Source organism: Streptomyces chryseus (genome assembly GCF_014650755.1).
GTDB classification, from domain to species: domain Bacteria; phylum Actinomycetota; class Actinomycetes; order Streptomycetales; family Streptomycetaceae; genus Streptomyces; species Streptomyces chryseus.
Genome location: NZ_BMVO01000031.1, coordinates 1 through 55,971 on the forward strand (window position 1 = coordinate 1; position 55,971 = coordinate 55,971).

Below are 55,971 nucleotides of genomic sequence, written 5' to 3' on the forward strand. Positions count from 1 at the left end.
CCACCGCCACACTCCCGGAAAGGGCGGCCCCTCCAGCAGACGCAACCAACGCCCCCGAACCCGCCCCACGTGGCTTTCTGCCGACCCCGACCCCGGTCCCTGCTTCGCCCCTGTGTCGTTGATATGCGGGGTCAGCAAAGCTGAGCTTCCCGGTCAGCTCCTTACCTACCGGTCAGTCTCTACCGTCTCGGCAACGACCCCAGCCCCCCGTAGGAACGTTGGGAGAGCCGCATGAGTCACACGAGCCGCACCCGCATCCCCGCTCGACGCAGACTGGCCGCCGTCATCACCACCTTGGCAGCCGCTCTCGCCCTCACCACCACCACCTCCACCGCCGTCCCGACCGCCCCCGGCGACATCGCCACCCCCACCGCCACCCCCGGCGACATCGTCACCTCCACCCCCACGTCCTTCCATCCCCTCCCCAACCAGCCCACGCACACCAACGCCTGGCATCTCACCTACCGCTCCACCACCGCCAAGGGCGCCCCCAACGTCGTATCCGGCACCCTCATCGTCCCCAAGGACGCGCGCACCGGGCCGCGTCCGCTCGTCACGTACGCCGTCGGTACCGTCGGGCTCGCCGACCAGTGCGCGCCGAGCGCCGGGTTCCCCAAGGGCACCACCGTCGAGGCCAACCTCATCAACCAGGCCGTCCAGCGCGGCTGGGCCGTCGCCGTCACCGACTACGAAGGGCTCGGCACCCCGGGCGACCACACCTACACCGTCGGGCGCGCCGAGGGGCACGCCGTCCTCGACGCGGCGCGCGCCGCCCTCCGCCACCCGGAAGCCGGCCGGAGCGGTCTGAGCGACCAGTCACCCATCGGCATCATGGGCTACTCGCAGGGCGGCCAGGCATCGAGCTGGGCCGCCGAACTGCACGACTCGTACGCCCCTGAGCTCAACGTCAAGGGCACGGCGACCGGCGGCGTACCGGCCGACCTGCTGGAGGTCGCCGACTTCAACGACGGCAACATCGGCGCCGGCCTGATCCTGATGGCCGCCACCGGCCAGCACGCGGCGTTCCCCGAGCTGGAGCTCGACAAGTACCTCAACGCCAAGGGCCGCGCCTACGTCGACTTCATGAAGAAGAACTGCGTGGCCGTCGACACCGTCGCGGGCCTCTTCCAGCGCATCTCCGACGTGACCGTCACCAACCCGCTCGACCAGCCCGACTGGCAGCAGCGGCTCACCGAGTCGAACGTCGGCACCCACGCCCCCGACCACCCCGTCTACCTCTACCACGGCGGGCTCGACGAGCTGATCCCGTACTCCGTCGGCAGGCAGCTGCGCGCCGACTGGTGCGGCAGGGGCGCGAACGTCCAGTGGCGCTCGCATCCCCTGCTCGGGCACATCGGCGCGGTGACCGTGGGCGCGTTCCCGGCGATGGACTGGCTGGGCGAACGGTTCGCCGGCAGGCCGGCCCAGGGCAACTGCTCGTAACGCCCCTTCCGGAGGGGGCGGCCCCCGCGGGCTCCCCCTCCGCTCGTTTTCGCCACCACTCGCCCTCACCGCCCGTACAGCCCCGCTATCTCTTCCCCGAAGTCCCGTACGATCGCCGCCCGCCGCAGCTTGAGCGACGGCGTCAGGTAGCCGTTCTCCTCGGTGAACTCGACCGGCAGGACCTTGAACGCGCGGATCGACTCGGCCCGCGACACCAGCCGGTTCGCCTCGTCGACCGCCCGTTGCAGCGCGGCCCGCAGGTCCTCGTCGTCGACCAGGTCGCGCAGCGGGACGTCCTGCTTCTTCGTCATCTGACGCCAGTGCCCCAGACCGTCCGGCTCCAGGGTCAGCAGTGCCGTGATGTACGGGCGGTTGTCGCCCACCACCAGGCACTGCCCCACCAGCGGATGCGCCCGCAGCCAGTCCTCCAGGGGCGCGGGGGCGACGTTCTTGCCGCCCGAGGTGATGATGACGTCCTTCTTGCGGCCCGTGATGGTCAGGTACCCGTCGTCGTCGAGCGCCCCCAGGTCACCGGTCGCCAGCCAGCCCCCGTCGCGGGTCACGTCCACCGGCGCCTGCCGCTCCCGGTCCCAGTAGCCGCCGAAGACCTGGCCGCCGCGCAGCAGGACCTCACCGTCGTCGGCGATGCGCACCCCCGTGCCCGGCAGGGGCTGCCCGACGGTGCCGAGGCGGGGTCTGAGCGGCGGGGTCACGGTCGCCGCCGCCGTGGTCTCGGTCAGCCCGTACCCCTCGAACACCCCGATGCCGGCGCCCGCGTAGAACGACGCCAGGCGCCGCCCGAGGGGCGAGCCGCCGCAGATCACGTACTTCACCCTCCCGCCCAGCGCCGCCCTGATCCGCCGGTAGACCAGCGGGTCGTAGAGCGCGCGGGCCGCGCGCAGCCCGTATCCCGGCCCGTCCCCCGTCCCGTGCTCCCGCGCCTCCAGCGCCTGGCCGTAGCGCTGCGCGATCCGGGAGGCGCGGTCGAACGACGAGGCTCGGCCCATCTTCTCGGCGGTCGCACGGCCGGTGTTGTAGACCTTCTCCAGTACGTACGGGATGGCCAGCAGGAACGTCGGCCGGAAGCCCGCGAGCGCGGCCAGGAGGTCGTCGGTCGCGATGCTGGGGGCGTGTCCGAGCCGTACCCGCGCCCGCAGGCAGCCGATCGCGACCATCCGGCCGAAGACGTGCGACAGCGGCAGGAACAGCAGGGTGGACGCCGGTTCCTTGCTGACCGCCTTGAAGACGGGGTGCAGCAGTTCGATCGCGTTGTCGACCTCGGCGAAGAAGTTGGCGTGGGTGAGCACGCACCCCTTGGGGCGGCCCGTCGTCCCGGACGTGTAGACGAGGGTGGCGACCGAGTCCGGCTCCAGACCGGCGCGGCGGGCGGTGACGACGGCGTCCGGGACGTTCCGGCCGGCCGTCCGCAGCCGGTCGACCGCGCCGGTGTCGAACTCCCACAGGTGCGCCAGGTCGTGAAGGTGCTGCCGCTCCGGGCTGATCACCCTGGCCTGCTCGGCGCTCTCGATGGCGCAGGCGACGGCTCCGGAGTCCTGGAGGATCCAGCAGGCCTGGAAGGCGGAGGAGGTGGGGTAGAGGGGGACGGTGATCAGGCCCGCCGCCCAGGCGGCGAAGTCGAGGAGAGTCCATTCGTACGTCGTGCGGGACATGATCGCGATCCGGTCGCCGGGCCGCAGACCTTCCGCGATCAGGCCCTTGGCCACCGCGAGCACGTCGGCGGCGAATTCGGCCGCCGTCATGTCGCGCCAGGTGCCGTCCTGTTGCCTGCGTCCGAGCACGGGGTCGGCCGGTGCCTCGCGGGCGTTGTCGAACGGGATGTCGGCGAGCGATCCGCGCCGTACGGGCGACACGAGCGCCGGGACGGACGCCTCCCGCACGACACCGTCGACGCGGGTCAGCGAGGGAGGGTGCGGCAGCGGTGGGGAGGGACGTGGTGCTGGTTGTCGTCGCAGTGGTCCGGGCGCCGGGTGCATCATCTCGACCTACTCCTGACCCTTGAGTAACCTTACTCAGGAGTAAATCTACGGCCGCGCAGGGAGTCCGGACAATGACCTCGCTCGTACCGCTCCTCGCCCTCGGGGCACTCGCCGCTCCCTTCAAGCGCGGGATCTCCGCCTCGGCCGCCCTGCCCGACATCGCGCTCACGACCGGACATGTACGAATGGACCTCGGTCAGTTGGCGGCGTACGCGCGCATCTGCGGGTTCCCCTGCACCGACCCGCTGCCGCTCACCTATCCGCACGTCCTCGGCTTTCCGCTCGCCCTGCGCGTGATGACGCGGCGCGCCTTCCCCCTCCCGCTGACCGGGCTGGTCCACACCGGCATCTCGATCACCCGCCATCGGGCGCTGCGCCCCGACGACCGGCCCGAACTGACGGTGTACGCGGTCGCGTTGCGCCCCCACCGGCGTGGCACCGAGGTCACCATGGTCACCGAGGCGCGCCTCGCCGGCGCTCTCGTCTGGGCGTCGCACAGCACGTATCTGGCCCGCCACCGCACGGCCGGGAACAGCGACGCGCCGCGCCGCCCGTCGTCCGGGTCCGACGCGCTCCCCGCCGTGGCGTCCTGGGATCTGCCGGGCGACCTGGGCCGTCGTTACGGCGTCACGTCCGGCGACCTCAACCCCATCCACCTGCACCCGCTGACGGCGCGGCTCTTCGGCTTCCCGTGCGCGATCGCGCACGGCATGTGGACGTTGGCCCGGTGCGTGGCGCAGCTCGATCCCGCCGACGCGACGCACGTACGGGCCGACTTCAGGGCGCCGGTCCTGCTGCCCGCGACCGTCACCTACGCGGCGGCCGGTGACGCCTTCCAGGTGCGCGGCCAAGACGGCCGGATCCACCTCACGGGCACGCGGTCGGCCCACCGGACGGGCTCACCCGCGGGGTGAGGGCGGCGCCCACCGCCGGCCGTTCATGAGGTTCTCCAGGCCCGCCCAGGCGAAGTTCATCAGCGTGGCGGCCGTCTCCTTCGCGGTGACGCCCGGCGTCTCGTTGCCCCAGCCCGCGAGCGACTCGGCGGCTCCCACCAGCGCGTGGGCGAGCCCGCCCACTTCCCGCTCGGCCAGCTCGGAGTCGCAGTCCGCCTCGCGCGCCGCCGCCCCGATCAGATAGGTCACGAAGCTGACGATCTCCGCACGCATCCGCGCGACCTCGGCGGCGAAGGGCTCGCCGTGCGTACGAGCCTGGTTGTGCAGGACCGCCCAGCCGTCCGGGTGCTCGGCGGCGTGGGTGAAGAACGCCCGCAGCCCGTCCCACAACTGACGGTCGGCCGGCGCCCCCGGCTCGACTCCGGCCCGTACCGCCGCGACCAGCGCGCCCGCCTCGCGCCGGATGCAGGCCGTGAACAGCTCTTCCTTGGAGTTCAGATACAGATAGACGAGCGGCTTCGACACCCCGGCCAGCCCGGCGATCTCGTCCATCGACGCGGCCCGGTAGCCCCGCTGTCCGAAGGTCTGCACGGCGGCGTCCATCATCTGACGCTCCCGCACGGCACGCGGCATCCGCTTGCCCTTCACAGCCCCACCCACGTCCGCTTCCTCCCACCCGGCAGCCCCGCCTCACCGCGTACCGCGGCCTACTGTCCGGTAAGCGTACGGCGCGCACCCTTCCGGAAGCCCAAGTGCCCCTGAACGCCTGCGTTCAGGGGCACTTCGGATGGTCAGGCGTGGTCGGCGCGTCAGCTCACGCCGCGACCGGCACACCGGTCTTCTGCCCGGCGTCGCGCACGTCGTACTCGTCGTCGAGCTCGTCGACCGGCGAGGCCGTGGCCGTGTTGTACGCCTCGTGGTCGAGGATCTTCTCGCGGGCCGCGACGATGACCGGCACGAGCGCCTGACCGGCCACGTTGGTGGCGGTGCGCATCATGTCCAGGATCGGGTCGATCGCCATCAGCAGGCCCACGCCCTCCAGCGGAAGGCCCAGCGTGGAGAGGGTGAGGGTCAGCATGACCGTCGCACCCGTCAGGCCGGCGGTGGCCGCCGAGCCGACGACCGAGACGAAGGCGATGAGCAGGTACTCCTGGATGCCCAGCTGCACGTCGAAGATCTGCGCGATGAAGATCGCCGCGAGCGCCGGGTAGATCGCGGCGCAGCCGTCCATCTTGGTCGTCGCGCCGAACGGCACGGCGAAGGACGCGTACTCCTTCGGAACGCCGAGGCGCTCGGTGACGCGCTGGGTGACCGGCATGGTGCCGACCGAGGAGCGGGAGACGAAGGCGAGCTGGATGGCCGGCCAGGCGCCCTTGTAGAACTGGATCGGGTTGACCTTGGCGACGGTCGCCAGGAGCAGCGGGTAGACGCCGAACAGCACCAAGGCACAGCCGATGTAGACGTCGGCGGTGAAGGTCGCGTACTTGCTGATCAGGTTCCAGCCATAGTCGGCGATGGCGAAGCCGATGAGGCCGACCGTACCGATGGGCGCGAGGCGGATGACCCACCACAAGGCCTTCTGGAGCAGCTCCAGGACCGCGTTGCTGAGCTTGAGGACCGGCTCGGCCTTCTCACCGAGCTGGAGCGCGGCGATACCGGCGACGGCCGCCATGAAGACGATCTGGAGCACGTTCAGTTCGGTGAACGGCGTGATGACGTCGGTCGGCACGATGCCGGTCAGGAAGTCGATCCAGGAGCCGGAGCCCTCGGGCTTCTGGCCGTCCTTCGGCGTGAGGCCCGTACCGGCGCCCGGGTTGGTGAGCAGGCCGATCGCGATGCCGATGGCGACCGCGATCAGCGACGTGATCATGAACCAGAGCAGCGTCCGTGAGGCCAGCCTGGCGGCGTTGTTGACCTTGCGCAGGTTGGTGATCGACACCAGGATCGCGAAGAAGACGAGCGGCGCGACGGCCAGCTTCAGGAGCTGGACGAAGATGCCGCCGACCTGCTCCAGCGTCGTCTTGAGCCAGCTGACGTCCTGACTGCGGGCGAGCCAGCCGAGGAAGACGCCGAGCAGCAGACCAACGATGATCTGGGCCCAGAAGGGGAACTTGCCGGATATCCGGAAGCGGGTCTTCTGCTTCTGGGGCGCGCTGTCGGGCGCGGTCGCGGAGTTCGCGGACACGGACACACTCCGTTGAGGACGTATGGCGATACGGGGACGGGGGTGCGGCGGCCGTGAGCTGCACGGGACGTGCTGGAGCTGTGGGCGGTCGCCGCTGCGAGATGTCGCTTCTGATGTCAGATGTGGCGGCGACAGGCCGCGGACATGCAGCGGCAGAGATCGACATGGAGGCGCGCCACCAGCACGAGCGGGACGCTCGTGTCAGGGGAGTGCGCGGCTGCTGTCGTCATGCCGAGAACGTTAACACTTGTACTTTGAGAACATCAAAGCTCTTCTTTGGGTAGGCGCCCCCGCGCACCGCCCCGCACACGCCAACACCCCGGCCCCGGACGGCTGTCCGGGACCGGGGTGCCGGTCGGGCTGCTGAGTGTGACGTACCTTACGCGGCGCCTACTGCGTCAGGCCGTCCTCCTGGTTGCGGTTGGACTCCAGCCGGGCCTTCGCGCTGTCCACGCGCTCGACGATCCGCTCCGACATCGCGTCCCGCTGCTTGCGCAGCAGCACGAAGCTGAGCGGCGCGGAGACCACGATGGCGAGCATCAGGACCCACAGGAGGTTGGAATCGCCGAGGCCGGCCGGGACCACACCGAAGTGGACCAGGCCCCAGATGACGAAGAAGCAGGCGACGAAGACGCCCAGGCGCATGGCGGTGTAGCGGATCGTTGCGTGCTTGGTGCTCACGGGGGACCTTCTTCTCAACGGCACCTAAAGGGTCCCTACCAGTCAAGCACAGGCCCTCGGCGAACCCGCCGGGCCCCCGGTCATTGCAGCGGCAGGAGCATGACGATGTCGTCGCGGTCGTCCCCCGGTGCGACCCGGATCGCTCCGGGCACCCGCCCGACCTCCTTGTAGCCGCAGGAGGCGTAGAAGCGGTCGACACCGGTGCCGCCCCGGCAGGTCAGCCGTATCGCGTCGATGCCCCCGAAGCCGCGGACCGCCTCCTCCGCCGCCGCCATCAGGTCGCGCCCGTACCCCTTGCCCTGGTGGGAGGGGTGGACCATCACCGTGTAGAGCCACACCCAGTGCCGCATCAGCCGGTGGGTGTTGTACGTGATGAAGACCGTCGCCGCGACCGCGCCCTCCTCGTCGTACCCGACGAGCAGCCGCGTACGGCCGTCGCTCATGGCGGCGAGGTGCTTGACCCACTCGGGCCGGATGTCGTCGACCATCACGGGAGGTACGAAACCGACGGCGCCGCCCGCGTTGGAGACGTCCGCCCACAGGGCGAGGACGCCGTCGCGCAGGCCGGGGCCGATCCGGGGATCGAGAGCGAAGGTCAGCGCCATGCGCTCGACGATAAACGGATCAGCCGAGCGCCCGCGCCGCCATCCGCAGATCGGACACCAGACCCTCGTACGCCGCCTCGCGGTCGTGGGCGCGCAGGACCGCCGAGGGGTGGAGGGTGGCGACGCCGCTCTCCCCGCGCCCTTCGAGGGGGAGCAGCATCCCGCGCTGCTTCGTCACCCGGAACGAGGAGCCGAGCAGCGCCTTCCCGGCGGTCGCGCCCAGGACGACGATGATCTCGGGGTCGGCCACCCGCAGTTCGGCGTCGAGCCACGGCTCGCAGGCGGTCGTCTCGCGCAGGTTGGGGCCTTGTGGATGCGGCGCTTGCCGCGCTCCGGGACGACCTCGAACTTGAAGTGCTTGACGGCGTTGGTGACGTAGGTGTCGTCCGGGTCGATCCCCGCCTCGTCCAGGGCCCGCGTCAGCACCTTGCCGGCGGGACCGACGAACGGCCGGCCCTGTCGGTCCTCCTGGTCGCCGGGCCGCTCGCCGAGCAGCAGCACTCGGGTGACGCGCCGGAGGGCCCGGTGTGACTCGCCATGCGGCCCGGGTACCCCCCGGGCCGCATGGCCCACACCACAAACCGCCGCGAACGGCGCGGGGTCACCCGTACGACGTCAGACGCGCATCGCCTGCGGCGACTCGCGGCGGTCGGCCTCCGGGCCCGGGTACTCGCGGATGATCTCGTACCGGGTGTTGCGCTCCACCGGGCGGAAACCGGCGTCCCGGATCAGCTCCAGCAGGTCCTCGCGGCCCAGCTTGTTCGGCGTGCCGTAGTTGTCGGCGTCGTGCGTGATCTTGTACTCGACGACCGAGCCGTCCATGTCGTCCGCGCCGTGCTGGAGCGCGAGCTGCGAGGTCTGCACGCCGTGCATGACCCAGAAGACCTTGACGTGCGGCACGTTGTCGAAGAGCAGCCGCGAGACCGCGAACGTCTTCAGCACGTCGACGCCGCTCGCCATCGTCGTACGGGCCTGAAGGCGGTTGCGGATCTTGCCGTCCTTCATGTCCTCGAAGTCGTGCTGGTAGCGCAGCGGGATGAAGACCTGGAAGCCGCCGGTCTCGTCCTGGAGCTCGCGCAGCCGCAGCACGTGGTCCACGCGGTGGCGCGGCTCCTCGATGTGCCCGTACAGCATGGTCGAAGGGGTCTTGAGGCCCTTCTCGTGCGCGAGGCGGTGGATCCGCGACCAGTCCTCCCAGTGGGTGCGGTGGTCCACGATGTGCTGGCGGACCTCCCAGTCGAAGATCTCCGCGCCGCCGCCGGTGAGCGACTCCAGACCCGCCTCGATCAGCTCGTCCAGGATCTCGGAGGCCGGCATGCCGGAGATCGTCTCGAAGTGGTGGATCTCGGTCGCCGTGAACGCCTTCAGCGAGACGTTCGGCAGCGCCTTCTTCAGCTCGCTCAGCGACCGGGGGTAGTAACGCCACGGGAGGCTGGGGTGCAGACCGTTGACGATGTGCAGCTCGGTGAGGTTCTCGTTCTCCATCGCCTTGGCGAGCTTGACGGCTTCCTCGATGCGCATCGTGTACGCGTCCTTCTCGCCCGGCTTGCGCTGGAACGAGCAGTACGCGCACGACGCGGTGCACACGTTCGTCATGTTGAGGTGGCGGTTGACGTTGAAGTGGACGACGTCGCCGTTCTTGCGCGTACGCACCTCATGGGCGAGGCCGCCCAGCCAGGCCAGGTCGTCGGACTCGTAGAGGGCGATGCCGTCCTCGCGGGTCAGCCGCTCCCCGGCCCGGACCTTCTGCTCCAGCTCGCGCTTCAGCCCCGCGTCCATGTACGGCCGCCTCCCATATGTCTACGTAAAACAGGCTCCACCCAAGGTACGCCTAGCCCTCTTCCGGCAGTTCCCCGACCCGGTTCTCCCACTTGGTGGAGAGCACGATCGTGGTGCGGGTGCGGGAGACGCCCCGCGTCCCGGACAGCCGGCGGATCGTCTTCTCCAGGCCGTCGACGTCGCCGGCCCGGACCTTGAGCATGTACGAGTCGTCGCCCGCGATGAACCAGCAGTCCTCGATCTCCGCGAGATCGCGCAGCCTGCGCGCCACGTCCTCGTGGTCCGCCGCGTCCGACAGCGAGATGCCGATCAGCGCGGTGACGCCGAGACCGAGCGACTTGGCGTCGACCGTGGCGCGGTAGCCGGTGATGACACCCGCCGCCTCAAGACGGTTGATGCGGTCGGTGACGCTGGGGCCCGAGAGGCCGACGAGCCGGCCGAGCTCGGCGTACGAGGCCCTGCCGTTCTCCCTGAGGGCCTGGATGAGCTGCCTGTCCACGGCGTCCATATGCCTGAAGCCTTCCATTGTTCAGCAGTACCGCGAGTTTATGTGTGCCATCTAAGGCGCGCAGGGCTCAACGCCCGACGAAGTCTCTCAGACGATCAAGAGCGGGGATCCGACCGGTCCGTACGGGAGGCCCCCAGCTCGCCCTCCCAGCGGCGGTACAGGCGGTGCGGCACCCCCGCCGCGTCCAGCACCCGTCCCGCGACGAAGTCCACCAGGTCCTGGATGTGCGTCGCGCCCGCGTAGAACGCCGGAGAGGCCGGCAGCACCACGGCTCCCGCCTCGTCCAGCGCCACCATGTGCCTGAGCGTCTGGCCGCTCAGCGGCGTTTCGCGCACCGCGACCACCAGCGGGCGCCGCTCCTTGAGCGTCACGCTCGCCACCCGTTGCAGCAGGTCCTTCGACAGCCCCAGCGCCACACCCGCCACGCTCGCCGTCGACGCCGGGACGATCAGCATCCCCCGGGCCGGGTACGAGCCGGACGAGGGCCCGGCGGCGAGGTCCCCGGCGGCCCAGTACCGCACGTCGCCGACGTCGGCCGAGAACGTGCCCGGTTTCCCGTCCGCGCCGCGCGCCAGCCAGGCGCGCAGGTCGTCCTGCCAGTGCGCGTCGCGGAACGCGATCCCCGTCTCGTCCAGCAGGGTCAGCCGCGCGGCCCGGCTGACCACCAGGTCCACGCTCTCGCCCGCGTCCAGCAGCCCGCGCAGCACGGCGGCGGCGTACGGCGTACCGGACGCACCGGAGACACCGACGACCCACGGGCGGCGCGACGGCCGCTGACTGCGCGCATGTCCTGACTCCACGTGCCCGACCTTATCCAAGCGGGCGCGCGCGGAACCGAGTCAGGTACCCGGGACGTTCCCCTGACAGGCCGCACACCGGCCGTCCGCACCGCAGGGGGATGCCATGTCACCGACCGCCGTCGACCGCCACCGGAGCAGTCCGGCCAGGACCGCCGCGCTGCTCATGCTCGGCTGGGTCGCCCTGCTGTGGGTCCTGGAGGCCCTGGACACCGCGACGGGCTCGCTGAACACGTACGGGCTGAGCCCGCGCGAGGCCGGCGAGCTCCGCGACGTACTGCCGATGTCGTTCCTGCACCACGGCTTCGACCACGTCGCCTCGAACAGCGTGCCGCTGCTGATCCTCGGCTTCCTGGCCGCCCTGGGCGGCATACGCCGCTTCCTGGCCGTCGTCCTGACGATCATGGTCGTGGGCGGCCTCGGGGTCTGGCTCACGGCCCCGGCGTACTCCAACACGGCCGGCGCGTCGGTCGTCGTGTTCGGCCTGCTGGGCTACCTGCTGGTCCGCGGCTTCGTCGACCGCAGCGCGCGCGACATCGTCATCGGCCTGCTGGTCGGCGCGGTCTACGGCTCGCTGCTGTGGGGCGTGCTCCCCACGGACACCGCCGTGAGCTGGCAGGGCCACCTCTTCGGGCTGGTCGGCGGCGTGCTCGCCGCGTTCCTCTTCCGGCGACGGGCGGCCGTCCTCACACCGTGAGGCCGCGCACCAGCAGGTCCAGCAGCGCGCAGACGAACAGCGCTATGCCGATGAAGCCGTTCGTGGAGAAGAACGCCCGGTCGAGGCGGGACAGGTCGTGCGGCTTCACGATCGTGTGCTCGTAGAGGAACGCCACCGCCACGACGACGAGACCCGCCCAGAAGAACACCCCGGCGCCGGTGGCCAGCGCGTACCAGACCAGCAGCGCGGTCGTCACCGCGTGGCACGCCCGCGCGCCGTACAGCGCGGCCGGGACGCCGAAGCGCGCCGGCACGGACTTCACTCCGTGCGCGCGGTCCGCGTCGACGTCCTGACTGCCGAAGATCAGGTCGAAGCCGCCGATCCAGATGCCGACCGCGAGACCCAGGATCACCGCGTCCCAGGACCACTCCCCCGTGATCGCCAGCCAGGCGCCGACGGGGCCCATGGCCTGGGCGAGACCCAGGATGGCGTGCGGGAAGTTCGTGAAGCGCTTCCCGTACGGATAGACCACCATCGGCACGACGGCGATCGGCGCCAGCGCCAGGCAGAGCGGGTTCAGCGCGGCGGCCGCGCCGAGGAAGACGACGACGGCGATCAGCGCGCCGGTCCACGCCGACCTGACGGAGACCGCGCCGGTGACCAGCTCGCGGTTGGCGGTGCGGGGGTTACGGGCGTCGAGTTCTCGGTCGATGATCCGGTTGCACGCCATCGCGAACGTCCGCAGGCCGACCATGGCCACGGTGACGAGCAGCAGCTTGCCCCAGTGGATGTTCCGGTCCAGCTGGAACATGGCGGTCAGCGCGGCGATGTACGCGAAGGGCAGCGCGAAGACCGAGTGCTCGATCATCACGAGCCGCAGGAACGCCTTCGTCCTGCCGGGACCGGGGACCGCGGCGGCAGCGCTGCTCACAGGCCGTACTCCTTCCAGCGGCGGTCGACCTTCGCCGCCGTCGCCGGGTCAGACTCGACCATGTCCGGCCAGCCGCCGTCCCGGGTGTAGCCCTCCTCGGGCAGCTTCCTCGTGGCGTCGATGCCCGCCTTGCCGCCCCAGAACTGCTGGTACGACGCGTGGTCGAGGTGGTCGACGGGCCCCTCGACGACCGTCAGGTCGCGGGAGTAGTCGGTGTTGCCGAGCGCCCGCCAGGACACCTCGTGCAGGTCGTGGACGTCGCAGTCCTTGTCGACCACGATGATCAGCTTGGTCAGCGACATCATGTGCGCGCCCCAGATGGCGTGCATGACCTTCTGGGCGTGCTTCGGGTACTTCTTGTCGATCGAGACGATCGCGCAGTTGTGGAAGCCGCCGGACTCGGGCAGGTGGTAGTCCACGATGTCCGGGACGATGATCTTCAGCAGCGGCAGGAAGAAGCGCTCCGTGGCCCGCCCCAGCGGCCCGTCCTCCGTCGGCGGACGGCCGACGACGATCGACTGGAGCAGCGGGCGCTTGCGCATGGTCACGCAGTCGACGGTCAGCGCGGGGAACGGCTCCTGCGGCGTGTAGAAGCCGGTGTGGTCGCCGAAGGGGCCCTCGGGCAGCGTCTCGCCCGGCTCCAGCCAGCCCTCGACGACGACCTCGGCGTTCGCCGGCACCTGGAGCGGCACGGTCTTGCAGTCGACCATCTCGATCCGCTTGCCCTGCACGAAACCGGCGAAGAGATACTCGTCGATGTCGCCGGGCAGCGGGGCGGTGGAGGCGTACGTCACGGCCGGCGGGCAGCCGAAGGCGATCGCGACCGGCAGCCGCTCGCCCCGCTCCGCGGCGACGGCGTAGTGGTTGCGGCTGTCCTTGTGGATCTGCCAGTGCATGCCGATGGTGCGCTTGTCGTGGCGCTGGAGGCGGTAGAGGCCGAGGTTGCGGACCCCGGTCTCCGGGTGCTTGGTGTGGGTCAGGCCGAGGTTGAAGAACGACCCGCCGTCCTTGGGCCAGGTGAAGAGGGCCGGCAGCATGTCGAGGTCGACGTCGTCGCCCGTCAGGACGACCTCCTGCACGGGGGCGTTGTCGCCCTTGACCTTCTTGGGCGGTACGTGGGCCATCGCCCCGAGCTTGCCGAAGGCCTCCCGCACGCCCACGAAACCCTGCGGCAGCTCGGGCTTGAGGAGGCCGCCGATCTTGTCGCTGATCTCGGCGTACGACTTCAGCCCGAGGGCCTTGAGCAGCCGGCGGTCCGTGCCGAAGACATTCATCGCCAGGGGCATGGCGGAGCCCTTGACGTTCTCGAAGAGAAGCGCGGGCCCTCCCGCCTTGTTCACCCGGTCGACGATCTCCCCGACCTCCAGGTAGGGATCGACTTCGGCCTTGATGCGCTTGAGGTCGCCCTCGCGCTCCAGCGCCCGGAGCAGGGAGCGAAGATCGTCGTAAGCCATGCCGTCCAGTATCCGGTACGCACTACGCTTGCCCCGTCACCGGGGCCGCGCACCGCGCCCCGCGGTCCGTGTCCCGGGAGCTCGCCCTCATGCTCAGGTATCTGCCGTTCCTTCTGGTCCTGGCGCTGTGGATCTATGCCTTCATCGACTGCCTGAACACCCCCGAGGACGAGGTCCGCCACCTGCCCAAGGTGGTCTGGGTGATCATCGTGCTGCTCTTCGGCGAGGTCCTGATCGGCCCGGTCGCCTGGCTCGCGGTGGGCAAGGTCCGCGGGGGCGCGCAGGGCGGCGGCAGGCCGTCGGGCAAGCGCCAGTGGGTCGCTCCCGACGACAACCCCGACTTCCTCAAGTCCCTGAAGGACGAGTCGACGCTCCAGGAGCGGGAGGCGGACCTCCGCCGCCGCGAGGAGGACCTCGAGCGCCGCGAGGAGTCCGACCCGGAGGACCCGACGCCGCCCAAGCCCTGACACGATGCCCGCCCTTCCCCATCCGCCCCGTGGCGGGGACGTGCCGGGGCGGTCCCCGCGGGGCGTCGAACCCCCGGGAACTCGGTCACGATTTGCCACACATGATTCGAAAACCCGTACACGCGTGAACTCACGGTACGTAAGCTGGAGTTGACGTAGCGACACATGTGGCTGGTGCGGGGGGCACTGTGGACAGAGAGCTGTTCGGACGCGAGGCAGTCCTCGACGGCCTCGCACCACGGCTCGTCGGTCTGCCTCCGCGCGGTTTCCAGAAAGTCCCCTACGAGCACCGCGACGACCTGCCCGTCGTCGTACTGACCGGCGGGCGCGGCATGGGCAAGACCGCCGTACTCAAGCGCCTGCACACCGCGTACCGCGCACGGACCCCCGTCGCGCTGATCGACTGCGAGCGCGACCAGTTCCGTGAGCGCTCCCCCGAGGCGTCCCTCGCCTGGTCGCCCGTCACCGAGGCGCTGACCGAGCTCGGTGAGCAGCTCGCACCCGCCGTGCACGGCGCGGGGGCCGTCGAGTTCCCCCGCCTCTCCGCCGGGCTGCTCGCCGTCGCGAGCCTCGGCTGGCGCCCGCACGACGACGAGAACATCCTGGCGGAGGGCCTGCGCCTGGGCCTGCTGGCCGAGCCGGGGTCCCGCTGGCGCGGTCAGACCAGGACCTGGCTGTCGAAGGTCGTCGCGAAGTTCGCCGGCATGGCCTCGGGAATGCCGGGACTCGACGTGGTCGTGGAGACCACCGTCGAGTCCCTGCTGGACGACCTGTTCGGCCGCGGGCAGCGGGCCTCCGCGCAGTGGTACGGCGACTATCCCGGGGCCGGCGGCCAGGCCAAGCGCGGCCTCACCCTCCTCGCGCTGCACTTCCGGCGCGGCAGCGAGCACCGCGTGCGCGCCGAGCGGCACCTGGTCGGGGCGCTGCGCGCCGACCTGGAGGCGGCGTACCACGGGATGGGGCGGCTGCGGCGGGTCGGACGGCCCGTGCTGCTGATCGACAACGGGCAGGCCCCGCTCGGGCGCCGGCTCGTCGAGCCCGTCCTGCGCGACCGGGCCGACGGCAAGCGCGATCCCGTGGTGCTGATCGCCGCGCTGCGCGGGTACGACCATCCGGCGCTGCGTCATGCCGTACGGCGGTCGTCGCCGGAGGTCCGGCACGAGCTGGGGTGGGAGCGCGGGCGCGAGGTCGCGTCGGGCGCCGTGGCGGTGGAACTGACGCCGCTCGACCCCGAGCACGTACGGCAGTTCCTCGACCGTACGGACCCCCGGCAGCTGACGCGGGCGCAGCTCGCGCGCGGGGTGCACCGGCTGACCGGGGGGCGGCCGGTGGGCGTCGACCTGCTGGCGCGGGCCGCCGGCCAGGACGGACACCCCGAGCGGTTCACCCCGGGCTCGCTGCTCGGCGCGGCCGTGGCGCTGCGCGAGGACACCGAGGGGCGGCCGGTGGCCGACGAACTGCTCGGGCGGCTGGTGCCCGCGTCCCGGCTCGACTGGCTCACCGTGCTCGCCCCGGCCCACGACGTGCGGTCGGCCGAAGCGCTGGCGGCGTCGCGGCTGCCGCGGGAGGAGGGCCGTACGGGGCTCGCGGCCGTGCGCGACGCGCGGACGCTGCTCGCCGACGAGCACTGGGCGTCGGACCCGCGGTGGTTCGTGGGCGACCCGTTCCTGCGGACGCTGCTGTTGCACCGCCTGCGGTACGGCGATCCGGGCGCCTCCCGGTGGCGGGCCGTCCATCAGACGCTCCGGGACCACTTCGGGGACGCCGACGTGCCCCGGCGGCTGCACCACGAGCTGGCGCTGGGGGACGCCGAGGGCGCCGTCACGTACCTGCGGGAGACCTTCGCGACCGCGGACGCCCGGATCTGGCTGGACGAGCTGCGCCTCATCGCCTCCGCGCCGCACTTCGAGGAGGCGGACGCGCGCGCGGCGGTGGCGCTGGGCCGCACCGGTTCGCCGACGGGCGCGGACCCCGTCCTGCACGCCCGGGTCCGCCGGCTGCTGTTCGCGGTCTGGCACCTGACCGATCCGCTGGCCCTTCCGGACGACGAGGTGACGGAGAAGATGGGGTACGAGTTGGGGCTCCTCTCGGAGCTGCACAGTTCCGGCAACGAGGTTCTCTGGCAGGCGTCCCGCTCCTGGCCGCAGGCCGTGCGCGACTGGCGCCCCCTGGGCGGTACGGGAGGCGGGTCATGACCGACTGGTTTCGCAGGGTGTTCTGGTTCACGCCGTTGCGCAAGGGGCTCACGGTGCTGCTGGCGCTCGCGGTGGTCGCCGGCCTCGCGTACGGCGTACACCGCGTCGCCAACCCCGACCTGACCTGCGCCGAGGGCGTCGCGCGCCCAGAGGCGGACGCGGAGTGCGTCGGCGTCTCCGCGGACGGCTACGCGTTCGGCGTGACCGCGCTGAAGGAGGTCGCCGGGGCCATCGCCCGGGAGAACCAGGGGCTGACGAAGGGGGAGTACGCGACGGTGGCCGTGATGCTGCCGATCACCTCCACGGACAGCGGCATGCGCACCAAGGTCCTCCACGAGCTCCAGGGCGCGTTCCTCCAGCAGTACGCGGCCAATCACGACTCCAACGAGCAGGTGCCCAAGATCCGGCTCGTGCTCGCCAACACCGGCAAGGGCAACCACTACTGGCGCACGACCGTGCGACAGCTCAAGGGGATGGTGGACGGGCCCGACAACCTGCGGGCCGTCTCCGGCGTCGCGACGAGCAGCGCCGAGACCAAGGACGCCGTGAAGGAACTCACCGGCGCCGGGATCCCGGTGATCGGGACCACCATCACCGCCGACGACATAGCCAACGGGCCCGACGGGGACCCGTACCCCGGTCTCGCCCGGGTCTCGCCCACGAACGGCGACGAGGCCCGCGCCATCGCCCAGTTCGGCAAGGTCGAGGCCAAAAGAGCCGTACTGGTCCAGGACACGCGGCCCGGCGACCACTACACCGCCACCCTCAAGAAGGCGTTCGCCGACCTGCTGGCCGACGCCCCCTACGAGCCGCAGCTGTTCACCTCCCCGCCCGACCCGACGGACGAAGGAACCACCCCCAACACCTTCCGGCAGATCGCGCTGCTGCTCTGCGGCACCCGGGACGCGGACACGGTCTTCTTCGCCGGGCGCCACACCCAGCTGCGGCAGTTCGTGAACGCGCTGGGGCAGCGGCCCTGCCAGCACCGCGAGTTCACCGTGCTGACCGGCGACGAGGGCTCCTACCTGGGCGCGGACGACCGGCTCGACAAGAAGGCCCTGGCCAACAAGGTCAGCGTGCGATACGCCTCGCTCGCCCACCCCGACGCGTGGAAGGAGCCCGGCGCCCCCAGGACGGGCGGCTCCCCGGCGGCGTACAAGGTCTTCACGGATCTGCTGGAGAAGGCCGCCGACCCGGACATCGGGCCCATCGGCGAGACGTCACTGCGGGACGGGCAGGCGATCATCGCGTACGACGCCATGGCCACGGCCGTGCGGGGCATCCGGGAGGCGACCGTCGACAAGCTGCCGGCGATCCACGATGTCGTCACCCAGTGGCCGCAGCTGAAGGGGCCGCTGAAGGTCGAGGGCGCGAGCGGCTGGATCTGCCTGGACAACCACGGGAACCCGTACAACAAGGCGGTGCCGATCGTGGAGCTCGCCCGGGACGGCAGTCAGCGGTTCGTGGAGATCGCCTGGCCCGAGGAGAAGGCCCCGGCTCAGGACTGCCTGCCGCCGGGCGCCTCGTAGGCGGCGTACAGCTCCCGCTAGCGGTCCGGGGTCCACGCCGACGCGTCGCGGGGGCGGCCTTCGAGGGCCTCGGCGAGGTGTTCGAGGTGCTGGTGCCAGCCCGCGAGGCGGCTCAGCCGGTCCTGCTCGCCGGCGCGCGGCACCTCGTTGGTGAAGCGCAGCACCGTGCCGTTGGTCGTCCCGGCCGGCGCCAGGTGGAAGCGGACGCGCCCGTGCCCGGCGACGGTGTACTCCGCCACGTGCTCCAGGTCCCAGGCGGTGACGGTGCCCTCGGCGACCGTGCCCCCGCCGCCGGCGTTCAGCCACCGCAGGGTGACCGCCCCGCCCAGGCGCGCCTCCAGCGGATCGGCCTCCGCGAGCCACTCCCGCAGACCGGCGGGGGTGGCGACGGCCGGCCAGACCTGGTGCACGGGCTGCGCGAGGTGCAGCGTGAACCGCAGGACGTCCGTACGCTCCCGCCGCTCCCAGGTCCCCGCTTCGACCACACCCGCCATACGTCCACCCTCCCCCCGGCACCGACCCCGCGCACCCGCTGGGGACGGACCCCTTACGGGGTCACGGGAAGTGGCCTTCCGTCCGTACGGGCCGGTCAGACGCCCGAGTAGGAGTGCAGGCCGTTCAGGACCATGTTCACGCCGTAGTAGTTCCACAGCCAGCAGGCGAAGGCGAAGAGCGCCAGGTAGGCGGCCTTGCGGCCCTTCCAGCCGGCCGTCGCGCGGGCGTGCAGGTAGCAGGCGTACGCGACCCAGGTGATGAAGGACCAGACCTCCTTGGGGTCCCAGCCCCAGTAGCGGCCCCACGCGTCGCCCGCCCAGATCGCGCCCGCGATGATCGTGAACGTCCACAGCGGGAAGACGGCGGCGTTCACGCGGTACGCGAACTTGTCGAGCGAGGCGGCCGACGGGAGGCGCTCCAGGACCGAGGAGGCGAACCTGCCCGGCTCGCCGCCGCGGGCGAGCTTCGCCTCGTACGCGTCACGGAAGAGGTAGAGCAGCGTGCCGACCGCGCCGAGGTAGAACACCGCGCCGCAGAAGATCGCGGTGGAGACGTGGATCCACAGCCAGTACGAGTCGAGGGCCGGGACGAGCTGGTCGCTGTCGGTGTAGAGCCACTTCGTGGCGATGCCGAGGTCGAGGAGCACCGTGGTGACCAGCGGCAGGCCGGCCCAGCGGACGTTCTTCCCGGCGGCCAGGATTCCGAGGAACACGCCGACGACCACCGTGGAGAAGGTGATCGAGAACTCGTACATGTTGCCCCACGGCGCGCGCTGCACCGACAGGGCGCGGGCGATCACGCCGCCCGCCTCGACGAGGAAGGCGAGGGTCGTCAGCGAGACGGCGACCCGTCCGTAGAGGTCGCCCTTCTCCGTGCCGCCCGCCGCGCCGGGGCCGTCCGGCACGTCGCGCGTCCCGGCGGCGGAGCGGGTGACGACCTTCGGCTTGTCGAGGACGGCGGTGGAGCCGCCGGAACGCACCGTCACGGCGGGGCCCGACGCGTCGGCGCCCCGCGCGGTCAGCGCGGCGGCCGTGCGGCCGACCTTGCTGCGGCTGCCGAAGACCCATTCGGCGATGAACGCGAGGAAGGCCAGCGTGTAGACGGCCATCGACGAATAGATCAGCACGTTGCTGATGTTGGCGAGGTTCTCGTTGGTTGCGGCCGCGAGATTCACGCGCGGACTCCTTCGACAGGTTCAGCGGGATCAGGTGCCGTCGGCGCCTGTGAATTGAGCGTTGCGGCCAGGTCGGCCAGTTCCTCGGGGAGCTTCGAGGACTCGCTGCGGCCGAGTCCGGCCATCTCGACGACGGTGACGCCGTCCTTGCCCCGTACGGCGCGGACCCAGATCCGGCGCCGCTGGATGAACAGCGATCCGGCGAGTCCCGCGATCGCGGCGATCGCGCCCACGAGCGCCGGCATGTTGCCGGGCTGCTGGGAGACCTGGAAGGTCGCCCACTCCTTCACGCCCTTCTCGAACGTGACCGAGCCCGCGCCGCCCGGCAGCTTCATGGTCTCGCCGGGCAGCAGCCGCTGCTTGAGGTCGGCGCCCCGCTCGTCCTTGAACGCCTTCATCTTGCGCTTGTCGAGCTGGTACACGTTCTGCGGCAGGCCGGCGTTGACGCCGAGGCTGCCGTGGAAGGCGTTGAGCGCCAGGACGGGGAAGTCGAGGCCCGGGTACTGCGAGAGCATCGTGCCCTTGCCCGCGCCCGCGAACGTCGGCACGAAGAACGCCTGGAAGCCCAGCTGGTCCTTCTTGCCGTCCTTGTCGCGGTAGCCGTCCATGACCTTGATCGCGCCGGACGAGGTGACGTTGGAGTCCATGGGCAGCAGCGGCACGGCGTCCTTGAAGACCACCTTGCCCCTGCCGTCCCTGACGGTGACGACCGGGGCGTACCCGTGCCCGATGAGGTAGACCTTCGAGCCGTCGACCTCCAGCGGCCGGTTCACCTCGATCACACTCTTCTTCCCGGCGCCGTCCGCTCCCTCGGCGTACGTCACATGGGCCTCGTACGTACGGGGCGTGCCGCGCTGGGGGCCGGTGCGCTCGTACGTCCCGACGAACTTGTCGAGCGTGAAGCTGAAAGGCGCGAGGTCGTGGTCCCGGTCGAAGAGCGACCCGGACTTGAAGTCGTCGTACTGCGTGAGCGTGTTGGCGAAGCCGCCGCCCTCGACGACCAGCTTGCCGCCCTCGGACTTGAAGAGCTGCCCGGCGGCGAAGGACACCAGCATCACGATGAGCGCGATGTGGAAGACGAGGTTCCCGGCCTCGCGCAGGTAGCCCTTCTCGGCGGCGACCGCGTCCCCGACGGTGTGCGAGCGGAAGCGGCGCTGCCCCAGCATCGCCAGCGCGGCCTCGCGGACCTGCTCGGGCTCGGCCTCCGTACGCCAGGTCGTGTACGCCGGAAGCCGCGTCAGGCGGCCGGGCGCGCCCGGCGGGCGGCTGCGGAGCTGGCCGACGAACTGCCAGGTGCGGGGCACGATGCAGCCGATGAGCGAGACGAACAGCAGGATGTAGATCGCGGAGAACCACACCGAGCTGTAGACGTCGAAGAGCCCGAGGTCGTCGTAGATCGGCGCGAGTGTCTCGTGCGCCGCCTTGAAGTCCTCGACCTTCGTCTCGTCGACGCCGGTCTGCGGGACCAGGGACCCGGGGATCGCGCCCAGGGAGAGCAGGAAGAGGAGGATCAGCGCGACCCGCATCGACGTCAGCTGCCGCCAGAACCAGCGCGCCCAGCCCGTCGTCTCGCGCCAGAGCCAGGTGATCCGCCCGGCCGCGCCCGGCTGCATCACGCCGCCGAAGGAACCGGGGACCGCCCGCTCCTGGGGGGCGGTGGAGAGCTGGGCGCCGGCTTCGCCGAGCTCCTGCTCGTCGTGCTCGGCGGCCGCGGCCGCCTCGTCGGTCGTCTCGTCGGTCGTCTCGGTCTTGCTCATGGAACTCAGATCCCCACCGTGAAGCCTTGGGTCCAGCCCTGCATGTCCTGAATGATGCCGTTCCAGATCCCTGTGACGAGCAGGATGCCGGTCGCGATCATCATCAGTCCGCCGATGCGCATCACCCAGACGTAGTGCCGCTTGACCCAGGCGAACGCGCCGAGCGCCCGCCGGAACGCCATCGCGGCGAGTACGAAGGGCACGCCGAGGCCGAGGCAGTACGCGACGGTCAGTACGGCCCCGCGCCCCGCGCTCGCCTCGGTGAACGACAGCGTCGTGACGGCGCCGAGTGTCGGGCCGGTGCACGGCGCCCAGCCGATGCCGAAGAGAGCGCCGAGTACGGGCGCTCCCGCGAGCCCGGCCGCCGGCCGCTTGTGGAAGCGGAACTCGCGCTGGGTGATCCAGGGCATGAGTCCCATGAAGAAGAAGCCCATGAGGATCATCAGCCCGCCGAGCACCCGGGTCAGCGTCTCCTGGTAGTCCTGGAGCGTCTGGCCGAAGTAGCCGAAGAGCGCCCCGGTCGAGACGAAGACCGCGGTGAAACCGAGCACGAAGAGCGAGGCGCCGGCGACCATACGCCCCCGCCTGGCGTCCGCGAGGTCGGTGCCGCTGATCCCGGTGACGTACGACAGATAGCCCGGTACGAGCGGCAGCACGCACGGTGAGAAGAACGAGACGAGACCTGCGGCGACGGCGATCGGCAGGGCGAGAATCAGGGCACCGCTCAGAACCGTCGGGTTCGGGTCGGTGACCGCGGCGGCGAGAAAGCTCACGTGGTCACTTCTCCGCGATCAGCGGGTCGATCATCTTGCGCAGCTTCTTTTCGTTGAGGGCGGTCAGCGAGCGCGCCGCGATCCTGCCCTCGCGGTCGATCACGATCGTCGACGGAATGGCCTGCGGATGCAGGCTGCCCTTGGGGAACCGCAGCAGGAGCTTGCCGATCGGGTCGTAGAGGCTGGGATATTCGACGCCGTAATCCTCTTCGAACTTGATCGCCGGCTGCGTGGACTGGTCCCGCGTGTTGATCCCGACGAACTCGACGCCCTTGGCCTTGGTCTCCTTGGCGATCTTCGCGAAATGCGGCGCCTCGGCCCGGCAGGGCGGGCACCACGAGCCCCAGACGTTCATGACGACGACCTTGCCCTTGAAGTCGCCGACGTCGAGCTTCTCGCCCTGGAGGGTCTTGCCGTCGAGCTGGGGCGCGGCCTGGCGCTCGCCCTTGGCGACGGTGGAGATGCCGCCCTCGGCGGCCACGAAGTTCGTGCCGCCCGAGCCGGACGACGTACTGCCGTCGCCTCCGCACGCGGAGAGGGCGAGTGCGCCCGCGATCACGACGGCGCCCGCCGACGTGGCGCGGCGGGTGCGGTTCGAGCGGCGGCGGGAAGCGCGGCTGAGGCTCATGTGAAAAGTTTCGCATGGGCGTTCCAGTGATCTTCCGCGCCCCCCGCAGTGCCCGTAAAGCCCCTTGTCAAGACGCCTTAAGGAAAGACTTCCAGCCACCCGCCGGAGACTGTCCGACTTCGAGGGAACGGAGCTTGGCGAGGATCTTCGGGTCCTGTACGTCGAGCCAGTCGCAGAACTGCCGGAAGGAGACCAGGCGTACGTCTTTCTTGCCGGCCATGCCCTTGAGCGCTTCCTCGACGGCGTCCATGTAGATTCCGCCGTTCCACTGCTCGAAGTGGTTGCCTATGAAGAAGGGCGCGCGATTGCTCTCGTACGCCCGCCGGAAACCGGCGAGATAGGCCCCGGCGGCCTGCTTCTTCCAGCCGGGGTAGCGCGACGGCACGCCCTGGGTGGAATTCTTCGACTGGTTGGCGAGGATGTTGTAGTCCATCGACAGCACCTCGAAGGAATGGCCGGGGAACGGCATCGCCTGGAGCGGCAGGTCCCACAGGCCGCCGCGCTTGACCGGCCACATCTGGCGGCCGCCGGGCGAGCTGGCGTCGTAGCGCCAGCCGAGCTTCTTCGCGGTCGGGAGCAGGTTGTCCTGGCCGAGCAGGCAGGGGGTGCGGCCGCCGACGAGTTCCTTCTCGTAGTCGAAGGGCAGCGGGTCGAGGTCGGTCCAGCCGCTGTTGGTCTTCCACTGGGTGACGAAGGACTTGGCCTGGGCCGTCTCGTTCTCCCACTGGGCGGGCGTCCAGTTCCCGACGGTGCCGGAGCCGGCGCAGAAGTGGCCGTTGAAGTGGGTGCCTATCTCGTGGCCTTCGAGCCAGGCCCGGCGGACGTACTTCAGCGTGTCCTTGATGTGGCCGTCGGTCAGGTAGCCGATGTCGGAGGCGCCCACGGGGTTGTTCGGCGGCTTGTAGAGGCTCTTCTTCGACTCGGGCAGGAGGTAGAGCCCGGAGAGGAAGAAGGTCATCGCCGCGTCGTGGTCCTCGGCGAGTTCGAGGAAGCGCGGGAACAGGCCGTTGCCGACCTCACCCGCACCGTCCCAGGAGAAGATCACGAACTGCGGCGGGGTCTCGCCCGGCTGGAGGGGGACGGGCTTGTCCGGCTGGTTCGGCTGCTTGCCGGTGTCGGCCGTGGAGCCGTCGCCTATCAGCCGTATGTCGTCACCGCTCTTGTCGGGCGACGGCGTTCCGGCGCCGCCGCCCTTGCCCCCGGAGCCGGGCCCCGTCGACCCCGAGGGGCCGCAGCCGGCCATGCCGACCGCGGCCGCCGCTCCGAGTCCCAGTCCGAGCAGACCCCTTCGACTCATGTCCCGCATACCGTCGCCCCATCCGCGCTTGTCGTCCCCGTTGACGTCCGCCGGTCATACAAACGGACACCGGGTAAGAGGCGGTGGTGGCAAAACGGGTTCCGACGAACCGGCACATTCTTGCCAGCTGTGGCCGGAAAGCGGGATCGTTACGCGCCGAACGCCTTCGCTCTGCCCTTGACGGGCTTGGCGCCGGCCAGCAGGTGCGCCGGTACGAGATCACGGGCCGGCTCGCTGTAGCCGACCGACACGATCTTGTCGCCGTCGAAGGTGAACGAGGTGAGCGAGGCGAGCGTGCACTGCCGCTTGCGCGGGTCGTGCCACAGCCGCCGCCGCTCCACGAAGCTGCGCAGCGTCCAGATCGGCAGCTGGTGGCTGACGGCGACCGCCTCGTGCCCGCGCGCGGCGTCACGCGCGGCGTTCAGCGCGCTCATCATCCGTACGACCTGCTCGATGTACGGCTCGCCCCACGACGGCTGGAAGGGGTTCGTCAGGTGCTTCCAGTTCGCGGGCCTGCGCAGCGCGCCGTCGCCGACCCCGAAGGTCTTGCCCTCGAAGACGTTGCCCGCCTCGATGAGCCGTTCGTCGGTGGCCAGGTCAAGACCGTGGGCCTTGGCGATCGGCGTCGCGGTCTCCTGGGCCCGCTCCAGCGGCGAGGCGACGACGTGGGTGATGTCCCGCTCGGCGAGGTGCTCGGCGACCCGGTCGGCCATCTGCCGTCCGAGCTCCGAGAGGTGGTAACCGGAGCGGCGCCCGTACAGCACCCCGTCCGGATTGTGCACTTCGCCGTGACGCACGACGTGGACGACGGTGGTCTCGCTCATGCCGTGGCCTCCGCTGCGGCGCGGGCGGCGGCGGGCAGGGCGGCGGCGACGCGCTCGACGGCCCGCGCGTCGTGGGCCGTCGAGACGAACCAGGACTCGAACGCGGACGGCGGCAGGTACACGCCGTCGGCCAGCATCGAGTGGAAGAAGGCGTTGAAGCGGAAAGCTTCCTGCTTCCGCGCGTCGTCGTAGTCGCGCACCTCGTCGGCCGTGAAGAACACCGAGAACATGTTGCTGGCCGTCTGGACGCGGTGCGCGACACCTTCCCTGGTGAGCGCCGCGGTGACCAGCTCCTGGATCTCCTTCGACACCGCGTCGACCATCGCGTACGCCGCGTCGTCCAGCAGCCGCAGCTGCGCGAGACCGGCGGCGGTCGCGATCGGGTTACCGGAGAGCGTGCCCGCCTGGTAGACCGGGCCCGCCGGGGCGAGGTGCGCCATGACGTCCTTGCGGCCGCCGAACGCTGCCGCCGGGAAGCCGCCGCCCATGACCTTGCCGAAGGTCATCAGGTCGGGTGCGACGCCGTCGACGCCGTACCAGCCGGCCTTCGACGTACGGAAGCCGGTCATCACCTCGTCGGAGATGTAGAGCGCGCCGTCGGCCTGGCACAGGGCCTTGAGCCCGGCGTTGAAGCCGTCGGCCGGCGGGACGACGCCCATGTTGCCGGGCGAGGCCTCGGTGATGACGCAGGCGATCTCGCCCGGGTGCGCGGCGAAGGCGGCCCGGACGGCGTCGAGGTCGTTGTACGGCAGGACGATCGTGTCGCCGGCCTGCGCGCCCGTCACACCGGGCGTGTCGGGCAGCGCGAACGTCGCGAGACCCGAGCCTGCGGCGGCGAGGAGCGCGTCCACGTGGCCGTGGTAGCAGCCGGCGAACTTCACGACCTTCGCGCGGCCGGTGAAGCCGCGGGCGAGGCGGATCGCCGACATGGTCGCCTCGGTGCCGCTGGACACCAGCCGCACCTGCTCGACCGGCGCGACGCGCGCGACGATCTCCTCGGCGAGCGCGACCTCGCCCTCGCCGGGCGTACCGAAGGACGTGCCGCGGGACACGGCCTCCTGGACCGCCGCGATGACATCGGGGTGGGAGTGGCCGAGGATCATCGGCCCCCACGAGCACACGAGGTCGACGTACTCACGGCCGTCGGCGTCGGTGAGGTACGGACCGGAACCGGACACCATGAACCGGGGCGTACCGCCCACGGCGCGGAATGCGCGGACCGGAGAGTTCACGCCGCCGGGCGTCACAAGGGACGCGCGGTCGAAAAGCGTCTGCGAAACTGGGGCGTCATAGGGGAAGCTCACACAAGCCATGGTGTCAGAGGCTCCGACGGTCTTGCGGACTGGTGTTTCACCGCACGGGCGTGGGGGAGGTCACTGACACGATGATCGGGTTGCGCGGCCGTGGCCGCGAGTGGTCGGGTGGAGATATGCATCGCGGTGGCGGAGTGGGCGAGGGGACCGACGACCTGGGTCCCGAGCGGGCCCAGGGCGGCCGGCATCGGCGTGAGCGGGAACGCGGAGCGAGGGCGGCCGGCGAGCGCGAGGCGAAAGCGAGCGCGAAGGCGGACACGGGAAACAGGAGTGGCCGGGTGGGGGTGACCTACAAGTACTTCGGCGCTCCGAACGGAGCCACCGCGGCCCGCGTGCCGATCTCGATGCGGCCGGAGGAGCTGGGCGGCGACGAGCTCGGCATGGGCGGCATGTTCACGAAGATCAAGCCGGAGACGGTGGCCGCGATGGTCCTGACCGGCATCGAGGGCATACCTCTGCACAAGGTCCCGCCGCTCGAACTGGTCGTGCTCCACCCCGACTACGCGGTGGTCAAGCTCCCCATGACGGTCGTCGACCCGCTGCGCGGCATCGGCGAGGAGTCGGTGGGCGCGGCGGCCTTCATCTGGTCGACGGTCCCGGACCGCGGCGGGCCGCGCGACGCGTTCAACGTCTACCAGCTGCTGCACGAGTGGCAGGACTTCAGCCACCGCCTGCACGAGGCGGGGCACCAGCCGTACTGCCTGGTCTGGCCCTGACCCGGCCCGGCCCGGCGGTCCGCCGCCGCGCCGGGCGGGTGACGTACAACCTTGTGCGTACCTCGTGGGTCTTCCCGGTGACCACGACCGTGGTCGCGCCCACGAGGAGACCGTCATTCCCGCCATACGCAAGACCCTGACCGCCGCCGCCGTCGCCACCGTCGTCCTGGCGGGTTCGTCCGCCTGCGGCACCGTGGAGAACCTGACCGCCGGACAGAAGCTGGACCGGGCCTTCGACAAGCTCGGCAAGGAGCACTCGCTCTCCTTCGAGCTGGACCTGGACGCCGACGCCGCGACGCTGAAGGCGATGGACAGCGCGGCGAAGCCCGAGGACAAGATGCCCGACGAGATCGCCGAGCTGATCAGCGGCGCGCGGCTCTCCGTCTCCATGCGGTCCGGGAAGCCGATCGAGGAGTCCGGCGAGAAGGACTTCAGCGCCACGGCGATGAAGCTCGGCGGCCCGGACGGCGACCTGCTCGAGTACCGGCAGATCGGCGACTACACCTACTTCCGCGCCGATGTGGCCAAGTTGGGGAAGGCGACGGGCAACCCGATGCCGTCCGCCGACGAACTGCCGGACAGCGCCGGGGCGTTCAAGAAGGTGCTCGACGGCAAGTGGGTCAAGGTCGCGACGAAGGACCTCGAGGAGACCCGCGACCAGATGGAGGAGATGGAGGCCCCCGCAGGCAGGAAGCCCGCGGCGGAGCCCACACTCGACGCCAAGGCGCAGAAGAAGCTCGTGAAGGCCCTGCGGCAGGTCGTCACCCGGGAAGTCGACTTCAAGACCGGTGGCGGAGCGGACGGTACCGAGCACATCAAGGCCACGGCGCCCTTCCGCACGCTGATGACCGAACTGGTCGACGAGCTGCGCCCGCTGTCGAAGGAGCTGCCGCCGGGCACCGGGCTCCCGACGGCGAAGGAGCTCAAGGAAGTACCGAACAAGAAGGTCACGGCCGACTTCACGCTCAAGGACGGCGCGCTGACCGAGGTGTCCGTGGACCTGGCCGCGCTGGCGGAGAACGCGAAGGTCAAGAAGTTCGCGCTGGTGGTCCGCATGGGCAAGGGCCAGGAGGCCAAGGTCCCGGCCGGAGCCACCGCGGTGAAGCTGGACGAGCTGATGGAGGACTTCTTCCAGGGGGGCGCGGCGGACGCGTTCTCGGAGGAGGACTTCGAGGAGGACGTCCAGGGCTGACGCGCGGGCGGCGGGCGCAGGGGCTCGGGCAGGAGGGTGATCTCTCGATCAAAGGTCGGCCTGCCCGCACCCCGCATATGATCTTCAGAAGTCGCCGTGACGTGCCGATGCATCGGGCATCGACGTTGAAGGAGGCCCGCCATGGGCGACGTTCTGACGGCCCTCGCCATACCCGCCCTGTTGTGCGCGAGCGGCTTCTACGCGGCATGTTCCTGCTGGTGGCGCCGGAGGCACCCGGCTCCCCCGCCCTACTCGCAGAGCGCCGCCCGGCTCGCCGAACTCGACCTGCTGGCGGTCACCGAGGCCATCGTGCGGGAGTCCTGGGCGGAGCTGGACGAGCTCTACCGCGCCGCCCCCGCGCCGGACCCCCGGGCCAGATCGCGCCCCTGACGGTCCGCACCGCGCGACGGCCCCGGCCGGCGGGAAAGCCCTGGATACGGCGTACGTGCCGATGGCATGCTGGCGGCGTGAACGGACCGGAGATCCACCTCAGCGTCGCCCCCGAGCTGCACCTCTTCGTCGCGGCGGCCCGCCGCGGTGGGCCCACCCCGCTGACCACCGACGGAGCCTCGACGCTCGGCCACGTCGTCGAGTCGCTCGGCATCCCGCTGACCGAGGCGGGGCGCCTGCTCGTGGACGGCCGCGAGGTCCCGGTGTCGCACGTGCCGGGGGCGGGCGAGCGCGTCGAGGTGCACGCGGCGCGTCGCCCGCAGGAGGTGCCGGGGGCGCCGCTGCGCTTCCTCCTCGACGTGCACCTGGGCACGCTGGCGCGGCGGTTGCGGCTGCTGGGCGTGGACGCGGCGTACTTCAGCGAGGACGTCGGCGACCCGGCGCTGGCCGCCTACTCGGCCCGCGACCGGCGCGTACTGCTGTCGCGGGACCGGGGGCTGCTGCGGCGGCGCGAGCTCTGGGCGGGCGCGTACGTCTACAGCGACCGTCCCAAGGAGCAGCTCGACGACGTGCTGACCCGGTTCGCGCCCGCTCTGGCGCCCTGGACGCGCTGCGTGGCCTGCAACGGCGACCTCGCGGACGCCACCAAGGAGTCCGTGAGGGGGTTCCTGGAGGACGGCACGGAGCGCTCGTACGACGTCTTCGCCCAGTGCACGGCGTGCGAGCGCGTGTACTGGAACGGCGCGCACCACTCCAGCCTGCAGACGATCGTCGACGACGCCCTGCGGACGTACGGCGGCGGCGCACGGCCCCAGCAGCAGGCTTCCTGACCGGGTACGGACGCCGGCCCGGCACCGCGAGCCGGCCCGGCCCGCTGACACCGTCCTACGGGCGCTCCGCCGTCAGATACCGCTGCACGGTGGGCCCGAGCCAGTCGACGACCTCCTGCCGCGTCATCTCCACGGCCGGCGGCAGCCGCAGCACGTACCGCGCCATCGCCATGCCGAGGATCTGGGAGGCCACCAGGGCGGCCCGCGACGGCGCCTGACCGGGGTCCGGGCTCAGGCCGGCCGCGACGGGTCCGAGCTGGTCGCGGAATACCGCCCGCATCCGCTCGGCCCCGGCCGCGTTGGTGACACCCACCCGCAGCAGTGCGGTCAGCACCTCGTCCGCCTCCCAGCGGTCGAGGAAGTGCTCGACGAGGACGGCGCCCACCTGCCGGCCCGGCAGCGCGCCCAGCTCGGCGATCGTCCCGACGTCCGGCATGCGCAGGTCGAACGCGGAGGCGGCGGCGAACAGCCCCTCCTTGTTGCCGTAGTACCGCATCACCATCGACGGATCGATCCCGGCGTCGCGCGCGATGGCGCGGATCGTGGCCCGCTCGTACCCGTCGGCCGCGAACCGCTCACGGGCGGCGTCCAGGATCGCCGCCTTCGTGGCGTCGGACCGTCGGCGGGGCGGTGCGTCGGGAGCTGACGAGTCACTCATGGTCAACAACTGTAGGCCAACATTCGTTGACGCGCCATACCCGGGAAGCGGCGCTCCGGGAAGACACCGCCCGGACGGCGCGGCGGGCAACTCCCGCCCCGCTCTCCCCTCGTGGCACGCTGCCCGCATGACCGTCGCCCGCTCCGCCGCCCTCTTCGTCGTCGCCGCCCTCTTCGAGATCGGCGGCGCCTGGCTCGTCTGGCAGGGCGTGCGCGGCGGCTCCCGGGGCCAGGGCCGCGGGCTCCTGTGGTCCGGCGCCGGCGTCGTCGCCCTCGGCGCGTACGGCTTCGTCGCCACGCTCCAGCCCGACGCCGAGTTCGGCCGCATCCTCGCCGCGTACGGCGGGGTCTTCGTCGCCGGCTCGATCGCCTGGGGCATGGTCGCCGACGGCTACCGACCGGACCGCTGGGACGTCGTCGGCGCCCTCGTCTGCCTCGCCGGGATGGCCGTCATCATGTACGCACCACGGTCTCGTTAGCCTGTCCCCATGTCTACGCCTATCGCCGTCATCACCGGAGCGAGCAGCGGAATCGGCGCCGCCACCGCGCGCCGACTGGCCGCCGCCGGTTACCGCGTCGTCCTCACCGCCCGCCGCAAGGACCGCATCGAGGCGCTGGAGGCCGAGCTCACCGCCGCCGGCCACCAGGCGACGGCGTACGCGCTGGACGTCACCGACCGCGCCGCGGTCGACGAGTTCGCCGGCGCCTTCCGCACCCTCGCCCTCCTCGTCAACAACGCCGGCGGCGCGCTCGGCGCCGACCCCGTCGCCACCAGTGACCCCGCCGACTGGCGCCAGATGTACGAGACCAACGTCATCGGCACCCTCAACCTCACCCAGGCGCTGCTCCCCGCCCTCACCGCGAGCGGCGACGGCACGGTGGTCGTCCTGTCCTCCACCGCCGGCCACGGCACGTACGAGAACGGCGGCGGCTACGTGGCGGCCAAGCACGGCGCCCACGTCCTCGCCGAGACGCTCCGCCTGGAGATCGTCGGCACCCCCGTCCGCGTCATCGAGATCGCGCCCGGCATGGTCAAGACCGAGGAGTTCGCCACCACCCGCTTCCGGGGCGACACGGACAAGGCGGCCAAGGTCTACGCGGGCGTCGCCGCACCCCTCACCGCCGACGACGTGGCCGAGACCATCACCTGGGCGGTCACCCGCCCCAGCCACGTCAACATCGACCTCCTGGTGGTCCGCCCCCGCGCCCAGGCCTCCAACACCAAGGTCCACCGCGAGCTGTGACCAGGACGGCGCCCACGCCACCGGCGCCGTGAAGCGACCCGCACCCGCCCGGCCGCGCCCGCCCCAGCCCCCACGCGGCCGGCACGCGAAGCGGCCCGCACCGGAAGAAGCACTCCCGGCGCGGGCCGCCCGCCCAAGGCGACGCGACCGTCGCCACGCCGCCGTCGCTACGGCCCGCCGCTCTGGTCGCGGGCCTCGCCCGCCACGTTCCGGCCCGACTCACGCGCCTGCTCGGTGACCTGACCGGCCTGCTCACGCGCCTGTTCCTGCGTCGTGCGCGCGGCGTCGGCGGCGGTCTCCTTGACGCCCTGCACCGCCTGCTGCGCGGCCTGCGTGGCGTCCTCCTTCAGATGCTGCGCGGATTCCGCCGCCGCCTGCTTGACCGGCTCGATGGCCCCGCCGGCCCGGTCCGCCAGCTGCGCGGCCGCCTGCTCCTCGGCGTGCGTGCCCGGCAGCATCGAACCGGCCAGCAGCCCGGCCCCGAAGGCGATCACACCGGCCGCCAGCGGGTTGCCCTCGGTCTGCCGCAGCGCCTCGTCGGGCGCCCTGCGCACCGCGTCGCCCGCCTGTCCCGCCGTCTGGCGCACGGTGTCGGCGGCCTGCCCCGCGCCCTCCTGCACCGACTGGGCGGCCTGCTGCGTACGGTCCTGGGCCCGACCCGTGGTGTGCGAAGCGGTGCCCATGACCCGGCGGCGTACGCCCGACACCGCACCACGCACACGACGGCTGCGCCGACGCGCCATCCGGCGGGGGCTCGTCCGGTCGGCCAGCCGGTCCACGTCGGCGGACAGCCTCTCCCGCGTCGTCTCGATGTCGGCCCTTACTTGATCGGGTGACGTGCCCATTGCGCGTCCTCCTTCAGTGTCTGCACGGTCCGTTCCGGCTTGGGTGAAACGTTGCGCATCCGCGCGCGGCCCATCACGAACAGGACGGCGCCGACGACGGCCCACACCCCGGTGACGATCAGCGCGGCCCAGCCGGAGTCCATCAGGTTCGCCAGGCCGAACACGGCCGCCAGCGAGGCGAACAGCGCCACCATGTACCCGGCGAAGCCAGCTCCGCCGAACATCCCGGCGGCCTTGCCCGCCTTGGTGGCCTCCTCGCGGATTTCGAGCTTGGCCAGCTCCATCTCCTGGCGGAAGAGGAGCTGCACGTCCGAGGTGACCTCCGACAGCAGCTCACCCACCGAACTGTCCTGCCCCCGCTTGTAGGGGGTCGGCGTGTACGTCGCCATCCGTCACACCTCCGGTGATCCCGGCAGCCCCGCCCACCCGGGCGCCTGAGCCGCTCTGCTGTCGGTCTCCGGCGGCGGGACCTGGACCGGCGGGTCCTGCGGGAAGCCGGCCGCGTCGCCGCCAGCCCGGCTGCCGCCGTCACCGCTCATCCGGACGTCGCCCTTCGCGTGGCCGCCGTCGCCGCCCGCCTGGGCCTTGCCGGCCTTCGCCAGCCGCCCCACGGCCAGACCCGCCAGCGCAGCACCGCCCAGGAACGCCCCGGGCCGCCGCCGCGCGAACCCGCGCACGTCGTCCACGACACCGCTCAGACCGTGGCTGTCCAGGTAGTCGGCGGCTCGGTGGCCGCCCTGGGCCGCCTGCGTCACGAGGCCGCGCACGGGAGAGTCGCCGGGCGCGTTCTCGGCCATCCCGTCGAGATCGTCCGCCCACTTCCGCAGCGTGCCCGCCGCGCGCTCGGCCTGGCCCTGCGCCTCTTCGTTCACTCGTCCCCGCAGGTCACGCGCAGCCGTACCGGCCTGCTGCCTGGCCTCGCTGGTGACAGCCTTGGCTTGCTCGGCAACCGAACCGGCAACCTCACCCGCCGCCTGCCTGGCCTGGCCGGCTGTGACCGATGCCTCCTCCTTCGCCGTCTGCCCGGCCTGCTGGACACGCCCGGCACCGCCATTCGCGGACACTCCACTCATGGATTCCACCTCTTCCGGGGACGCGCGAAACCGGCCGCTACGCCGGGCCTCCCGCCGTGCCCCGTGTCTCTCGTGCTGGCTGGGACATCCTCCGGGTAACCCCTGAAAAGCACCCAAAACAGCTAAAAGCCACAATCCTGGCGCACGCTCCGGGCCGGCCGTGCCACCGCCCGCCATCCACCCCGCCCGGGCACGCGAAAAGGCCCCGGCAACCACAACCAGGGCCTTCCGCTCTCCGCGCTCGGGGCCTGTCAGCCCTTGACGCAGATGACCTGCTTCAGCTTCGCGACGACCTCGACGAGGTCCCGCTGCTGATCGATGACCTGCTCGATCGGCTTGTACGCCGCCGGGATCTCGTCCACGACACCGGAGTCCTTCCGGCACTCCACGCCCCGCGTCTGATCCTCCAGGTCCCGCGCCGTGAAGCGCCGCTTCGCCGCGCTGCGGCTCATCCGGCGGCCGGCGCCGTGCGAGGCCGAGTTGAACGACTTCTCGTTCCCGAGCCCCTTCACGATGTACGAGCCGGTGCCCATCGAGCCCGGGATGATCCCGAAGTCGCCGGAACCCGCCCGGATCGCGCCCTTGCGGGTGACGAGCAGGTCCATCCCGTCGTACCGCTCCTCGCTGACGTAGTTGTGGTGGCAGGAGATGACCGGGTCGAAGGTCACCCCGGCCTTCTTGAACTCACGCCGGACCACGCCCTGGAAGATCCCCATCATGATCGCGCGGTTGTACTTCGCGTACTCCTGCGCCCAGAAGAGGTCGTTGCGGTAGGCCGCCATCTGCGGGGTGTCGGAGATGAAGACCGCCAGGTCGCGGTCGACCAGCCCCTGGTTGTGCGGAAGCTTCTGAGCCTGCCCGATGTGGTACTCCGCCAGCTCCTTGCCGATGTTCCGGGAGCCGGAATGCAGCATCAGCCAGACGCGGTCGTCCGTATCGAGACAGAACTCGACGAAGTGGTTCCCGGACCCGAGCGTGCCCATCTGCTTGGCGGCGCGCCCCTGACGGAACTTGACCGCGTCGGCCACCCCGTCGAACCGCCCCCAGAAGTCGTCCCACCCCGATGTCGGGAACCCGTGCAGCCGGCCCGGGTCGACCGGGCTGTCGTGCATCCCGCGGCCGACCGGAATCGCCTGCTCGATCTTCGACCGCAGCCGCGAGAGATCACCCGGAAGGTCGTTCGCCGTGAGTGATGTCTTCACCGCCGACATGCCGCAGCCGATGTCGACCCCCACCGCCGCAGGGCAGACCGCGCCGTGCATCGCGATCACCGAGCCGACCGTGGCCCCCTTGCCGTAGTGGACGTCCGGCATCACGGCGAGGCCCTTGATCCAGGGCAGCGTGGCAACATTCTGGAGCTGCCGCATCGCACCGTCCTCGACCGTCGCCGGGTCGGCCCACATCCGGATCGGCACCTTCGCCCCCGGCATCTCTACATACGACATAACCCCTCAATTCCCCCGAATTACCGATAACGCAAAACTGACACCAAGTACCGCGAAAGAGACAGCGGACCGGCGTTGCGGCCAGTGCGTGCGATACACATTGTGTCCACCGGCCGCCATCGCGCGGCAACCGTATTTCCGATCGAAGGGAGCCAGGACCGTGCAGCGAAAGGTGTACGTACCCGGCGTCGCGCTCCTCGCGGCGCTCACCGCCGGCTGCACCGGCGGCTCCGGTACCGACAGCTCCACCACCGACGCCAAGGCGGGCGAGTCCAACACCTCCGTGGCCGCCCCCGGCAAGTACCGCACGCTCCGCGAGCCCTGCGGCGCCGTGGACCGCGGCCTCCTGCGGGACCTCCTGCCCGGCGCCACCACGCTCCCCGAGGAGCAGCAGAAGAAGGCGTACGACGGCGCCCCCGCGGTCACGTACGACACGGACCGGCGCGTCGGCTGCCGCTGGAAGGTCGACTCCCCCGGCGCCACCCACCACCTCCGCGTCGACTTCGAGCGGGTGGTCTCGTACGACTCCGAGGTCAGCGACGACGACCGCGCGAAGGAGGTCTACGCGAAGCAGGAGGTCGCGGCCGACCTCCCGGCCCCCTCCCAGAGCCCGGACGAGCCGGACGAGGGCGACGACCCGCAGAACGGCGACGGTGCGGGCGGCGACGACGAGAGCGCCTCCCCCGACAGCAGCGCCTCCCCGGACGCCGCCGCCTCCAAGCCCGCCGGCGACGCCGACCCGACCGCCTCCGCCCCCGGCGGCGACGCGAGCGGCGCCGACGGCGGAACGGACAGCGGCGCCGGTGGCGGCGCGGGCACCCAGACGCCCCCCGAGGGCCTCGAACCCCGCATCCTGGCCGACCTCGGCGACGCCGCCTTCCTCGACGACGCCCTCGTCCGCTCCGGGTCGACCTCCCAGCGTCGTACCGTGAGCGTGGTGTTCCGTACGTCGAACGTCGTCGTGACCGTCCAGTACAGCGAGCAGCCCGCCCTGACCGCGGACCTCCCCGACAGCAAGGAACTGCAGGAGAAGACGCAGGCCGTGGCCCGCAGGCTCGCCGAGCAGTTCAACGACTAGCCGATCCGCCCACCGGCGGTCGGCGCCCGGTCGATCGGCGCCCAGCCGATCAGCGCACCAGCCGAACAGCCTCCATGAGTGAAGGAACCATGCACCGATCAGCCCCGCGACTCTCTCGCATACTCGCCTGCGCAGCCGTCCCGGTGATGCTCGTCGCCGCCGGCTGCTCCTCGGACGCCGAAGGCGACAAGGACGCGAAGTCCGCCAAGCCCACGCCCACGGTGTCGGCCGAGCCGACCGTGCAGCCGGCCGCGTTCTCGAAGCTGCCCGAGCCGTGCAAGTCGGTCAAGAAGAAGACGGTCGACTCGCTGGTGCCCGAGGCGAAGGACAAGTCCGGCACGGCCGACAAGTCGAACGACGTGTCGGCGCGCGGCGGCTGCGCCTGGAACGGTCTGGACAGCAAGGGCGTCGACGGCTCGCAGTACCGCTGGCTGTCCGTCTCCTTCATGCGGTACGACTCCGACCCGTCCCGCGGCCCCGGCGACAAGCTCGCCGAGGAGTACTACGCGAAGCAGGTCGACGCCGCGAAGGCGACCGAGGGTGCGAAGAAGGTCACGGCCAAGCCCGCCCCCGGCGTCGGCGACCAGGCGACAGCCGTCACGTACGACCTGCGCAAGACGGACGCGGACTTCAAGTACGCAACGGTCGTGACACGTACGGAGAACGTCGTCGCCACCGTCGTCTACAACGGCGCCGGCTACCAGGGCGCGAAGTCGCCGAAGGCCGCCGACCTGCTGAAGGACGCGCAGAAGGCGGCCGAGGAGGCGGCGGACTCGGTCGCCGCGGCCAACAAGTAGCCCGCGGAGCACCCGGTTCCCGCCGGGCAGGAAGCGGTACGTACCACCTGATCCCAGGCACAGAGCGGAGCCCGGTCTTCCCCTTGGAAGCCGGGCTCCGCCCATACCCGCGCAACGCGGCCCGCACACATGTGCCAGGCTGACCCCCGCCAAGTCCGACGTAACGGGAGGGGATCGCGGGTGGCCGCGATGCAGTTGACACGCACGCACCGCATATTGATCGGTGTCGTCGTCGCGGGAGCGGTGGTGATCGCCGCGATCGGTTTCGCCGGTTCGTACGCCGCCGTGCGCGAGCTCGCCGAGGAGAAGGGCTTCGGGGACTTCTCGCTGGTCTTCCCGATCGGCATCGACGCAGGCATCTGCGTCCTGCTGGCGCTCGACCTCCTCCTGACCTGGATGCGGATCCCCTTCCCCCTGCTCCGCCAGACGGCGTGGCTGCTGACGATCGCGACGATCGCCTTCAACGGCGCGGCGTCGTGGCCCGACCCGCTGGGCGTCGGCATGCACGCCGTCATCCCGGTCCTGTTCGTCGTCTCGGTGGAGGCGGCCCGGCACGCGGTCGGCCGGATCGCCGACATCACGGCCGACAAGCACATGGAAGGCGTACGCCTCACCCGCTGGCTGCTCTCGCCCCTGCCGACGTTCAAGCTGTGGCGGCGCATGAAGCTGTGGGAGCTGCGCTCCTACGAGCAGGTCATCAAGCTGGAGCAGGACCGCCTCATCTACCAGGCGCGCCTCCAGGCCCGCTTCGGGCGCTCCTGGCGCCGCAAGGCGCCCGTCGAGTCGCTGATGCCGCTGCGGCTCGCGAAGTACGGCGTCCCGCTCGCCGACACCGCCCCGGCGGGCCTGGCCGCGGCCGGCATCGAACCGGCGCTGCTGCCCCCCGTCCCGGAGACGGCGCAGCCGCGGCCGCAGGAGCTCTCGCAGCACCAACAGCCCCCGCAGCCCCAGGAGGTCCGGGCGCTGCCGGCCCGGGAGCAGGCGCAGCCGTACCCGGACGAGGAGTGGCCGCAGGAGGCCCCGGACGCGGTCGACCAGTACGCCGAGGGCGGCGAGGACGCCCCGCCGGTGCCGGAACAGGGCCCCGGCTCGCACTCCAGCCCCTGGTTCGCCGCACCGCAGGTGCCGCAGGCCGCGCAGGAGGCGGCGTACGCCAACGGGTACGACCCGGAGTACGCCGAGGCCCCGGAGCCGCCCCCGGTGATGGTCCCGTCGGGCCCCGGCCGCACCCGCCCCCTGGGCGGCATCCCGGGCCAACGGCAGGAGCAGGTCCCGGCGGAGGAGAACGCGCAGGCGGACGCGCAGGCGGAGTACCAGCAGGCGCAGTACGCGCAGGCGCAGTACGAGGAGCCGTACGACGCCCAGGAGTGGTACTACGGCGCGTTCCGCAAGTACGTCAACGAGAACAACAGCGTCCCGACCCCCCGCGAGTTCGGCTCGTACCTCCAGGACCTGGGAGCCGAGTCCCCGACCCCGGGCGAACTGAGCGACTACACGAAGCGCTTCGAGATCCGCTACCAGCAGGACCTGGACGCCGAGCACATCGCCTAGCGCCGCCGGCCCCCGCCCACCGCCACGCGACAGGGCCGCCACCCCCGGAAACCGAACCGGGAGTGGCGGCCCTGTGCGTACGGCGCACACGCGCCCAGGGGCGGGAACTACGCCCCCAGCAGCTTCCTCACCCGCTCCGCGCCCACCGCGAGCAGCAGCGTGGGCAGACGCGGCCCCGTGTCCCGCCCGACCAGCAGCTTGTAGAGCAGCGCGAAGAACGACCGCTGCGCGACCTTCAACTCCGGCGTCGGCTTCGCGTCCGGCTCCAGCCCCGCCATCACCTTCGGCACGCCGTAGACGAGCGTCGTGAGCCCGTCCAGCGACCAGTGCGAGTCCAGCCCGTCGAGCAGCAGCCGCAGCGACTCCCGCCCGGCGTCGTCCAGCGAGCCCAGGATCTCCGTGTCCGGCTCGGCGCGCACGACCGTGCGCTGCTCGGCCGGCACCTGCGTGGTGATCCAGTTCTCGGCGCGGTCGAAGCGCGGCCGCACCTCGTCCAGCGACGTCACCGGATGCTGCGGGTCCAGCTCGCTCAGGATCCGCAGCGCCTGGTCCTCGTGCCCGGCCGTGATGTCCGCCACCGAGGCGAGCGTCCGGTACGACAGCGGGCGCGGCGTACGCGGCAGCTCACCGGCGGCCGTCCGGATCGCCCGCGAGTGGGCCGCCGCGTCGGCCGGCAGCACCGTGCCGTCGGCGACCTTCTTCTCCAGCGAGTCCCACTCGTCGTAGAGCCGCTGGATCTCCTGGTCGAAGGCGATCTTGAAGGACTGGTTGGGCCGCCGGCGCGCGTACAGCCACCTCAGCAGCGGCGCCTCCATGATCTTCAGCGCGTCGCCGGGCGTGGGCACACCACCCTTGCTGCTGGACATCTTCGCCATGCCGCTGATGCCGACGAAGGCGTACATCGGCCCGATCGGCTGCACCCCGCCGAACACCTCGCGCACGATCTGCCCGCCGACCACGAACGACGACCCGGGCGACGAGTGGTCGACACCGCTCGGCTCGAAGATCACGCCCTCGTACGCCCAGCGCATCGGCCAGTCGACCTTCCAGACCAGCTTGCCGCCGTTGAACTCGCTCAGCAGCACGGTCTCGGAGTGCCCGCAGACGCAGGTGTACGACAGAGCGGTGCTCTCGTCGTCGTACGCCGTCACCGTGGTCAGGTCCTTGCCGCAGGCGGTGCAGTACGGCTTGTACGGGAAGTACCCCGCGCCGCCGCCGCTGCCGTCGTCCTCGGACGCCGCCCCGGAACCCTCGGCCGCTTCCAGCTCGGCCTCGTCGACCGGCTTCTGCCCCTGCTGCTTCTTGACCTGCTGCTTGGGTTCCTTCTTCGTCCGGTACCGGTCGAGGACGGCGTCGATGTCGGCCCGGTGCTTCATCGCGTGCAGGATCTGCTCGCGGTAGGCCCCGGCCGTGTACTGCTCGGTCTGGCTGATGCCGTCGTACTCGACACCCAGCTCGTCGAGCGCCTGCGTCATGGCGGCCTTGAAGTGCTCGGCCCAGTTCGGGTACGCCGACCCGGCCGGCGCGGGCACCGACGTCAGCGGCTTGCCGATGTGCTCGGCCCACGACTCGTCGACCCCCGGGACACCGGCCGGCACCTTGCGGTAGCGGTCGTAGTCGTCCCAGGAGATGAGGTGGCGCACCTCGTACCCGCGCCGCCGGATCTCGTCCGCGACCAGGTGCGGGGTCATGACCTCGCGCAGGTTGCCCAGGTGGATCGGGCCGGACGGCGAGAGGCCGGACGCGACGACGACCACCGGGGAGGCAGCACCATCGTGTTTCGCCCCAGGGGCACGTCGCTCCGACTCGGCGATGACCTCGTCCGCGAACCGGGAGACCCAGTCGGTCTCTGTGCTGCTCTGAGCCACGATCGGCACGTCCTCTTTCCCTCAATAGCTCTCGATGGCTGACGCCGGCCATTCTCCCAGACGAACCACCGGCGTCCGGGGGCTGCCGCCCGGTGTCCCGGGCAAGGCTGCCCGTACCCCCTGGTGCCGGCCGCCCGGTGACCGGTGGTGTCGCTGGGCCCGGCGCCCCGGGCGCTGCTGCCTTTATACGAGACGACGGCCGTACACCCCCCATGAAATACTCGGCTGCACCTTCAACTTTCCTCTCGACAGGAACGGCAGCTCATGGCCTCGGTCCATTCCCTCGCTTCGACCGTCAACCAGCGCGTCGCGGACGCCCTCTCGGCTGCCCTGCCGGAGGCCGGCGCCGCCGACCCGCTGCTGCGACGAAGCGACCGGGCCGACTTCCAGGCGAACGGCATCCTGGCCCTCGCGAAGAAGGCCAAGGCCAACCCGCGCGAGCTGGCCACGACCGTCGTCGCCGGGCTTCCCGCCGGTGACGTGATCAAGGAGATCGAGGTCTCGGGCCCCGGCTTCCTGAACATCACGGTCACCGACCGGGCGATCATCGACACCCTCGCCGCCCGCGCCGCCGACGCCCGTCTCGGCGTACCGGTGGCCGAGCAGCCGGGCACCACGGTCATCGACTACGCGCAACCGAACGTGGCCAAGGAGATGCACGTCGGCCACCTCCGGTCCGCCGTGATCGGCGCCGCGATGGTCGAGATCCTCGAATTCACGGGCGAGAAGGTCGTACGCCGCCACCACATCGGCGACTGGGGCACCCAGTTCGGCATGCTCATCCAGTACCTCACCGAGCACCCGCACGAGCTGGACCACCAGCACGGCGGCCCCGAGGAGGGCGAGGCGGCGATGTCGTCCCTCAACCGCCTCTACAAGGCGTCGCGCGTGCTCTTCGACTCCGACGAGGACTTCAAGGCGCGCTCGCGGGACCGGGTCGTCGCCCTCCAGGCCGGTGACCCGGAGACCCTCGCGCTGTGGCAGCGGTTCGTCGACGAGTCGAAGCTCTACTTCTACTCGGTCTTCGACAAGCTCGACATGGAGATCCACGACGAGGACGTCGTCGGCGAGTCCGGCTACAACGCCATGCTCGAAGAGACGTGCCAGATCCTGGAGGACACGGGCGTGGCCGTCCGTTCCGACGGCGCGCTCTGCGTCTTCTTCGACGACGTGAAGGGCCCGGACGGCAAGCCGTCCCCCCTGATCGTGAAGAAGTCGAACGGCGGCTACGGCTACGCCGCCACCGACCTCTCCGCGATCCGCGACCGCGTCAAGAACCTGGGCGCGAGCACGCTCGTGTACGTCGTGGACGCCCGTCAGTCCCTGCACTTCAAGATGGTCTTCGAGACCGCCCGCCGGGCCGGCTGGCTGAACGAGGACGTGAAGGCGGTCCAGCTCGCGTTCGGCACGGTCCTCGGCAAGGACGGCAAACCGTTCAAGACCCGTGAGGGCGAGACGGTCCGGCTGGTGGACCTGCTGGACGAGGCGGTCGACCGCGCCACGGCCGTCGTACGGTCGAAGGCCGACAAGGTGGGCCTGACGGAGCAGGAGATCGTCGAGAACGGCCGGTACGTCGGCATCGGCGCGGTGAAGTACGCCGACCTGTCCACCTCGGCGTCCCGCGACTACAAGTTCGACCTGGACCAGATGGTGTCGCTGAACGGCGACACGTCCGTCTACCTCCAGTACGCGTACGCCCGTATCCAGTCCATCCTCCGCAACGCGGGCGACCGCAAGCTGGCCGCCCACCCGGAGCTCGAACTGGCCCCGGCGGAGCGCGCGCTGGGCCTGCACCTGGACCAGTTCGCGGAGACGCTGGCCGAGGTCGCCGCGGCGTACGAGCCGCACAAGCTGACGGCGTACCTGTACCAGCTCGCGTCGCTCTACACGACGTTCTACGACCAGTGCCCGGTCATCAAGCCCGAGCCCGCGCCCGACGTCGCCGAGAACCGCCTCTTCCTCTGCGACCTGACCGCCCGCACGCTCCACCAGGGCATGGCGCTGCTCGGCATCCGGACGCCTGAGCGCCTCTGATCACCCCCGCCGCGTTACGGCGCTGCCCCCCACCGGAGTCCGGTGGGGGGCAGCGCCGTTTCTGACCCCACGGCCGTTCCCGTCCGTCACGACGACAGCGGATACGAAGGCCGCCCGGCGGCCTCGTCGATCTCGCCGTGCGCCTTGCCCAGGAGCTGCGACGCGAGGTCCATGAGCGCACGCGCGCCCGCGATCTCCTCACCGACCCGCAGCTGCTCGGCATCGGTCGGGTGCCGTTTGGCGTACCCGTGGGCGCGCAGCTCCACGCCGTCGCCGAGCCGCACCATGGCAGCCGCCCTGGTCCTCCCGTCCTCCTCCTGGAACTCCATCTCGACGTGCCATCCGACGAGTGTGTGCATGCTGCTCACCTCCAGCTGTGCCCCTGTCCTCCTTCCAGGGTGCGCCGCCGGGCCGCTGATCACCACTCCCCACTTACCGAACGGTGAGTACCTGACTAATTAGTCGGTACTTGTCGCCGACCCAGTGCCCGACAAAGATCGAGGAACCGCAAGGAACTCCCCCACCCACCCACCCCACTCCAGGAGCCTTCGATGCCCCAGCCCCTCCCTCCCGTGTCCGTCCTCGGCCTCGGCATGATGGGCAGCGCCCTGGCGGCCGCCCTCCTGAAGGCAGGCCACCCGGTCACCGTCTGGAACCGCTCTGCCGCGAAGACCGGCCCGCTGGTGGCCCAGGGAGCGACCCCTGCGGAGACGGTCACCGACGCCGTGGCGGCGAGCCCCCTGGTGATCGTGTGCTTCACGACAAACGACAATGTCACCGACGCCCTGGCCACCGTCGACCTCACCGGCAGGACGCTGGTGAACCTCACCAACGGCACCCCCGCCCAGGCCCGCGCCCTCGCCGGCTGGGCCGAGAAGCAGGGCTCGGCGTACGTCGACGGCGGGATCATGGCGGTCCCGCAGATGATCGCGACCCCGGCCGCGTACATCCTCTACAGCGGCGACGAGCAGGCGTACGAGACCCACCGCCCCACCCTCGCCGCCCTCGCCCGCACGCGGTGGGTCGGCACCGACCCGGGCCGCGCGGCCCTGTACGACCTGGCGCTGCTGACCGGCATGTACGGCATGATCATGGGTGTGGCCCAGGCGTACGCCCTGATCCGCACGGAGAACATCCCGGCCACCGACTTCGCCGAGCCGCTGCACGCCTGGCTCTCGGCGATGCTGAACGGGGTGGTCCCGGGGATGGCCGAGGCCGTCGATTCCGGGCAGCACCTCACCGACGTGTCGAGCCTCGGCATCAACCAGGCGGCGTTCGCGAACTTCATCGACACGCACGACGACCAGGGCGTCAGCCCCGAGCTGTTCGTACCGTTCCAGAAGCTGCTCGACCGGTCGGTGGCGGAGGGCCACGCGGCGGACGGCTTGTCCCGCCTCGTGGAGCTGCTCAAGAAGTAACGCCGCAGGAAGGTCCACCGCCCTCCACGACGGCGAACTCGCACCACACGATCTTCCCCGGCTCCCGCTCCCCGACCCCCCACTTGTCGGCCAGCGCCGCCACGAGCAACAGCCCCCGCCCCGACTCCCCGTCCGGCTCCCGAACATGGGGCAGTCCGCTGCCGCTGTCGTGGACCTCGATACGCAAAACCTCCTCCCCGTATCGCAGAGCGAACAGGAAGCCGCGACCGGCGGGCACGCCGTGCACCAGCGCATTGGTCGCCAGCTCGCTCACACACAGCAATACGTCGTCCGCGCGCTCACCGATGCTCCAGTCCCGCAGCGCCCAGCGCGCGAACTCCCTGGCCGCAGGCACGGAGCGCCGGTCCCGCCGATAGAACCTCTCGCGGACCAGAGGTAGTTGAGTCGTCTCGTTCACGAGACGAGGGTCGCGGAGAGTGACTAGCGTGGAGCACTGGGCGAACCCGTACAGATTTCTTGTACGGGTGCGCGCGGGGTCGGACGCGGACAGGCGGGGGGAGTGGGACGGCATGAGCCCGAGGAAGCGCCCGAAAAAGAACGCGTCGGCGATGAAGATGCTGGGAGCCCAGCTGGCGGCGCTCCGCAGGGCGGCCGGCCACACCCAGCGCTCGCTCGGCGAACGCGTGGCAGCCGACGAGGAGACGATCGCCTCGATCGAACAGGGCAGGCGCCCGCTGAAGGCAGACCTGGCCGAGGTGCTCGATGCACTGCTGGACGCGAAGGGAGCGCTGACGGCGGGAGTCGAGAACCTGCCGGAGATCGACCTGTTTCCGCTGTGGGCCGAGGAGTTCATGGACCAGGAGCGCGAAGCAATCGCGCTGTCTCTATACGGAAACCAGGTCTTGCCCGGCCTGCTCCAGACTGAGGCGTACGCGCGGGCCGTCTTCCGTAGCCGCGTCCCTGTCTACGACGAGGACGAGATCGAGACCTTCACCGCCGCGCGGATCGAGCGCCAGGCAATCCTGCGCCGCAAGGCCCCACCAACCGTCAGTTACGTCGTCTGGGAGCCGGTGCTCCGCTTCCCCCTAGGAGGTCGGGAGGTCTACAAGGAGCAACTCCACCACCTGCGCGTGGCGTCCGAACGGCCGGGTCTCACCCTCCAGTTCCTGCCGCTGGACCGGGTCACCCACGCGGCACTCGACGGTCCGTTCGTCTTGATGGAGACCCCCGATCACCAGCACCTCGCCTACGCCGAAACGCAGCGCGGCAGCCAATGGGTGTCCGATCCCGATGACGTCTCCATCCTGGCGCGAAGGTATGCCATGCTGCGAGCACAGGCCCTCACCCCGGAAGACTCCCAGGGCCTACTGGACCATCTGCTGGGAGAGCAATGAGCATCGGACTGCACTGGTTCAAGTCGACGTACAGCGGCAGCGACGGCGGTGAGTGCCTGGAAGTCGCCTACGCATGGAGAAGGTCCAGCCACAGCAGCGAACAGGGCGGCGCCTGCGTCGAAATCGCCACCTGCCCCACCGCAGTCCACGTCCGGGACTCCAAGATCCCCGACGGCCCCACCCTCACGCTCGCTCCGTCCGCCTGGTCGCACTTCGCGACGTACGCAGCCGACGGCGCACGTCTGCGCTGACCCGGCTGCTGCGGCCCGTGCCAGAGCCGGGCGGCCCCTGGGGCCTTGGTCGCTTCTGGTGTGGGGGCCGCCTTTTCCGGAGTGTGGCGTCGGAGGCCCGGCCCTCAAGGGCGCTCCTGCGTCGCGTCGCCTTCGGCGATTGCGCTTCGCTTTGACCCTTGACCGCCGAACCTCCGCCGCATTGCTTCAGGGGGGCGGCCCCCGGAAGGAAGCCCACGGGGAAGGCTCGGAAAGTGGCCGCTCGCCGTCGCCGACCGACGGGCTCGGTGGGTGGGGCGCGGCAGCTTCCGGGGGCGGCTCGGCCCCAGTCTCAGCGACTGCGGCGACGGCCGTTGGTGCGACACCACCACCGCGCCGCAACGCACACCGGCAGCGGGGTGTTCCCACCGGGGCATGCGACGGCTCAGCCGGCCTATGTGGTTCGAAACCCGCACATGGCGAGGTGAAGCGCAAAGGGTGTGACGAGCGGGGCGGGAGTCGCATTGCTCCTCACGAAGTGTGGGTTTTGAACCACGCGCACGGCACGGCCCCTCGCTGCTGGACGCCGTAGCGTGTTCGCGGACAAGGTGCCTCCGCCGCGCGAGGTTCTGACGCTGCGGGGGTGCGCTCCGACAGGTCCGTTGCTCGACGCCCTGTCAGCCACCGGGGGGGAGCACCGGACTGCTCGGTGACGTGTGCGTCGAAGTCTGGGCAGGTCCGCGTGGGGGCTCAACCTGACGGCCACCCTGCGCGATGGCAGAGGCTCTCGTCGGGCCCGGGGGCTACTTCAGCCGGGAGTGGAACGCGTTCGCGGTCGTTCGGCTGCTCGAACGCCGTGGTGCGCACGTCCTTCTCCAGTAGGGGTCAGCCGGCCGCCACCGCCGCTCCCGTACCGACGAACAGCACGCCCGTGGTCCGCTCCCAGCGTCGGCGGAACACCGGCCGGGCCAGCAACCCCCGGAGCTTGGCGGCCACTACGACCACCCACGGCCAGTACAGAACGCCGATCAGCACATCGAGCACGCCGAGCAGCAGGATCTGACTCGTCACGGAGCCACCACCGTCGATGAACTGCGGCAGGACGCTCAGGAAGAACAGAGCGGCCTTGGGATTGAGCACGTTGGTCAGGAATCCCTCCGCGAAACTGCCGCGCTTCGTACCGTGTCGGTCGTCCGGTGCGCCCGCCGCCTCCGGTCCCCTCCCGGCGGCCAGGAAGGCCCGTACGCCGAGGAACACGAGGTACCCGGCTCCAGCCAGCTTGATCGCGGTGAACACCACGGCCGATTGGGCCGCCACGACGGACAGCCCGAACGCCGCCGCCGCCATGTGCACGCACAACCCCGCCTGCGCCCCCAACGCGGCCGCCCACCCCAGCGCCCGCCGCCGGGCCGCAGCCCTGACGATGACGAGGAAGTCCGGCCCCGGAACGACGTACGCGAGCAGTACGACCCCTACGAACCCCACTAAGTTGACCGACATCCGCGATTCTCCCCATCGGTACGCAACGCTGAGAAAGCCCTACGGCCCTCGCGTACCCGAGTTCACGGCCCCCACGACGAACGGCAGCCCGGGCAGCCTCGTCGGCAACCGACCCCACCCTGCGGCGGAACGCCGGCCAGGTACGAGGGGTCGGTCGGCCCGTGACTCTTCATCCACAGTCGACGCACCCCGGCACAACCACTGGGCCTGCTGTGACGGCTGGGGCGACCGTCCCTCGTCATCTGCGGGTTTTGCTCCAACCCGCCCACCCACGGCCCCAAGCACGTGGCCCGGAATGGCGGTGTCGCACCAACAACCGTCGCCGCACCCGCCGAGACTGGGGCCGCACCACCCCCGGAAGCTACCGCGCCCCACCCACACACCCGACAGCCACTGAGCCGGCCCGCACCGCATACGACATGGCGTGCTGGGCGTTTTTCTTGGGCCGTCCCCTGTTGAGCGTCAGCGGTGGGCCGGGGTGGTGGGTCAAGGGTGAAGCGAAGCGCAATCGCCGCAGGCGACGCGACGCAGGAGCGCCCTTGACGCACCACCCCGGCCCACCGACCCTGAAGCGCCAGGGACGGCCCGAGAACCACCCCGCCGAACAACCAGTGGTACGGCCGAGAACCACCCCGCCGAACAACCAGTGGTACGCCCCCAGTCACACCCCCCCCCAGAAGCAACAAGCGGTCGGCCCCCCGGCCTACCCCTCCCGCCCGATCCCCCGAGCGACTTCCGTCGCCCAGTACGTCAGGATCATGTTCGCCCCGGCGCGCTTGATGCCGAGCAGCGACTCCATGATCGCCTTCTCCCGGTCGATCCAGCCACGCTCCGCCGCCGCCTCGATCATCGCGTACTCACCACTGATCTGGTACGCCGCCACCGGCACGTCCACCGCCTCCGCGACCTTCGCCAGCACGTCCAGGTAAGGCCCGGCCGGCTTCACCATCACCATGTCGGCGCCCTCGTCCAGATCCAGCGCCAGCTCCCGCATCGACTCCCGCAGGTTGGCCGGGTCCTGCTGGTACGTCTTGCGGTCGCCCCGCAGCGACGAGCCGACCGCCTCGCGGAACGGCCCGTAGAAGGCCGACGAGTACTTCGCCGTGTACGCGAGGATCGACACGTCCTCCTTGCCGATCGTGTCCAGCGCGTCGCGGACGACGCCGACCTGGCCGTCCATCATTCCGCTGGGGCCGACCACGTGCGCCCCCGCGTCCGCCTGGACCTGCGCCATCTCGGCGTACCGCTCCAGCGTCGCGTCGTTGTCGACCCGCCCGTCGGCGTCCAGCACGCCGCAGTGCCCGTGGTCGGTGTACTCGTCCAGGCACAGGTCGGACATGATCACGAGGTCGTCGCCGACCTCGGCCCGTACCTCCCGCAGCGCGACCTGGAGGATCCCGTCCGGGTCGGTCCCCGCCGTGCCCGCCGCGTCCTTCTTCTCATCGGCCGGTACGCCGAACAGCATGATCCCCGCGACGCCCGCCTCCACCGCCTCGACGGCCGCCTTGCGCAGCGTCTCCAGCGTGTGCTGCTGGACGCCCGGCATGGCCGAGATGGCCACCGGCTCGCCGATGCCCTCCCGTACGAACGCCGGAAGGATCAGATCGGCCGGATGCAGCCGGTTCTCGGCGACCATGCGGCGCATGGCGGGGGTGGTACGCAGCCGACGGGGCCGGGCCCCGGGAAAGGATCCATACACAGTCATGCCAAACACGCTACGCCGCCCCGACGACAGCTTTTACCGTCACCCCGTCGGCACCATCGCCACCCATGAACCCAGCCGACGCCCCACCCGGCACCCCACCTAACGCGGAGGGCCGGAACCCTGGGCATCGCCCCAGGTCCCGGCCCTCACCGCACGGCTATCTACGCGCACCGCGCCCCGCGCAGCACACCCCTCTACCCGTACGCCCCTACGTCGTCCGCCGACGCCGCGACCCCGGCCGCCGCTCGCTCGGCCGCGTCACGTGCTCGCCGGCCTCGATGGCCGCCTCGCGGCGCTGCGTACCGAACGCCGCGAGCGCCTCGGCCAGCTTGTGCACCGACGGCTCCGGCGAAAGGACGTCCACCCGCAGGCCGTGCTCCTCCGCCGTCTTCGCCGTCGCGGGACCGATGCACGCGATCACGGTCACGTTGTGCGGCTTACCCGCGATCCCGACCAGATTCCGCACCGTACTGCTCGACGTGAACAGAACGGCGTCGAACCCGCCGCCCTTGATCGCCTCGCGCGTGTCCGCCGGCGGCGGCGACGCCCGCACGGTCCGGTACGCCGTGACGTCGTCGACCTCCCACCCGAGCTCGATCAGCCCGGCGACCAGCGTCTCCGTCGCGATGTCGGCCCGCGGCAGGAAGACGCGGTCGATCGGGTCGAAGACCGGGTCGTACGGCGGCCAGTCCTCCAGCAGTCCCGCCGCCGACTGCTCCCCGCTCGGCACGAGATCCGGCTTCACGCCGAACTCGACCAACGAGGCGGCCGTCTGCTCACCCACCGCGGCGACCTTGATCCCCGCGAAGGCACGAGCGTCGAGCCCGTACTCCTCGAACTTCTCCCGGACGGCCTTGACGGCGTTCACGCTCGTGAAAGCGATCCACTCGTACCGCCCGGTGACGAGCCCCTTGACCGCCCGCTCCATCTGCTGCGGCGTACGCGGCGGCTCGACGGCGATCGTCGGCACCTCGTGCGGCACGGCTCCGTAGGACCGAAGCTGGTCGGAGAGCGACGCCGCCTGCTCCTTCGTACGCGGAACCAGTACCCGCCACCCGAACAGCGGCTTCGACTCGAACCACGACAACTGCTCTCGCTGAGCAGCGGCGCTGCGCTCGCCGACCACGGCTATGACGGGCTGGTGGCCGTCGGGCGAGGGCAGCACCTTCGCCTGCTTCAGGACCTGGGCGACCGTGCCGAGCGTCGCGTTCCACGTCCGCTGCCGCGTGGTCGTACCGGCGATGGTGACGCTCATCGGCGTGTCGGGCTTGCGCCCGGCCGAGACGAGCTCACCGGCGGCCGAGGCGACCGCGTCCAGCGTCGTCGAGACGACGGCCGTGGCGTCGCTCTGCCCGATCTCGGACCAGCATCTGTCGTCGGCGCTCCGGGCGTCGACGAAACGCACGTCCGCCCCCCGCCCGTCGCGCAGCGGCACACCGGCGTACGCCGGCACGCCGACCGCCGACGCGACACCGGGCACGACCTCGAAGGGGATGCCCTCGGCGGCGCAGGCGAGCATCTCGTCGCCGGCGTTGCCGTCGAGGCCGGGGTCGCCGGAGATCGCACGGACGACCCGCCTGCCGCCCCGTGCGGCCTCCATGACAAGATTGACCGCATCCCTGATCGCGGGGATACCGGCGGCTGTTGACGCATCGTCAACCACCGTCAGCTGCGGTGTGTTCACGCCCGGCCGGGCATGAGTACGTACGACATCGAGCACATGCGGCTCGGCGATCAGCACGTCCGCGCTCGCGAGCGCCTCGACGGCGCGCAGCGTCAGCAGACCGGGGTCACCGGGTCCGGCGCCGAGGAAGGTGACGTGCCCGGCTACGGGGAACGCCGAAGGTACTGACGTAGAGGTGGTGGTGGGGCTCATTGTGCTCGCTCCCCCATAAGACCGGCCGCACCCTTCGCGAGCATCTCGTCGGCGAGTTCGCGTCCGAGAGTGATCGCGTCGTTGTGCGACGTGGGTACGGGACCGGTAGTGGACAGCTGCACCAGCTCGGCGCCGTCGGGGGTACCGACGACACCGCGCAGGCGCATTTCGTTGACAACCTGTCCGTCGGCCAGCAGGTCGGCCAACGCACCCACAGGTGCGCTGCAACCGGCCTCCAGGGCGGCGAGCAGGGATCGCTCGGCGGTCACGGCGGCCCGCGTGTGCGGGTCGTCGAGCTCGGCGAGCGCGGCAGCGAGTTCAACGCGCGTGGCGGCGCACTCGATTGCCAGGGCCCCCTGGCCGGGGGCGGGCAGGACGACGTCGACCGGGAGGAATTCGGTCACCTCGTCGGTCCTGCCGATGCGGTTGAGGCCGGCGGCGGCCAGGACCACCGCATCCAGTTCCCCGCTCCGTACATATCCGACACGAGTGTCGATGTTCCCGCGGATCGGCACGGTCTCGATGTCGAGGCCGTGCGTCCGCGCGTACGCGTTGAGCTGCGCCATGCGGCGCGGCGAGCCGGTGCCCACCCGCGATCCGGCGGGCAGCCGCGCCAGCGTGAGTCCGTCGCGCGCGACGAGCACGTCGCGCGGGTCCTCACGCTCCGGCACGGCGGCCAGCGTCAGATCGTCCGGCTGGGCGGTCGGCAGGTCTTTGAGGGAGTGGACCGCGAAGTCCACCTCGCCCCTCAGCAGCGCGTCGCGCAGGGCGGTCACGAAGACGCCCGTACCGCCGATCTGCGCGAGCTGCTCCCGCGAGACGTCTCCGTACGTGGTGATCTCCACCAGCTCGACGGGGCGCCCGGTGATCCGGCGCACCGCCTCGGCGACGTGTCCCGACTGGGCCATGGCGAGCTTGCTGCGCCTGGTCCCCAGCTTCAAGGCATCAGTAGTCATGCCCGGCCTCTATTCCCACCGTCAGGGGTGTCGTTCAGGTCGGCCCTGCTGACGGCGGCGACCGTCTGCGGGTCGAGGTCGAAGAGTTCGCGCAGCGCGTCCGCGTACCCGGCGCCGCCGGGCTCGCTGGCGAGCTGCTTGACCCGCACGGTGGGCGCGTGCAGGAGCTTGTCGACGACGCGGCGCACGGTCTGCGTGATCTCCGCGCGCTGCTTGTCGTCCAGTCCGGGAAGCCGCCCCTCCAGCCGGGCGACCTCGTTCGTCACCACGTCGGCGGCCATGCTGCGCAGGGCGACGACGGTGGGCGTGATCTGCGCGGCGCGCTGGGCGGCGCCGAAGGCCGCGACCTCGTCGGACACTATGGTCCGCACCTGGTCCACATCGGCGGCCATGGGCGCGTCGGCGGAGGCCTCGGCCAGCGACTCGATGTCCACGAGCCGTACGCCGTCGAGCCGGTGCACGCCCGCGTCGATGTCCCGCGGCATGGCGAGGTCGAGCAGCGCGAGCCGTACCGGCGCGCCGTTCGGCACACCGGCCCGCTCGCGGGTACGCGGCTGAGCCACGGCGGTGCCGTTGTCGGCCCAGGCGCCGTGCTGCTCCATGGAACCGGCGTCGGCGCCCTGCCGCGCGGCGGGCACGACAGCCCCGCCGGCACCGGCACCAGCACCAGCACCAGCACCAGCACCAGCACCAGCACCAGCACCAGCACCAGCACCAGCCTCGCCCGCACCGGCGGGATCGGCGATCACGGGGCAGCCCGCGGCCGCGTCCGTACCCGCGCCGTCCGCGCCACGGCTCACCGCGGAGGCCGCGGCCGTGGCGTGGTCGGCCGTCACCCCGAGGGCACGTGCGACGTTCTCCGCCGTGAGCACGAGGCCTGTGGCGCCCGTGCAGGACACCACCACGTCGACTCGTGTCAGTTCCCGCGCCACATCGGCCATCGGCACGGCTCGCGCGACACCGCCGGTCTCGCCCAGGATCTCCGCCAGCCGCTCCGCCCGCGCCTGCGTGCGGTTCGCGACGACGACCTCGGCCACTCCGGTCCGTACGAGCGTCGCCGCGGCCAGCGAGGACATCGAGCCCGCGCCGATCACCAGCGCCCGCTTGCCCGCGGCCCACTCGCCGACCGACATCCCACTGCCCAGCGCGAGCTGTTCGAGGCCGAAGGTGACGAGCGACTGACCGGCCCGGTCGATGCCGGTCTCGGAGTGCGCGCGCTTGCCGACCCGCAGCGCCTGCTGGAAGAGGTCGTTCAGGAGCCGGCCCGCGGTGTGCAGTTCCTGCCCCAGCGCGAGCGCGTCCTTGATCTGGCCGAGGATCTGCCCCTCGCCGACGACCATCGAATCGAGCCCGCACGCCACCGACAGCAGGTGGTGGACGGCCCGGTCCTCGTAGTGGACGTACAGGTAGGGAGTGAGTTCCTCGAGACCGACGCCGCTGTGCTGCGCGAGCAGCGTGGACAGCTCGGCGACACCGGCGTGGAACTTGTCCACGTCGGCGTACAGCTCGATGCGGTTGCACGTCGCGAGCACGGCGGCCTCGACCGCCGGCTCCGAGGCGAGCGTGTCCTGGAGCAGCTTGGCCTGCGCCTCGGCGGTCAGCGACGCCCGCTCCAGCACACTGACCGGAGCGCTGCGGTGACTCAGCCCGACTACCAGAAGACTCATGCCGGCATCACCGCGGGGACGTCCCCGTCGGGTCCCTTCCGGCTCGCGGCGGCAGCGGCGGCCGCGGCCGCCGTGTCGGCGCGCAGCGACGGCGGCGTCACGGCGTCGCCCGCCGCGCCGGCCACGGCGGCGGCTTCCTCGCCGGCCTTGCGCTGCTCGTGGAAGGCGAGGATCTGCAGCTCGATGGAGAGGTCGACCTTGCGTACGTCGACCCCGTCCGGCACCGACAGGACGGTCGGCGCGAAGTTCAGGATCGAGGTCACACCGGCGGCGATGAGCCGCTCGCTGACCTGCTGGGCTGCGCCCGCCGGGGTGGCGATCACGCCGATGTGGACGCCGTTCTCACTGATGATCTTCTCGAGATCGTCGGTGTGCTGAACGGGCATCCCGGCGACCGGCTTGCCCTTCATGGCGGGGTCGGCGTCTATGAGCGCGGCGACCCGGAAGCCGCGGGAGGCGAACCCGCCGTAGTTGGCGAGGGCCGCGCCGAGGTTACCGATGCCGACGATGACAACAGGCCAGTCCTGCGTGAGGCCCAGCTCGCGGGAGATCTGGTAGACGAGGTACTCGACGTCGTACCCGACCCCACGCGTCCCGTAGGACCCGAGGTACGAGAAGTCCTTGCGCAGCTTCGCGGAGTTGACCCCGGCCGCGGCGGCGAGCTCCTCGGAGGACACCGTGGGGACCGAGCGCTCGGAGAGCGCGGTCAGGGCGCGCAGATACAGCGGAAGTCGGGCGACGGTGGCCTCGGGAATGCCTCGGCTACGGGTCGCCGGTCGGTGAGTTCGGCCAGTTGCCACGGTGCTCCTGCGGGATGAGCGGGGCTGCAGGCGGCCGTATGTACCAAGACCGCCCCGTCGCATGCAGGCTATGCCTTTGTGAACGCGTGCACAAAGATGGTGTCCGTTTTGTCCGCCCAAAGTGACCGGGGTCACGCACGCCGCCCGGCCGCTTACGGAACCCCGCACCGGTCGAGCTCGTTGAAAGTCCGAAGGGGGCAAAACCGTCCACACTCCTCACGCCTACGCCCCCGAACCACCCGAACCCCCCGCCGCCCCGCCTTCCGGCGGCCCGACCGCCCCGCCGGTCAGCCCCCCAGCGCCTTGCGCAGCCGCCCGGGGTCCACCCGCCAGAAGGTGTGCTGCTCGCCGTCGACGAGGACGACCGGGATCTGCTCCCAGTACGCCCGGTTGAGCTCCTCGTCCCTGGTGATGTCCTTCTCCTCCCAGGGCACACCGAGCTCCCCGCACACCTCGCTCACCACGCCCCGCGCGTCGTCGCACAGATGGCAGCCCGGCTTGCCGAGCAACGTGACCATCCGCTCGCCCGGCTTCCTCTTCGTGTGCGTACGTCGCAACAGGGGACTCATGACGCCATTCTCGCCCCCGTCCGGCGCCCCGGGACCGCCTCGGCCCGTTCGCCCCGTCACACCAGCGCCCCGGAGAGTTCACGCCGCCGCATCCCGGCAGGTCCGGAAGTACCGAACAGACTGGCTATGCTCACGGCATGGCCGCACTGGGATGGCTCACCCCCCGCAGGCGCTCGGCGACAGCCCGCAGCGTGCTGGCGGGAGAGGCAGCAGCCGAGGCAGCACGCAAGACGTCGCTGGAGCAGGAAGAGTTCGAAGCGGCGTACTCCGGCGGGCCCGCGAGGCCCGAACCGGTCTTCCCCGTCGTCGGTGACGACCGGGCCGCCGCCTTCTTCGACCTGGACAACACCGTCATGCAGGGCGCCGCGATCTTCCACTTCGGCCGCGGCCTCTACAAGCGCAAGTTCTTCCAGCGCCAGGAGCTGGCCCGCTTCGCCTGGCAGCAGGCGTGGTTCCGCCTCGCCGGCGTCGAGGACCCCGAGCACATGCAGGACGCCCGCGAGAGCGCGCTGTCCATCGTGAAGGGCCACCGCGTCTCCGAGCTGATGTCCATCGGCGAGGAGATCTACGACGAGTACATGGCCGAGCGCATCTGGCCCGGCACCCGCGCCCTCGCCCAGGCCCACCTCGACGCGGGCCAGAAGGTCTGGCTGGTCACGGCCGCCCCCGTCGAGACCGCCACGATCATCGCCCGCCGCCTCGGCCTGACCGGCGCGCTGGGCACGGTGGCCGAGTCGGTCGACGGCGTATATACGGGCAAGCTCGTCGGCGAGCCCCTGCACGGCCCCGCGAAGGCGGAGGCGGTGCGCGCCCTGGCCGCCGCCGAGGGTCTGGAGCTGGCGCGCTGCGCGGCGTACAGCGATTCGCACAACGACATCCCGATGCTCTCGCTCGTCGGACACCCGTACGCGATCAATCCCGACGCGAAGCTGCGCAGGTACGCCCGGGAACGCGAGTGGCGGCTGCGCGACTACCGCACCGGCCGCAAGGCCGCCAAGGTCGGCATCCCGGCGGCCGTCGGCGTCGGCGCCCTGGCCGGCGGCACCGCCGCGGCCCTGGCCCTGCACCGCCGCCGCCGCTAGCACGGGCAATCCCGGGTCCCTACCCGTCGCGGACTCCCGCCAGTCCCGCCACGTCCACTCGGGCACAACGCATCCAGCAATCACGCAGATTACGAAGTGATCCGATCAACAACTGATCACGAACTGCTACTTGAACCGCCGTCGAGACGCAACAGAAGCGACGGAATCGATGATTTTAGCAACTGGGTGTAGCACTGCCTGTACGAAGCGTTATTCTCCTCAGACGCATACCGGACTCCACCCGTCAGCACGACGAGTGACCGGTCTAGCACTGAACGTGTTGGAAGCTCTGCCTCTGGGAGTCCCGTGTACCCACACGTCGGGGTTGACGCCTCGGGCCTGGCTACGCTGCGCGCAACGGTCGTGGACCGCTTGCGCGGCTTCGTCCCCACCGCGTACGCCGTCCCCGCCCTTGCCACCCCTGCACTTGTCGGCCCCTGCTATGCCCTGGCCGACGGCGGTGCGGCGGTCGGCAGACGCAGCCGCGGCGCCGGCTCGGGCACCGGCACGTCCACCGCCCGTCGGCCCAGCGCCGACAGCGACAGCGCACGCATGATGGACCTCGTCGAACGCGCTCAGGCCGGCGAGGCCGATGCGTTCGGCCGCCTCTACGACCAGTACAGCGACACGGTCTACCGCTACATCTACTACCGCGTCGGCGGGAAGGCGACAGCGGAGGACCTGACGAGCGAGACGTTCCTGCGCGCCCTGCGCCGCATCTCCACCTTCAC

Annotated in this window: 54 protein-coding genes and 1 pseudogene (1 of these 55 only partly in view); 21 read left to right on the forward strand and 34 right to left on the reverse strand. The window is 71.1% G+C overall.

The window, feature by feature from the left end:
- The first annotated feature begins 231 nt into the window (after nt 1-231).
- Nucleotides 232-1,443: a lipase family protein gene (locus tag IE185_RS29280; protein ID WP_189716339.1), complete on the forward strand. Its 1,212-nt coding sequence runs from the start codon at nt 232-234 to the stop codon at nt 1,441-1,443.
- A 65-nt stretch (nt 1,444-1,508) separates the two neighbouring features.
- On the opposite strand, the gene IE185_RS29285 is transcribed toward IE185_RS29280, so the two are convergent.
- Nucleotides 1,509-3,440, reverse strand: a complete 1,932-nt coding sequence (locus IE185_RS29285) for an AMP-dependent synthetase/ligase (protein WP_373303773.1) — start codon at nt 3,438-3,440, stop codon at nt 1,509-1,511.
- A gap of 71 nt (nt 3,441-3,511) precedes the next feature.
- On the opposite strand from IE185_RS29285, the gene IE185_RS29290 reads away from it, so the two are divergent.
- Complete coding sequence (locus tag IE185_RS29290; RefSeq protein WP_138898594.1) at nt 3,512-4,354, forward strand: MaoC/PaaZ C-terminal domain-containing protein; 843 nt, start codon at nt 3,512-3,514, stop codon at nt 4,352-4,354.
- Here the strand turns inward: IE185_RS29290 and IE185_RS29295 are convergent.
- The 8 genes and pseudogenes from IE185_RS29295 to IE185_RS29330 all read right to left on the reverse strand — a co-directional run bounded on the left by IE185_RS29295 (nt 4,340) and on the right by IE185_RS29330 (nt 10,891).
- Nucleotides 4,340-4,966, reverse strand: coding sequence for a TetR/AcrR family transcriptional regulator (locus IE185_RS29295; RefSeq protein WP_189716366.1), 627 nt, complete (start codon nt 4,964-4,966; stop codon nt 4,340-4,342). The two genes, IE185_RS29290 and IE185_RS29295, sit on opposite strands and share 15 nt — an antisense overlap.
- Nucleotides 4,967-5,147: 181 nt before the next feature.
- On the reverse strand, nt 5,148-6,518 hold the full coding sequence (locus tag IE185_RS29300) for a dicarboxylate/amino acid:cation symporter (protein ID WP_138895727.1): 1,371 nt from the start codon (nt 6,516-6,518) through the stop codon (nt 5,148-5,150).
- A gap of 390 nt (nt 6,519-6,908) precedes the next feature.
- Nucleotides 6,909-7,163, reverse strand: coding sequence for a DUF4229 domain-containing protein (locus IE185_RS29305; protein WP_069930527.1), 255 nt, complete (start codon nt 7,161-7,163; stop codon nt 6,909-6,911).
- Nucleotides 7,164-7,279: 116 nt separating this feature from the next.
- The gene (locus tag IE185_RS29310; RefSeq protein WP_138895728.1) at nt 7,280-7,804 is read right to left on the reverse strand and encodes a GNAT family N-acetyltransferase; all 525 of its coding nucleotides are present in this window, start codon (nt 7,802-7,804) and stop codon (nt 7,280-7,282) included.
- 19 nt (nt 7,805-7,823) lie between these two features.
- A pseudogene (locus tag IE185_RS29315) lies at nt 7,824-8,308 on the reverse strand (UdgX family uracil-DNA binding protein); the annotation flags it as partial.
- Between the two features lie 111 nt (nt 8,309-8,419).
- Nucleotides 8,420-9,583: an aminofutalosine synthase MqnE gene (gene mqnE, locus IE185_RS29320; RefSeq protein WP_069927546.1), complete on the reverse strand. Its 1,164-nt coding sequence runs from the start codon at nt 9,581-9,583 to the stop codon at nt 8,420-8,422.
- A gap of 52 nt (nt 9,584-9,635) precedes the next feature.
- Nucleotides 9,636-10,091: an Lrp/AsnC family transcriptional regulator gene (locus IE185_RS29325; RefSeq protein WP_138895729.1), complete on the reverse strand. Its 456-nt coding sequence runs from the start codon at nt 10,089-10,091 to the stop codon at nt 9,636-9,638.
- Nucleotides 10,092-10,186: 95 nt separating this feature from the next.
- Nucleotides 10,187-10,891: a UbiX family flavin prenyltransferase gene (locus IE185_RS29330; protein ID WP_138895730.1), complete on the reverse strand. Its 705-nt coding sequence runs from the start codon at nt 10,889-10,891 to the stop codon at nt 10,187-10,189.
- A gap of 103 nt (nt 10,892-10,994) precedes the next feature.
- Here IE185_RS29330 and IE185_RS29335 point away from each other — a divergent pair, with 103 nt between their 5' ends.
- Entirely contained in the window at nt 10,995-11,585 is a 591-nt protein-coding gene (locus IE185_RS29335; RefSeq protein WP_138895731.1) for a rhomboid family intramembrane serine protease, read from the forward strand.
- Here the strand turns inward: IE185_RS29335 and mqnP are convergent.
- Together mqnP and IE185_RS29345 are read right to left on the reverse strand one after the other, a co-directional pair.
- Nucleotides 11,575-12,477 (reverse strand): menaquinone biosynthesis prenyltransferase MqnP, encoded by a 903-nt coding sequence (gene mqnP / locus IE185_RS29340; RefSeq protein ID WP_138895732.1) that lies wholly within the window; start codon nt 12,475-12,477, stop codon nt 11,575-11,577. The genes IE185_RS29335 and mqnP overlap by 11 nt on opposite strands.
- On the reverse strand, nt 12,474-13,931 hold the full coding sequence (locus IE185_RS29345; protein WP_138895733.1) for a menaquinone biosynthesis decarboxylase: 1,458 nt from the start codon (nt 13,929-13,931) through the stop codon (nt 12,474-12,476). Before IE185_RS29345 ends, mqnP begins: the two co-directional genes overlap by 4 nt.
- A gap of 89 nt (nt 13,932-14,020) precedes the next feature.
- On the opposite strand from IE185_RS29345, the gene IE185_RS29350 reads away from it, so the two are divergent.
- The 3 genes from IE185_RS29350 to IE185_RS29360 all read left to right on the forward strand — a co-directional run bounded on the left by IE185_RS29350 (nt 14,021) and on the right by IE185_RS29360 (nt 18,122).
- Nucleotides 14,021-14,398, forward strand: coding sequence for a PLD nuclease N-terminal domain-containing protein (locus tag IE185_RS29350; protein ID WP_138895734.1), 378 nt, complete (start codon nt 14,021-14,023; stop codon nt 14,396-14,398).
- A 188-nt stretch (nt 14,399-14,586) separates the two neighbouring features.
- Complete coding sequence (locus IE185_RS29355; RefSeq protein ID WP_138895735.1) at nt 14,587-16,593, forward strand: hypothetical protein; 2,007 nt, start codon at nt 14,587-14,589, stop codon at nt 16,591-16,593.
- A complete protein-coding gene (locus IE185_RS29360) occupies nt 16,590-18,122 on the forward strand; it encodes an ABC transporter substrate-binding protein (RefSeq protein WP_138895736.1) in 1,533 nt (510 codons plus the stop codon). Before IE185_RS29355 ends, IE185_RS29360 begins: the two co-directional genes overlap by 4 nt.
- A gap of 17 nt (nt 18,123-18,139) precedes the next feature.
- On the opposite strand, the gene IE185_RS29365 is transcribed toward IE185_RS29360, so the two are convergent.
- The 8 genes from IE185_RS29365 to hemL form a co-directional block, all read right to left on the reverse strand.
- A complete protein-coding gene (locus IE185_RS29365; protein WP_189716347.1) occupies nt 18,140-18,616 on the reverse strand; it encodes an SRPBCC domain-containing protein in 477 nt (158 codons plus the stop codon).
- Nucleotides 18,617-18,711: 95 nt separating this feature from the next.
- Nucleotides 18,712-19,791: a c-type cytochrome biogenesis protein CcsB gene (gene ccsB, locus IE185_RS29370; protein WP_138895969.1), complete on the reverse strand. Its 1,080-nt coding sequence runs from the start codon at nt 19,789-19,791 to the stop codon at nt 18,712-18,714.
- Nucleotides 19,788-21,548, reverse strand: a complete 1,761-nt coding sequence (resB, locus tag IE185_RS29375; protein WP_138895968.1) for a cytochrome c biogenesis protein ResB — start codon at nt 21,546-21,548, stop codon at nt 19,788-19,790. Before resB ends, ccsB begins: the two co-directional genes overlap by 4 nt.
- Nucleotides 21,549-21,553: 5 nt before the next feature.
- The gene (locus IE185_RS29380; RefSeq protein ID WP_138895967.1) at nt 21,554-22,321 is read right to left on the reverse strand and encodes a cytochrome c biogenesis CcdA family protein; all 768 of its coding nucleotides are present in this window, start codon (nt 22,319-22,321) and stop codon (nt 21,554-21,556) included.
- A 4-nt stretch (nt 22,322-22,325) separates the two neighbouring features.
- A complete protein-coding gene (locus tag IE185_RS29385; protein ID WP_138895966.1) occupies nt 22,326-22,949 on the reverse strand; it encodes a TlpA family protein disulfide reductase in 624 nt (207 codons plus the stop codon).
- Between the two features lie 67 nt (nt 22,950-23,016).
- A complete protein-coding gene (locus tag IE185_RS29390; RefSeq protein WP_138895965.1) occupies nt 23,017-24,255 on the reverse strand; it encodes a polysaccharide deacetylase family protein in 1,239 nt (412 codons plus the stop codon).
- Nucleotides 24,256-24,395: 140 nt separating this feature from the next.
- Nucleotides 24,396-25,070 carry a histidine phosphatase family protein gene (locus IE185_RS29395; RefSeq protein WP_138895964.1) on the reverse strand — a complete coding sequence of 225 codons (675 nt, stop codon included), beginning with the start codon at nt 25,068-25,070 and terminating at the stop codon, nt 24,396-24,398.
- The gene (hemL, locus tag IE185_RS29400; protein ID WP_138895963.1) at nt 25,067-26,383 is read right to left on the reverse strand and encodes a glutamate-1-semialdehyde 2,1-aminomutase; all 1,317 of its coding nucleotides are present in this window, start codon (nt 26,381-26,383) and stop codon (nt 25,067-25,069) included. The genes IE185_RS29395 and hemL overlap by 4 nt, the downstream gene beginning before the upstream one ends.
- Nucleotides 26,384-26,499: 116 nt before the next feature.
- On the opposite strand from hemL, the gene IE185_RS29405 reads away from it, so the two are divergent.
- From IE185_RS29405 to IE185_RS29420, 4 genes are all read left to right on the forward strand, one after another.
- Nucleotides 26,500-27,099 (forward strand): hypothetical protein, encoded by a 600-nt coding sequence (locus IE185_RS29405; RefSeq protein WP_138895962.1) that lies wholly within the window; start codon nt 26,500-26,502, stop codon nt 27,097-27,099.
- A gap of 64 nt (nt 27,100-27,163) precedes the next feature.
- Nucleotides 27,164-28,291 (forward strand): hypothetical protein, encoded by a 1,128-nt coding sequence (locus IE185_RS29410; RefSeq protein ID WP_373303774.1) that lies wholly within the window; start codon nt 27,164-27,166, stop codon nt 28,289-28,291.
- Nucleotides 28,292-28,432: 141 nt separating this feature from the next.
- Entirely contained in the window at nt 28,433-28,681 is a 249-nt protein-coding gene (locus tag IE185_RS29415) for a hypothetical protein (protein WP_138895961.1), read from the forward strand.
- A 77-nt stretch (nt 28,682-28,758) separates the two neighbouring features.
- Nucleotides 28,759-29,511, forward strand: coding sequence for a Mut7-C RNAse domain-containing protein (locus IE185_RS29420; RefSeq protein WP_138895960.1), 753 nt, complete (start codon nt 28,759-28,761; stop codon nt 29,509-29,511).
- Between the two features lie 55 nt (nt 29,512-29,566).
- Here IE185_RS29420 and IE185_RS29425 read toward each other — a convergent pair whose 3' ends face one another.
- Nucleotides 29,567-30,169, reverse strand: coding sequence for a TetR/AcrR family transcriptional regulator (locus IE185_RS29425; protein ID WP_138895959.1), 603 nt, complete (start codon nt 30,167-30,169; stop codon nt 29,567-29,569).
- A gap of 127 nt (nt 30,170-30,296) precedes the next feature.
- Between IE185_RS29425 and IE185_RS29430 the strand changes: the two genes are divergently transcribed.
- Together IE185_RS29430 and IE185_RS29435 are read left to right on the forward strand one after the other, a co-directional pair.
- The gene (locus IE185_RS29430; protein WP_138895958.1) at nt 30,297-30,647 is read left to right on the forward strand and encodes a YnfA family protein; all 351 of its coding nucleotides are present in this window, start codon (nt 30,297-30,299) and stop codon (nt 30,645-30,647) included.
- Between the two features lie 9 nt (nt 30,648-30,656).
- A complete protein-coding gene (locus IE185_RS29435; protein WP_138895957.1) occupies nt 30,657-31,412 on the forward strand; it encodes an SDR family NAD(P)-dependent oxidoreductase in 756 nt (251 codons plus the stop codon).
- Nucleotides 31,413-31,579: 167 nt separating this feature from the next.
- Here the strand turns inward: IE185_RS29435 and IE185_RS29440 are convergent, their stop codons facing one another.
- The 4 genes from IE185_RS29440 to IE185_RS29455 all read right to left on the reverse strand — a co-directional run bounded on the left by IE185_RS29440 (nt 31,580) and on the right by IE185_RS29455 (nt 34,775).
- Nucleotides 31,580-32,257, reverse strand: coding sequence for a DUF3618 domain-containing protein (locus IE185_RS29440; protein ID WP_138897626.1), 678 nt, complete (start codon nt 32,255-32,257; stop codon nt 31,580-31,582).
- Entirely contained in the window at nt 32,233-32,646 is a 414-nt protein-coding gene (locus IE185_RS29445) for a phage holin family protein (RefSeq protein WP_138897627.1), read from the reverse strand. The genes IE185_RS29440 and IE185_RS29445 overlap by 25 nt, the downstream gene beginning before the upstream one ends.
- 3 nt (nt 32,647-32,649) lie before the next feature.
- Nucleotides 32,650-33,330, reverse strand: a complete 681-nt coding sequence (locus IE185_RS29450) for a hypothetical protein (protein ID WP_138897628.1) — start codon at nt 33,328-33,330, stop codon at nt 32,650-32,652.
- Between the two features lie 251 nt (nt 33,331-33,581).
- Nucleotides 33,582-34,775, reverse strand: a complete 1,194-nt coding sequence (locus IE185_RS29455; RefSeq protein ID WP_138897629.1) for an RtcB family protein — start codon at nt 34,773-34,775, stop codon at nt 33,582-33,584.
- 160 nt (nt 34,776-34,935) lie between these two features.
- On the opposite strand from IE185_RS29455, the gene IE185_RS29460 reads away from it, so the two are divergent.
- From IE185_RS29460 to IE185_RS29470, 3 genes are all read left to right on the forward strand, one after another.
- Nucleotides 34,936-35,853, forward strand: coding sequence for a DUF3558 domain-containing protein (locus tag IE185_RS29460; protein WP_138897630.1), 918 nt, complete (start codon nt 34,936-34,938; stop codon nt 35,851-35,853).
- Between the two features lie 89 nt (nt 35,854-35,942).
- Nucleotides 35,943-36,650, forward strand: coding sequence for a DUF3558 domain-containing protein (locus IE185_RS29465; protein ID WP_138897631.1), 708 nt, complete (start codon nt 35,943-35,945; stop codon nt 36,648-36,650).
- Between the two features lie 180 nt (nt 36,651-36,830).
- Nucleotides 36,831-38,201: a DUF2637 domain-containing protein gene (locus IE185_RS29470; protein WP_138897632.1), complete on the forward strand. Its 1,371-nt coding sequence runs from the start codon at nt 36,831-36,833 to the stop codon at nt 38,199-38,201.
- 107 nt (nt 38,202-38,308) lie between these two features.
- Here IE185_RS29470 and lysS read toward each other — a convergent pair whose 3' ends face one another.
- Nucleotides 38,309-40,078 (reverse strand): lysine--tRNA ligase, encoded by a 1,770-nt coding sequence (lysS, locus tag IE185_RS29475; protein ID WP_189716349.1) that lies wholly within the window; start codon nt 40,076-40,078, stop codon nt 38,309-38,311.
- A 255-nt stretch (nt 40,079-40,333) separates the two neighbouring features.
- Here lysS and argS point away from each other — a divergent pair, with 255 nt between their 5' ends.
- Complete coding sequence (argS, locus tag IE185_RS29480) at nt 40,334-42,103, forward strand: arginine--tRNA ligase (protein ID WP_138898599.1); 1,770 nt, start codon at nt 40,334-40,336, stop codon at nt 42,101-42,103.
- Between the two features lie 86 nt (nt 42,104-42,189).
- Here the strand turns inward: argS and IE185_RS29485 are convergent, their stop codons facing one another.
- Nucleotides 42,190-42,462, reverse strand: coding sequence for a DUF1876 domain-containing protein (locus IE185_RS29485; protein WP_138898600.1), 273 nt, complete (start codon nt 42,460-42,462; stop codon nt 42,190-42,192).
- A 192-nt stretch (nt 42,463-42,654) separates the two neighbouring features.
- Here IE185_RS29485 and IE185_RS29490 point away from each other — a divergent pair, with 192 nt between their 5' ends.
- Complete coding sequence (locus IE185_RS29490) at nt 42,655-43,521, forward strand: NAD(P)-dependent oxidoreductase (protein WP_189716351.1); 867 nt, start codon at nt 42,655-42,657, stop codon at nt 43,519-43,521.
- Here IE185_RS29490 and IE185_RS29495 read toward each other — a convergent pair.
- On the reverse strand, nt 43,511-43,939 hold the full coding sequence (locus IE185_RS29495; RefSeq protein WP_189716353.1) for an ATP-binding protein: 429 nt from the start codon (nt 43,937-43,939) through the stop codon (nt 43,511-43,513). The two genes, IE185_RS29490 and IE185_RS29495, sit on opposite strands and share 11 nt — an antisense overlap.
- Nucleotides 43,940-44,051: 112 nt before the next feature.
- On the opposite strand from IE185_RS29495, the gene IE185_RS29500 reads away from it, so the two are divergent.
- Both IE185_RS29500 and IE185_RS29505 read left to right on the forward strand, forming a co-directional pair.
- Nucleotides 44,052-44,876 (forward strand): DUF5753 domain-containing protein, encoded by an 825-nt coding sequence (locus IE185_RS29500; protein WP_138899099.1) that lies wholly within the window; start codon nt 44,052-44,054, stop codon nt 44,874-44,876.
- Nucleotides 44,873-45,127 carry a DUF397 domain-containing protein gene (locus IE185_RS29505; protein WP_138899100.1) on the forward strand — a complete coding sequence of 85 codons (255 nt, stop codon included), beginning with the start codon at nt 44,873-44,875 and terminating at the stop codon, nt 45,125-45,127. The genes IE185_RS29500 and IE185_RS29505 overlap by 4 nt, the downstream gene beginning before the upstream one ends.
- An 843-nt stretch (nt 45,128-45,970) precedes the next feature.
- Here the strand turns inward: IE185_RS29505 and IE185_RS29510 are convergent.
- From IE185_RS29510 to IE185_RS29540, 7 genes are all read right to left on the reverse strand, one after another.
- On the reverse strand, nt 45,971-46,585 hold the full coding sequence (locus tag IE185_RS29510; RefSeq protein ID WP_189716355.1) for a LysE family translocator: 615 nt from the start codon (nt 46,583-46,585) through the stop codon (nt 45,971-45,973).
- Between the two features lie 703 nt (nt 46,586-47,288).
- On the reverse strand, nt 47,289-48,290 hold the full coding sequence (hemB, locus tag IE185_RS29515; RefSeq protein WP_189716357.1) for a porphobilinogen synthase: 1,002 nt from the start codon (nt 48,288-48,290) through the stop codon (nt 47,289-47,291).
- Between the two features lie 208 nt (nt 48,291-48,498).
- Nucleotides 48,499-50,166, reverse strand: coding sequence for a bifunctional uroporphyrinogen-III C-methyltransferase/uroporphyrinogen-III synthase (locus IE185_RS29520; protein ID WP_138897762.1), 1,668 nt, complete (start codon nt 50,164-50,166; stop codon nt 48,499-48,501).
- Nucleotides 50,163-51,122, reverse strand: coding sequence for a hydroxymethylbilane synthase (hemC, locus tag IE185_RS29525; protein WP_138897763.1), 960 nt, complete (start codon nt 51,120-51,122; stop codon nt 50,163-50,165). The genes IE185_RS29520 and hemC overlap by 4 nt, the downstream gene beginning before the upstream one ends.
- A complete protein-coding gene (locus IE185_RS29530) occupies nt 51,119-52,789 on the reverse strand; it encodes a glutamyl-tRNA reductase (RefSeq protein WP_138897764.1) in 1,671 nt (556 codons plus the stop codon). The genes hemC and IE185_RS29530 overlap by 4 nt, the downstream gene beginning before the upstream one ends.
- A complete protein-coding gene (locus tag IE185_RS29535; RefSeq protein WP_138897765.1) occupies nt 52,786-53,589 on the reverse strand; it encodes a redox-sensing transcriptional repressor Rex in 804 nt (267 codons plus the stop codon). Before IE185_RS29535 ends, IE185_RS29530 begins: the two co-directional genes overlap by 4 nt.
- Nucleotides 53,590-53,876: 287 nt before the next feature.
- The gene (locus IE185_RS29540; protein ID WP_138898686.1) at nt 53,877-54,158 is read right to left on the reverse strand and encodes a glutaredoxin family protein; all 282 of its coding nucleotides are present in this window, start codon (nt 54,156-54,158) and stop codon (nt 53,877-53,879) included.
- A gap of 137 nt (nt 54,159-54,295) precedes the next feature.
- Between IE185_RS29540 and IE185_RS29545 the strand changes: the two genes are divergently transcribed.
- Nucleotides 54,296-55,240, forward strand: a complete 945-nt coding sequence (locus tag IE185_RS29545; RefSeq protein WP_138898687.1) for an HAD family hydrolase — start codon at nt 54,296-54,298, stop codon at nt 55,238-55,240.
- A gap of 306 nt (nt 55,241-55,546) precedes the next feature.
- Nucleotides 55,547-55,971, forward strand: partial view of an ECF subfamily RNA polymerase sigma factor, BldN family gene (locus IE185_RS29550; RefSeq protein WP_069927590.1) — the 5' portion only. 358 nt of this gene lie beyond the right edge of the window; the window shows 425 of its 783 coding nt (coding positions 1-425); it begins with the start codon at nt 55,547-55,549; its stop codon lies beyond the right edge, outside the window.

Coding starts and splice junctions, on each gene's coding strand:
- IE185_RS29280 (WP_189716339.1), top strand. CDS start 232: ATGAGTCACACGAGCCGCACCCGCATCCCCGCTCGACGCAGACTGGCC.
- IE185_RS29285 (WP_373303773.1), bottom strand. CDS start 3,440: ATGATGCACCCGGCGCCCGGACCACTGCGACGACAACCAGCACCACGT.
- IE185_RS29290 (WP_138898594.1), top strand. CDS start 3,512: ATGACCTCGCTCGTACCGCTCCTCGCCCTCGGGGCACTCGCCGCTCCC.
- IE185_RS29295 (WP_189716366.1), bottom strand. CDS start 4,966: ATGCCGCGTGCCGTGCGGGAGCGTCAGATGATGGACGCCGCCGTGCAG.
- IE185_RS29305 (WP_069930527.1), bottom strand. CDS start 7,163: ATGCGCCTGGGCGTCTTCGTCGCCTGCTTCTTCGTCATCTGGGGCCTG.
- IE185_RS29310 (WP_138895728.1), bottom strand. CDS start 7,804: ATGGCGCTGACCTTCGCTCTCGATCCCCGGATCGGCCCCGGCCTGCGC.
- mqnE (WP_069927546.1), bottom strand. CDS start 9,583: ATGGACGCGGGGCTGAAGCGCGAGCTGGAGCAGAAGGTCCGGGCCGGG.
- IE185_RS29325 (WP_138895729.1), bottom strand. CDS start 10,091: ATGGACGCCGTGGACAGGCAGCTCATCCAGGCCCTCAGGGAGAACGGC.
- IE185_RS29335 (WP_138895731.1), top strand. CDS start 10,995: ATGTCACCGACCGCCGTCGACCGCCACCGGAGCAGTCCGGCCAGGACC.
- IE185_RS29345 (WP_138895733.1), bottom strand. CDS start 13,931: ATGGCTTACGACGATCTTCGCTCCCTGCTCCGGGCGCTGGAGCGCGAG.
- IE185_RS29350 (WP_138895734.1), top strand. CDS start 14,021: ATGCTCAGGTATCTGCCGTTCCTTCTGGTCCTGGCGCTGTGGATCTAT.
- IE185_RS29360 (WP_138895736.1), top strand. CDS start 16,590: ATGACCGACTGGTTTCGCAGGGTGTTCTGGTTCACGCCGTTGCGCAAG.
- IE185_RS29365 (WP_189716347.1), bottom strand. CDS start 18,616: ATGGCGGGTGTGGTCGAAGCGGGGACCTGGGAGCGGCGGGAGCGTACG.
- resB (WP_138895968.1), bottom strand. CDS start 21,548: ATGAGCAAGACCGAGACGACCGACGAGACGACCGACGAGGCGGCCGCG.
- IE185_RS29385 (WP_138895966.1), bottom strand. CDS start 22,949: ATGAGCCTCAGCCGCGCTTCCCGCCGCCGCTCGAACCGCACCCGCCGC.
- IE185_RS29390 (WP_138895965.1), bottom strand. CDS start 24,255: ATGCGGGACATGAGTCGAAGGGGTCTGCTCGGACTGGGACTCGGAGCG.
- IE185_RS29395 (WP_138895964.1), bottom strand. CDS start 25,070: ATGAGCGAGACCACCGTCGTCCACGTCGTGCGTCACGGCGAAGTGCAC.
- hemL (WP_138895963.1), bottom strand. CDS start 26,383: ATGGCTTGTGTGAGCTTCCCCTATGACGCCCCAGTTTCGCAGACGCTT.
- IE185_RS29405 (WP_138895962.1), top strand. CDS start 26,500: ATGCATCGCGGTGGCGGAGTGGGCGAGGGGACCGACGACCTGGGTCCC.
- IE185_RS29415 (WP_138895961.1), top strand. CDS start 28,433: ATGGGCGACGTTCTGACGGCCCTCGCCATACCCGCCCTGTTGTGCGCG.
- IE185_RS29425 (WP_138895959.1), bottom strand. CDS start 30,169: ATGAGTGACTCGTCAGCTCCCGACGCACCGCCCCGCCGACGGTCCGAC.
- IE185_RS29430 (WP_138895958.1), top strand. CDS start 30,297: ATGACCGTCGCCCGCTCCGCCGCCCTCTTCGTCGTCGCCGCCCTCTTC.
- IE185_RS29435 (WP_138895957.1), top strand. CDS start 30,657: ATGTCTACGCCTATCGCCGTCATCACCGGAGCGAGCAGCGGAATCGGC.
- IE185_RS29440 (WP_138897626.1), bottom strand. CDS start 32,257: ATGGGCACGTCACCCGATCAAGTAAGGGCCGACATCGAGACGACGCGG.
- IE185_RS29445 (WP_138897627.1), bottom strand. CDS start 32,646: ATGGCGACGTACACGCCGACCCCCTACAAGCGGGGGCAGGACAGTTCG.
- IE185_RS29450 (WP_138897628.1), bottom strand. CDS start 33,330: ATGAGTGGAGTGTCCGCGAATGGCGGTGCCGGGCGTGTCCAGCAGGCC.
- IE185_RS29455 (WP_138897629.1), bottom strand. CDS start 34,775: ATGTCGTATGTAGAGATGCCGGGGGCGAAGGTGCCGATCCGGATGTGG.
- IE185_RS29465 (WP_138897631.1), top strand. CDS start 35,943: ATGCACCGATCAGCCCCGCGACTCTCTCGCATACTCGCCTGCGCAGCC.
- argS (WP_138898599.1), top strand. CDS start 40,334: ATGGCCTCGGTCCATTCCCTCGCTTCGACCGTCAACCAGCGCGTCGCG.
- IE185_RS29485 (WP_138898600.1), bottom strand. CDS start 42,462: ATGCACACACTCGTCGGATGGCACGTCGAGATGGAGTTCCAGGAGGAG.
- IE185_RS29490 (WP_189716351.1), top strand. CDS start 42,655: ATGCCCCAGCCCCTCCCTCCCGTGTCCGTCCTCGGCCTCGGCATGATG.
- IE185_RS29500 (WP_138899099.1), top strand. CDS start 44,052: ATGAGCCCGAGGAAGCGCCCGAAAAAGAACGCGTCGGCGATGAAGATG.
- IE185_RS29505 (WP_138899100.1), top strand. CDS start 44,873: ATGAGCATCGGACTGCACTGGTTCAAGTCGACGTACAGCGGCAGCGAC.
- IE185_RS29510 (WP_189716355.1), bottom strand. CDS start 46,585: ATGTCGGTCAACTTAGTGGGGTTCGTAGGGGTCGTACTGCTCGCGTAC.
- hemB (WP_189716357.1), bottom strand. CDS start 48,290: ATGACTGTGTATGGATCCTTTCCCGGGGCCCGGCCCCGTCGGCTGCGT.
- IE185_RS29520 (WP_138897762.1), bottom strand. CDS start 50,166: ATGAGCCCCACCACCACCTCTACGTCAGTACCTTCGGCGTTCCCCGTA.
- hemC (WP_138897763.1), bottom strand. CDS start 51,122: ATGACTACTGATGCCTTGAAGCTGGGGACCAGGCGCAGCAAGCTCGCC.
- IE185_RS29530 (WP_138897764.1), bottom strand. CDS start 52,789: ATGAGTCTTCTGGTAGTCGGGCTGAGTCACCGCAGCGCTCCGGTCAGT.
- IE185_RS29540 (WP_138898686.1), bottom strand. CDS start 54,158: ATGAGTCCCCTGTTGCGACGTACGCACACGAAGAGGAAGCCGGGCGAG.
- IE185_RS29545 (WP_138898687.1), top strand. CDS start 54,296: ATGGCCGCACTGGGATGGCTCACCCCCCGCAGGCGCTCGGCGACAGCC.